Consider the following 57,671-nt stretch of genomic DNA (forward strand, 5'->3'; position numbering starts at 1 on the left):
CGATATGGTACTCCAAAGGAATTAGAACAATTGGTGGATCACAACTGTGTCAATATTCGTACAGCAAGCCATGGTGATAACTTCCGTTGGATTTTCAAGAAAAATTCTCAATCCATAGAACTTGTAGTGAAAGGACGGTTATTTGTTAACGATGCTCCTGTACTTGTTCAGGCCGCCCTGGAAGGGCTGGGGCTAATCTATACTTTTGAGCAACATGTAGCTGAGCATTTGGCCTCAGGAACATTAAAAACCTGCCTGGAGGAGTACTGCCCGGATTTCCTGGATTACCAACTCTACTACCCGAGCAGACAGCAAAAATCGTCGGCTCTTGCAGCATTTATCCGACATTTACGTGAAACTTAAAGGGGGGGGCGCACAGTCGTATAAGCTCAATCTTTAAGAAAGCTTATCCATACTACTGGGAAATTTTAGCCAGTACCCCGTTTACTGCTTTTATCAGGTCATTTGGGCTTAACTCTATTTCCAATCCCCTGCGACCGGCACTGACAAAAACTGTCGAGTGATCTTTAATAGATATATCCAAGATAGTCTTCAATTGTCTCTTTTGTCCCAGTGGGCTAACCCCCCCCAAAACATATCCTGTCGAGCGCTCTACATCCTCTGGAGCAGCCATTACCGCCTTCTTCGCCACTGCAGCTTTAGCGATAAGCTTCATATTAAGCAGGGTAGAAACAGGAACTATGCCAACAGCCAATTCTTTATTGTCCAGTGCAACAACCAACGTCTTAAATATTCGCTCCTCAGAAACGCCTAATTCCTGAGCTGCTTCCATTCCATAAGAATCTGTTGAAGAATCATGGGCGTATTCATGAATCTTATAACTGACTTTGGAATTTTTTAGTAAGTTAATTCCCGGGGTCATACAATCCACAACCTAAATATTTTTCCAAGTATTAAATGATACAGATTAAATAGTACCGCAAAAAATCCCAACAACAATTTTTATCCACAACTTTAAACTCAGCTCGACACAATCACCTCAGCAATAGCTAAGCATAATATTGAGAGTTATTGATTAAGTTTTACAATTTATCTTATTGATTACTTTTAATCACCATACAATAAAATTCATATACTATTAACCCGCTATACTACCTGTTTGACCGATGAATAGTGTTCTATCGCAAGCCGATAGTAACCTCAAAAATAGAGCATGGGTCGCCTATTTCATTGCGGGAATAAAAGTAAAACGAAGGATGTATCAATAATCGTACGGAGACACTTTCGATGCTTAAAAAGAATAATCGTAGTTATGTCGCTGTAATAGTTTTAATGTTATTTATTGCGCCGTTTAGCACAGCGGATAATCACGAAGAAGTCGTCACTGATCCTGTTATTCTTGAAGGTGCAGTAGAGGGCCAGCCAAAATCCAACCGGTTCTGGTGGCCAAACCAGCTCGACTTACGCCCACTCAGGCAGCACTCCCCAAGATCCAATCCAATGGGCGACAACTTCAATTACGCCGCAGAATTCCAAACTCTGGACCTCAAAGCGGTAAAACAGGATATAGAAACCCTACTCAAAACATCACAAGAGTGGTGGCCGGCTGATTTCGGCCACTACGGTCCGTTTATGATCCGAATGGCTTGGCATAGCGCCGGTACTTATCGGATTGGAGATGGTCGCGGTGGTGCACGTGGAGGCCAGCAGCGCTTCGATCCACTCAACAGCTGGCCCGATAATGCCAGCCTGGACAAAGCCCGGCGTCTGCTCTGGCCCATCAAACAGAAATACGGGCGCAAACTTTCATGGGCCGACCTTATGGTGCTCACTGGCAATGTATCCCTTGAGTCCATGGGATTCCCCACTTACGGATTTGCAGGGGGACGAGAGGATGACTGGGAGCCAGACCTGGTCTACTGGGGGCCCGAAACCAAGATGCTCGCCGATGAGCGATACACGGGTAACCGCGAGTTGGAGAAGCCACTTGGTGCAGTGCAAATGGGGCTGATTTATGTTAATCCGGAAGGCCCTAATGGCAATCCCGATCCGGTAGCTGCCGCCACAGATATCCGCGAAACTTTTGCCCGCATGGCGATGAATGACGAGGAAACAGTGGCCCTGATTGCCGGGGGGCACACATTCGGCAAGGCCCACGGAGCTGTTAAGGCCGATTGCCTGGGCCCAGAACCAGCGGCTGCCCCGATAGAGCAGCAGGGACTTGGCTGGAAAAATAAGTGCGGCAAAGGAAACGCAGACGATACTATGACATCCGGCCTGGAAGGAGCCTGGTCCGCCGCCCCGATCAATTGGAGCCAGCAGTACCTGGATAATCTGTTTAAGTTCAACTGGGTCAAGACAAAAAGCCCAGCCGGTGCCGTTCAGTGGATTCCCGATGACCAGAGCGCTGCAAACCTGGTACCCGATGCCTTCGACAAGAATAAGCGTCATGCGCCTATCATGTTTACCACAGACTTATCTTTAAAATTCGATCCCAGCTACAAGGAAATTGCCAAGCGTTTTCATGAGAATCCAGAAGAATTTCAACGCGCCTTTGCCAAAGCCTGGTTCAAATTAACCCATCGAGATATGGGCCCCCGCGCGCGCTATTTGGGACCAGAAGTACCCGAGGAGGATTTAATTTGGCAAGACCCTATCCCCAAAATTGATCACCCGCTGATTGATAATCGGGACATCGATAATCTCAAAGCAAAAATACTTGCGGCGGGCATTACTGTTCCCGATCTGGTGAGGACTGCCTGGGCCTCAGCTTCTACCTTCCGTGGCTCGGATTTTCGCGGTGGCGCCAACGGTGGCCGCCTTCGTCTGGAACCCCAAAAGGACTGGCCGGTAAATGACCCCAATGAATTATCACAAGTTCTGGCATCGCTGGGAAAAATTCAGCAGGAGTTTAACAGTGCCCAGTCAGGGGGTAAAAAAGTCTCAATGGCAGACCTTATTGTGCTTGGGGGCGCTGCAGCCATTGAAAAAGCCGCAGAACAGGGCGGCCACAAAATTAAAGTGCCCTTTAGGCCTGGACGCACCGACGCCTCCCAGGAACAAACTGATGTTAAATCCTTTGCGGTATTACAGCCATTGGCCGATGGATTCCGCAACTACTATGGAGATGGTTACGGACGGACTCCCACAGAATTATTGGTGGATAAAGCCAGCCTGTTAACCCTGAGCGTACCTGAAATGACTGTCCTTGTTGGCGGAATGCGCGCACTCAATGCAAATACGGACTCCTCACAGAATGGTGTATTTACCCAGCGCCCCGGCACACTGACCAATGACTTCTTTGTAAATCTACTGGATATGTCCACCGTATGGTCCAAGTCGGGAAAATCAGAGGGTATCTATGAGGGAAAAGATCGAAAAAGTGGCCAAGCAAAATGGACAGCTACTCCTGTCGACCTGATTTTTGGATCAAACTCTGAATTGAGGGCGGTAGCAGAGGTCTATGCCTCAAACGATAGCGCAGATAAATTTGTTAATGACTTTGTGAAGGCCTGGACCAAGGTAATGAATCTTGATCGGGTTGGTCAGCCCCAGTCATAAGAATTACATACATGAAGACTGTAGAAAAAACCGGGGCCAGCCCCGGTTTTTTCTTATGAAGCGTCAGCCGGGCATTACCCCTGCCCCCTCAAATGCCGATCAAAAAACTGCTTGATCATATTGTATTGATGGATGCGAGTCTGCTTGCCGCGCAAACTATGCTTCTTGCCAGGGTAGGTCATCAATTCAAACTGCTGACCGTTGTCCTGCAGCTGTTTTATCAGTTTGGTGGTATTCGTAAATAACACATTGTCATCTGCCATTCCGTGATAAATCAACAGGTCACCCTGCAAGTCCTTCGCATAAGGGAAAACTGAAGATGCCTGGTAAGCTTCCATATCCTTGGTTGGATTACCCATATAACGCTCAGTGTAATGGGTATCATAAAGTGTCCAATCTGTAACCGGCGCACCCGATACTCCCGCCTTAAAGTAGTCACCGGCTTTGAACATACTCATCAAGGTCATGTAGCCACCATAGCTGTGGCCAAAGATTCCTATATTGTCCTTATCGACGTAAGGCAGGGTACGCAGATATTCAACACCGGAAATCTGGTCTTCCACTTCAGGTGATCCCATTCTCTTAAAGATAGGATTCTCAAAACCGGTACCGCGATTTGCTGAGCCACGATTATCCAGGGAGAAAACTATATACCCTTGCTGGGCCATATATTGGTTGAAAAGCTTGTCCCAACTGTTGGTAACAACCTGAACGTGAGGGCCACCATAGACATACACCATAACCGGGTAGCTTTTTTTCACATCAAAATTGGCGGGCTTATATAAACGGTAATACAGTTCCTTGCCGTGGGGCGATTCAATACTGCCAAATTCCGGGGCAATCCATTGATCCTTATAAGGATAGAGAGGGTGGCTACGATTTACAGCGTTCTCTTCAAGCCAGGTAACCCTGGCCCCCGTGGCGCTGTGCAAACTCACCTGTGCGGGGGTGGTAACGTTAGAGAATTTATCGATATATCCAGAAGCGTCTTCGGAAAACTCAATAGAATGCATGCCGCTAAGCTGTGAAATTTTTTCAATGTCTCCCTCTCCTTGCAGGGAGAGGGAATAGAGATGCCTTTCTATTGGGGTATCTTTCCGGGCAGTGAAAAACAGGCGGTTGGCCTTTTCATCAACGGCCTCTAATTCATCGACCACCCAATCTCCTTTGGTCAATTGCATTTGCAACTTTCCACTTAAATCATATTTATAGAGGTGCTTGTAACCATCCCGTTCCGATGACCAAATAAAAGCATCGCTGTTTTCTAAGAAGTACAGGTCGTCACTGAGGTTAACCCAAGTGTCGCTGGACTCGGTAATGAGAGTTCGGGTTTTACCCGTATCCAGATTGAAGGCGCGAAGCTCCAGCTTTTGCTGATCACGGGATTGCCACTGAAAAGTTACAAGGTGATCTCGTGCCCATTTAACCCTTGGAATATAAATATCCTGGTCATCGCCAAGGTTGATCCAGCGTACACTCCCTGAATTAATATCGATAAGGCCAAGGCGAATTTTCACATTCGCACGCCCTGCAGCAGGATAGCGTTGCTGTATCATTTCGATACGATCCGCATAAATTTCACTGCGGGTTACCTGATCAACCGGAGACTCATCAACCTGCAAAAATGCAATATGTCGATCATCAGGCGACCACCAGTAACCGGTCATCCGGTCCATTTCCTCCTGGGCAACAAACTCAGCCATTCCATTTTTAATATGATCTTCGCCATCGCTGGTTAGTTGCTTTTCCTTGCCGGTTTGCAGATCGACAACATAAATATTCTGGTCGCGAATAAACGAAACAAAGCGCCCTTCAGGTGAAACCTTCACATCGGTTTCAAAAGCTTCCGTCTCAGTTAGTCGACGTGAAGAGCGGTCTTTTAGGTCGTAATAGTAGATATCACCGGCCAAGGGGAACAATAGAGCCTGGCCATCTTCTGACCAGCTGTACTCCATTATTCCACTACCGTAAATTCGCTGGCGCTCCCGCCTTGCCTTTTCCTCATCTGAAAGCGTTTCGCTGCCACTGTGCAGGCTATCGGAGTCCACCAATATCCGGGACTGGCCATCTTCCAGGTTATATTCCCAGAGATCGTAGCGATTGTAATCTTCCGCCCTGCCTTTGAGGAAAGTTACTCTCTGGCCATCAGGGGAGTATTCCAGAGCTCGGGGGGTAGTGCCACTTAAAGCTGGATCGGAGAATAAGCGTTCAATGGTCAGGGGTTCTGCAGAACATATTCCTGCAAAAGTACAACTGAGTAACGCAAGCAGTGTTTGTTTCATAGGATAATTCTTTATTTAAATATTGTCGGTAAGTCACTCAGCATTCGGCGACCAGGGCAACATTAAGGAATCTCTTAATACCTGTGCGGGCCTTAAGGCCAGGACTGAGAGGCTTCTAAAGCGATTCACAAAGTTAGTCAGAGGCTCCAGCTATATTATGGATGTAGCAAACCATGGTGGGAATTCTACAACGGAACCTTCCGGGGTATGCATATTTCAAAGTTTTGGCTCTGAGCTCAAACAATCCTGCTGCTACAGCCTCCCTTAACAATTGTTTACTCTGCTTAACCAACATTTGTGGTTAGCTAATGTCGTACTAAAGCTTTTATGAAAATATGGGGTAACAATAATGAAGGTCCATCTCTTTGCATCTGTAGCTACGATATTGATCGCTGCTGGCTGCAGCTCTACACCGGAGATCCCTACCACAGAATCATTTATCACTGACATCACTGACCTAGGTCATCGTCGATTTACCTATAAAGCTACCATAGGTTCTGGCCCTAAAGGTCAAGGCGGGAGACGTGGCGGCCCTAGTGGCGGTAGTCCCGGCGGCGGTGGCCCAGGTGGCGGAGGGCCCGGCGGTGGTGGTCCTGGTGGCGGAGGGCCCGGCGGTGGCGGCAGTGGTCCTAGCAGCGGCAATTCTGGAGACGTAAAGAAAGTTGCAAGACAACGAATGGAACTCTTACTGGCCGAGAGTGGCTTCTGCTCCAACGGCTGGTTCCTGATTGAACAAACTTTTGACCAGAATAGAGCTGAAATTATTGGCGAGTGTCGGGCGGCCGCGCAGTAAGCTCACACCCCACGCTTACTCCTCGTATATCTGGCCTTTGCCACTTTAAATAGGAGGAGTAAGCCCAACAGCCCCACAGCACTTAGTTGAAGAGCTAGTTGCAGTAGGTCGGTGGATTTATATTAAATATTAACTATGTGTTCTCAGTAAAAAGTCTGCATGAAACCTCAAGTGTTCCTCAATAAATGAGGCGATAAAATAATAACTGTGGTCATAGTTTGCATGATGCTCCACTTGAAGAGGGTAGCCACTGGCCTCGGCTGCTGTTTGCAGTGCATGTGGTCTCAACTGCTCTTCAAGAAACTGATCCTGCTCCCCCTGCGAAACCAGAATCGGCGTTTTCTCTACAGCTCGCCCCATTAACACAGTGGCATCGTATTGCTCCCAGCTCTGGGGGTCTGCACCCAGGTAGGCTCCAAGCGCTTTCTCCCCCCAGGGGCAAGCAATGGGATTACAAATTGGACTAAAAGCAGAGATTGATTGATACCGATTGGGGTTTCTCAGGCCAATAACCAAAGCACCATGCCCCCCCATAGAATGCCCACAAATACCGCGCCTGCCATTAGTAGGAAAATGCATTTCCACCAAACCTGGAAGTTCATCCACAATGTAGTCATACATTTGGTAATGCTGTTTCCACGGCTCCTGAGTTGCATTCACATAAAAACCAGCGCCCTGCCCCAGATCATAACTTGGATCATCGGCTACATTATTTCCCCTCGGGCTGGTATCAGGTATCACCAGAATTATCCCCAATTCCGCCGCAATTCGCTGAGCCCCAGCCTTTTGGCTGAAATTCTCATCCGTGCAAGTTAAACCTGATAACCAGTATACGACGGGATATTTCCGCTGTGTATTCCCCTCTGTATCCTGTGGTAAAAAAATAGAAAATACCATTGGGCAATTGAGCGTACTGGATTCATGTCGGTAACGCTGTTGTAAACCGTCAAATGACTTAGTACTACTAACCAGTTCAATCGACATTTTAAGTGATCCTATCAGGCCTGCTCGAAATGAATAACGCTGCGAATACTCTTACCTTCATGCATTAAGTCGAAGGCATCATTAATCTGCTCCAGAGGCATTGAGTGCGTGATGAAGTCACTCAACTTAAACTCTCCATCCAGATAACGATCAACAAGAGAAGGTAATTCGGAACGACCTTTTACACCACCAAATGCTGACCCCTTCCAAACTCGCCCGGTAACCAGTTGGAATGGACGTGTGCTGATTTCCTGTCCCGCACCTGCCACACCAATAATAATGGACTCTCCCCAACCCTTGTGACAGGATTCCAGGGCCGCCCTCATCAGGTTAACATTGCCAACGCATTCAAAAGAATAATCTACACCACCATCGGTAAGCTCTACGATCACTTCTTGAATTGGCTTATCGTAATCCTTCGGATTGATACACTCAGTGGCGCCCAGCTTCTTTGCCAACGAAAACTTGTCCTCATTAATATCGATACCAATAATTCGAGAGGCACCTGCCATTTTGGCTCCAATCACTGCGGACAAACCGATACCACCAAGACCAAAAATAGCCACGCAGGATCCTGGCTCAACCTTGGCGGTATTGGTCACAGCTCCCATACCCGTTGTGACACCACAACCCAGCAGGCAAACTTCATTCGAGGGCGCCTCCGGGTTAATCTTGGCTACAGATATTTCAGGAAGTACTGTGTACTCAGAAAAAGTTGAACAGCCCATATAGTGAAAAATCGGCTTTCCATTTACCGAGAAGCGCGTCGAACCATCAGGCATTAAACCTTTACCCTGGGTAACCCTGATCTTTTGACATAAATTGGTTTTTCCAGAGAGGCAAAACTTGCATTCGCGACATTCAGGAGTATACAGGGGAATGACATGATCCCCCACAGACACACTGGTTACCCCCTCACCAACAGATTCAACTATACCCGCCCCCTCATGGCCGAGAATTGCAGGGAAAACACCTTCAGGATCATCTCCCGACAGGGTAAACGCGTCTGTATGACAAACTCCGGTGGCATGTAATTTCACACGAACTTCACCCCGTTGAGGGGGCATAACTTCAACATCTTCAATAACCAGCCGTTCTCCAGGGCCCCAAGCTACGGCAGCCTTACAGTGAATTGTCTCAGCGCTCATTTTAAATTCAACCTTTTATTACTCGCTCTAATGGCACCCAGCATAATCCTCTAGCATTGTTGGTGCAAAGCTGGGCATCGCATACTGGAAAAGAACTGCGGGAAGTGAAAACACTATTCCTAAAAATTTCAAATAATACAATCAGGCAGATATTCAAAAATAATCCTATAATCAGTTAACTGTTGATGACCTGTCGCTTTCTCCACTGCAGTGGGGAGTTTCCATGGATAGCTCGAAATGCTTTTGAGAAAGCACTGATATCGGTGTAACCCAAACTAGCCGATAGCAATCCCACATCAATACTTGAGGCCCTCAAGTGCCAGCGAGCAGTCTTCATTCGCGCGTTCTGAACCAATTGCTTAAAAGAGGTTCCCGCTTCATTCAGGCGGCGCTGGAGTGTTCTCATTGGAATGCCTAACAGTCGGGATATTTGCTCGAGGGAGTGCTGCTGAGCCCCAAGGGTTTGAAGAATTAATACCTGCACTTGCTGGCTGATATCACCCTCGTGCTCAGCCAGCAAGCCTTTGGAAAATTCGTCAAAGTATCGCATAAGACCTGAACTAGGTTGGGCAAGGGAATAATTCATTAGCGACCCATCAAATACCAGACGATCACGCTCTTGTTCAAAACCAGCCTCCACGCCAAAAAAAGCTTGGTAATTAGTTTGTGGGGATTGGCGTTTATGCCGGAAAGATACTGAGCGAGGGGTTATTTTGGAACCAACCATTTCCTGTATCAAGCGATAGGCCGCACCAACAGACAATTCACTATACTGCTGCGCAGGAATAGTGTCAGGGAAGTGGTTGACTCTCTCTGCAACCCAGCAATCATCTGCCTGATAAATCTTCCAGTGATCCGCTTGATTATGTAATACCATATATCGATGAGTGATCATCAAAGCACTGGCAAGACTATCGCTTTCCAATATCAGTTTACCTAGGACACCCAGCATACGCATCCCTTGCTTACCCGCCAGACGCAATCCAAAATCACCGCAGGACAAACTGTGTGAACACAAGTTAAGGAGATCTACCAGCGTTGCAATGGGAATTAGAACATTTGGACGGCGAGTACAATCAGCGGGGAGCCCGACCTGTGCTAAAAGATCCGAGGCACGACCACCAAGCTGTGGTACTAAGAGATTGAACCCAGCTAATGCCCCACTGCGAATTTCATAGACCGGCTTCATATTTTTTTAGCTACCATATTGCCAACCTCTCAGTTGCACTATCACACAGTGTCTAGGAATTAAGAGCATCGGACAATAGCTATATCATGTAATATAGCTTAGAAAGCTACCGGGACCGCTCCCAAACCTAAAAATACAAATTATTTGAAAATTTATGACTGGGATCTTTGACACCCAACACACCCCCGTATGAAACTCACAGTTTCACACCAATGAAAATCGCAAGGAAACTTTACATGGAAATTGAAAATCTAACGCAATTTTTAGGCTGGGCTTCGATTATAAACATATTGATCCTGCTGCTATCAACTATCGGACTTGTCTCTATGAGAAAGCCTATCACCAGGATACATGCACGAATATTTGAGCTTAATGAGCAGGACCTGGGCCGGGCATATTTTCAGTATCTGGCCCAATATAAGATCGCCATTATAATTTTCAACATCACGCCCTATTTTGCATTAAAAATTATCAGTTAATTGAAAAAGGCGAAAATATCTTTGCGAAAAATAAGAAAGGAAAAATATACCTTTCTTATTTTCAGTCTATTGGGCGGATACAACGAACAGCCCCATCCCTTCAGTAGTTAAGCTTATTCAGAAGGCTCGGTTATATCAGCTACTCTTTTTGACAAACTTTGTAAGAATAACAATTCTCTGCCCCTCAACCCGCCCTTCAATATGCTCAGGGTTATCAGTCAAGCTGATACCACGCACCACCGTCCCGCGCTTTGCAACCAAGCTACTCCCCTTAACATCCAGGTCCTTGACAATAACGACGTTATCTCCAGCTTGCAGCTGAACACCATTACTATCTCTGTGAATTATCAGCTCCCCGGCATCTGGAATTACCCCGGCCTCCGCCCAAGCCAGCAATTCACTGTCCAGATAAAGCATATCAAACAAGTCTTGAGCCCAGGTTTCGCCAGACAAGCGCTTCAGAATACGCCATGACAACACTTGAATTGCCGGCTCGCTACTCCACATAGAGTCTGAAAGACACTGCCAATGACCACTATCCATCTGTGCGGGGCTTTCCAGTTGATCCCTACAAGTCTGGCATAGGAGCACGTCCGCATTTGGATAGCCGCCTGACTGGGGCACGCTATAAACTGCCAAGCCATTTCCTGCTTTACATAACTCACACCGATTTCCACTGCGTTGTGCCAACTGCTCTTGAGTCACAGCCATCTTTAACCTCAAAAAAAGTAGGGATTATACGACTGATTACCCCTTTGTGCTCCTTAATAATCACATTTGGAGTGAAGAGGGTTGGCTGTAAATATTGTTGCCAGGAGTAGTATTGTGGATACGGTGATCAGCGGACAGGCAAGACCTCTTTCGAACGCAGGAATTACCTCATTTCATGTTGGGCCCATAGGCACCCAAAAGTTGTTCACAGTCGCCAATCAATATTGGCGACTGCTACGAGTATCAAGCGATAAACTCCCCGTTCAGTGGTGCGAGGAGACTGCAGCCGCGAACTGTCCACCCTGCTTGCTGGCAATAGCGCTGGTGATATCTCCTAAACTGAGGATACCCACCATTCGCTTTTCGCTATTCAGCACTGGCATTCGACGTAAAAGCTGCTGCTCCATCTTATGGACCGCAGACAAAAGATCATCTTCCTCCCAGCACCATTCAATTCCCTCTGTCATGACGTCACGGGCAGACAGCGAACTCAGATTGCCCCCCTGAACCACTCCGCGACATACTATATCCCTGTCGGTCACAATACCCACGAGCCTGTCATTTTCACCAATAGGTACTGCACCAATATCTTCATCTCGCAAAATTTTTGCCAATTCCTGCAGTGGAGTATCCGGGGTGCACCAGGTAGCTCCCTCATGCATTGCATGTTTGACTTTCATACTTACCTCAAAGCTCTTTAGACAACTGCTAAAGAGAGTGGTGGGCAATCCCAGCCACTCTCGATACCTAAGATCAGTGCACTTCTATTCGCTTTCTCTGCGGGGGATGCCCCTCATGCTTTGGTACTGTGAGGGTGAGGATTCCATCTTTGAAATTTGCATCAATCTCATTTTCACGAACATCTTCGCCAAGATTGAAGCTACGCAGGAATTTTCCGTAGCGCCGCTCCTGCCGAAGTACACGGCCATCCTTCTTCTCCTTGACTTCGCGGTGCACCTCGGCCTCAAGGGTCAAGACACCGTTCTCCAAAGTTACACTGATATCATCCTTACCCACCCCAGGCAGCTCAGCGCTAATTTCATACATATTCTTACGCTCACTCACATCGATACGCGGAGAAAAGAATCCCTCGCGTTCAGAACCGATCGCACGGGTGGGTGAGAGCATTTGTTCAAACATATTATCGAGGTCCAACAGGGACCCTCTGGGAATCAGACTCATATTTACAACCTCTTTTTTACGCTAAGCCGCAAAAAGCGCTAGAGAAACCCAGGGGTCTATCTTGCGCCTGTTACATCTTGAGTACAGTCTAGGAAATACTGTGACAAACGGAGGGATTATGTGCCGATAAAATCCATTGCAAAGTGAATATAGAAAAGTATATATATTTCAATCAAATATATAAAACACAACACTTTGCCGCCCCCCACGCTCTCAGGGAATTCCCATAACAAGATCCATCAATAGCCAGCCAGAACTCGTGGCCGATATAGGGATTTACTAGCATTGAAGAAGGCAGTAAAGCGAGGATAAATTCATGGCTCTAGCATGGGTCCTTGTGGCTAACCAGTCCCAAGCTCGAATTTTCGAAGCCAACAAACGCGTGGGAAATCTCAATGAAATTCAAGCACTTCTTCATCCAGAATCGCGACTTTCCGGCAGAGACCAGGAGAGTGATGCCCCTGGGCGTAGCTTCGACAGCTATGGGCAGGGGAGGCATTCAATGGGTAACTCTTCGAGATTGCACCGCCGCAATGGTGAGAATTTTGCCAGGGAAATCGCGCATACCCTGGAAAGGGGAAGACAGGAGGGGCAGTACGAAAAGCTGTATATCGTCGCAGAACCCTATATGGTTGGCAGCTTGAGGGATGCGTTAAAATCGCCAACCCGCGCAACGATTGCAGGAGAAACAGGAAAAAACCTGGTGGCCTGTGAACCCGAAGAAATTCGGGCCCAGCTTCCTATTTGGCTGTAGTCTGCTTCAAAAAAGTAGAGAGGCTCCTAAGTGAACCTCTCTACCTGCACGACTCAAGCTTTACTTTCTATCAACAACTTATCAATAAGAGCATCTTTCTCGGTCCACAGTTTATTTACCCATTGATTAAACTCTACCCGAAACTCCTGATCGGTTGCATAGTCCCTATCGAAGAACCTACTTGGCAATTGAATTTGCTCAACACGAACAATCACTTTCTTCAGCTTACCGGAAAGGAAATCCTTAAACGTCGGTATACCATCGGGGTAAACAATAGTAACGTTCAGAAGCTGGTTCAGCTTTTCTCCCATGCAGTGCATTGCAAAAGCAATTCCACCTGATTTGGGTTTTAGAAGGTGCTTAAAGGGCGATTGCTGCCTCTGGTGTTTTTCTTCACTAAACCTTGTACCTTCGAGAAAATTCATAATACTGGTAGGTATCAACTTGAATTTTTCGCAAGATTTTTTAGTTGCTTCAAGATCCTTACCGCGCATCTCTGGATGTTTTTTCAGAAACTCCTTGGTATATCGCTTCATAAAAGGAAAGTCGAGAGCCCACCAACACAACCCAATCACGGGAACCCGGATTAACTCCTGCTTGACAAAAAATTTCAGAAATGGAATTTTCCGGTTAAAAATCGACTGTATTACAAAAATATCTACCCAGCTCTGATGGTTTGCCGTCACCAGATACCAGCCATGCCTATCGAGATGCTCTACACCCTGCACATCAATTTGGGTTCTTTGAGTTAGCTTCATCCAACCCTTGTTGAGAGTAATCCACATCTCCGCCCATGAAATAAAAAAGCTTGCGAAAACCTTTTGCAGGAAGGCAAATGGAAGAAGAAATCTAAAGATCGAAAAAACAAGAATAGGCGCAGCACAAACTAGTGTACTGATCACCAGCAGTATTGAGGATACTGCCAGAAGTAAAAATGAGGGCAGAAAATTTAACATCTAATAACTCTATTAATTACCGGGGATTACTTAGGGGACGCCTAGGGTTTACCCACATCTTCTTTTTACTGCTTTCAAATCTGCATGGCACAACCAAACAGTTTCTTTTTATTAAAGTGCCTCTACAATTCCCTGCGCTATAAATTGCAAATTTTAATCAGCATCGCAGTATACATTTTCAGGTTCATACGAAACTGTTCTTCAGTAATATACTCATGCTCTGAGTGCCCCGTATATGGCACACCCGGCATGGAGGGGCCAAAGCTCACAGCATTTGGCAGCAGCTTGGCATTAGTAGAGCCACCAATTGAAACCGGTTGTGCATCTTTAATCCCACTAAAGTGACGAAATACATCCAGTAATGGGCCGACATGAGGCGCATCTTCAACCCGGTAAGGGGATCCCAAAACAATTTCCACCGCAGCCAAGCTCACACCTCTTTTGCTCTGCCAATTTTCCAATGCGGAATTAATTTCTTCATTTAACAGATCCGCACTTTTACCGGTTGGGCGTCGAAGGTTCAGATAGCTGGTCAAACCTCGATCATCGCTTTTCACCATGGTGACGGCGGCGGTCATCGGGCCCATAAAATCATCAGCATAGGCAATACTGCCAAAATTTTTGGCATAAATACCTGTACCAACCAGGTCGTTCAGATAGTGGACCATAGTGCCGGAGGCATTTAAAGGCCAATCGTGGTCGCGCAAAATATCAGCGAGATAGGCAATAGCATTAATGCCGTGTTCCGGTTCCGAACTGTGAGTTGCCCGGCCCTTCGCAACAATTCGATAGCCACTTTCAATTGGCGTAAACTCAAATTCAAGTTCTTTGTATTTTTCAGCACGAGCGCGAATTGCTTTTACCTGCTCAGGGCTTGGGTTGATAAGCGTCACCTGAGCATGATCTGGCACCTGGCTTCTAAAATAACCACCGCTAAAGCCCTCTATATAGGGACCAGTGAACGCCTCTGTAAGCTGGCTTCGTGTGCTCACCTGCACTTCACTCCAGCCTTTTTCAGCGGTAACTACCGGGTAGCTGGCATCGATCGTGATGTTGTAATCGGGTATCGGGTAGGTTTTCAAAAAAGCTTTAAAGGGCGCCCAGTCCGACTCCTCTGCCAGGTAAATCAATAATTCAACCCGGCGCTTCATTGGCACCTGCTGGTCATTGATCGCCTTCATCGCATAAAGAGCGGTAGCAATAGGCCCCTTGTTATCTTCACTGCCCCTGGCAATCAACTTACCGGGCTCACTCTCCCGGTCTAATACAAACGGGCTCTTTTGCCACTTTTGCGGATTGGCCGGCTGAACATCACCGTGGGTCACAATGCCGACCCTCTCCTCTCCCTGCCCCAAGGCGACCACCAGAACATAACCGTGATCCTGGTATTCCAGCCCAAGTTCTTGGGCTTTAGCTTTTATAGCTTGCTTAAAGCCACTGAAAGCCCGGTTATCTGCCAGGGGCACTCCCTCGCGAGCAACAGTTTCAAATTGCACCAGTTCTGCCAGGGTGTCAGTCATCGCAACTTCATACTTATCGACTGCATAGTCGGAAACTTTCTGTGCTATCGGTGATACAGCAGCGCTCACCTGCACAGACAAAACCAGTGATAACAGTCCGGCGAATAGCCTCATACTCAGCAGCCTTGGATATAAAAAACGTCATTGTACTCGCCTTGCAGCGTGGAATTGCCATCTTTTATGTTGCCCTTTGGCAAAGGCACGATTCTGACTGAATCATCGACGCCCCCTGCTAAACTTGGGGCTCCAGGTCGTAGAACTGCGCCGGGAGAATAGAATGGGAAATACAGGCAATAAGCAACACTTCCACCGCAAGCAGTGGCTCAGCGTACAGCAGGCCGTTGACCATCTCAGCGCCTTGTCCGAAGAACCGCTAACCAGCGCACATCTCGCAGACCTCGCCGATGAGCAGCTACTTAACCTCTACTGGTACCGCCCCGGCCAAAAGCTGTCCCTGGAGGGCCGGGAGGGCATCCGAGAGCTGATCGAGCCGGTGCGACTCTGCTATGAAAACGCCAGTGACTGGCATGCCATAGTGGATATCTTGCGGAATAATCCAGCACTCCCCGCCTATGAACATGACACCCCTCTCCTTGAAGATGCCGACGGAAACCGGCTGCGCATCACCTTCGACTACCACCAGCGGCCAGAACCATTCAGCAGTCGCTGGTACCCCACTTATTCAGAGTTAGTGCTCAAGCGCAACGACCTTGAACAACTAGAGCCTCACCTGTTCACGGGCCAGGGAACCGAAACGGGCTTTGAGCGGAAGACTTTGCTGAATGTTATCTGGCAGCTGGAACAGCTTGCCCTTGGGGATGAACAGCACTCCACCAGCTGGCTGGCAGACCAGCTGGCGCAACGCTCTACCTCTCTGGACCGACTGTCTTGTGAACGTATCCTTCTGGCAGCAGAGCGGGAAAGCGCTGCCAGGCGCTCGATATAGCCTGCCCTCCCGCAGCTACCTCTGACTCTTTTCCCATACTCGGGAACTCCCCATTGGTGGTAGAGCCCAAAGGCTGTACCCTAGTGGCACTTGGCAAACCTAAGTGCGGCACATCACCAATAGGAGAGAGACTTGCAAGCCAAAAACAGCTCCTCTAGTTACGGCTGGGTAGCCATCACCCTCCATTGGATAATGGCCCCTGCGGTAGTAGGGACTTTTATTCTCGGCTGGTGGATGCGCCAGTTATCCTACTATGATCCCTGGTATCGCCAAGCCCCAGAAATCCACAAAGGGGTAGGTATCATCCTTTTTGCGCTACTGCTCTTCAGGCTGGTTTGGCGCTTGGCCAACCCATCTCCAGCAGACAGCAGCAAAACTCCAAACTGGCAGGGGTTTGTTGCCGCCGCCACTCACGGCCTGATTTATCTTCTGCTGCTGGCAATTATGGTTTCCGGCTACCTGATTTCTACCGCCGACGGCCGCCCTATCGATATCTTCGGTATCGCGAGTATCCCAGCAACCCTGAAAGGAATTCCCAACCAGGAAGACATTGCCGGATCTATCCACGAAATTCTCGCCTGGGGCCTGATTGGACTTGTAGTCCTGCATGTTCTGGCCGCCCTCAAGCACCACTTTATTGACCGCGATGCCACACTGCTCAGGATGCTCGGTATCCGAGTAAAAAGCTCAACAAAAGATCCTTCGCACCTACAAACCACACTCTCAACCACCAAATAAGGAAAAACGATATGAAGAAGCTCTCTGTATTTCTTATTGCAGCTCTGATGGGGACTGTAGCTCAAGCAGCGGAATACAAAATCGACACCAAAGGGGCACACGCCTTTGTGCAGTTTCGTATCAAGCACTTGGGATACAGCTGGCTCTACGGTCGCTTCGACGACTTCAACGGCTCCTTCTTTTACGATGAAAAGCAGCCGGAAAAATCTTCTATCAATGTCGATATCGATGTAACCAGCCTCAACAGCAATCACGCTGAGCGAGACAAGCATCTGCGCAGCGATGACTTCCTCGACACAGCCAAATTCCCCACTGCCACTTTCAAGAGCACCAGCTTTGAGCCTCTGGAAGATGGCAAGGCCCGCCTAAATGGCGAACTGACCCTGCGCGGTATCACTAAGCCAATCACCATTGACGTTACCAATATCGGTGGCGGTAAAGATCCCTGGGGCGGCTACCGCCAGGGCTTCAGCGGGACTACTGAGTTTGAACTGAAAGAGTTCGGCATCAAATCTTTGGGCCCAGCATCTCAGAAAGTTGAGATGATCCTGGATATCGAAGGTATCCGCATCTAACGGTGAGACAGCGTACTCTCCTGAGCCCGGAACAGTACCCGGGCTCACTCCTCTTTATCTGCGTTTAGCAAGGCCCCAGTAAGCAACTGAGGCAAATGCGGCAGCCAATAGCCAGTCGACACCAGCCATCACCCCTCCCGGCAGAAAAACGGCTAACAATGTGATGGCCATGCATGTCACCAGCAAAGTCAGTAGGGCCTGGGGATTCCAGCCATAACAATAGTAGTAACGCCCACCACTATCGCTTTGATACAACTGCTCAACGTCCAAAGCGCGCCTCTCTATCAAATAGTAATGTGCCAATATGACACCATAGGCTGGCGCCAGGAAAACTCCCATCCAGTTCACAAAAGCCACCAAGCCAATTTGCTTAATCACTGCGGGCCAGAGGGCGCTGATAAGAAAAGCCAGGGACAGAGTGATCAAAGACGCTCTGCGAAATCCCAAATACTTTGGTAGAAGGTTCGAAACATCGTTAACAGGAGCCACAAAATTAGCCACCACATTGATACCGGCGGTTGCAGTAAAAAAGACAATGGCGGCCAGCAAGGACAACTCTGGACTACCAAGCTTTTGCACGATATCAGTCGGGTTTGCCAGGTTCTGCTGAAAAACGGATTGGGCTGCGATGGTGGTAAGCAGAACAATTATCGCAAAGCCCGTCATATTGATAGTGATCCCCAACCAGTTCCCCCTTGTCATAACGGACTCATTCCTGCAGAAGCGGGCAAAATCACCATAACTGAGAATTATCGGGGCGTAGAGAGCCAGCATAGTGCCAGTGACTTTGAGCAGCTGGAACAGGCCATCGCCCCAGGATGCTACAGGCCGATCGAAGAAAGCAGAGGCCGTAACTGTAAATTGTCCATCACTGCGAATCACTAGCATCCACAACAGCGCGAGCATAACCCCATAAACGCAAGGCGCAGCCAGGTTAATAAACCACCGGATCGTGTTGATGCCTTTGAAAAATAAGAGAGCCTGGATTAAGGAAACCAGTACAAGAGATATCCAGTCGACCTGATCCATCGCCAACCACTGCCCCCCACCAGTTTGCGGCCACCACTCTCTCAACAACAGAGACATGGCATGGGAGGCAAACCACGTTTGCGCACCGTACCAAAATATCGCCACGCTGCCTCGGAGTAGCGCAGGGACATTAGCACCTCGAATTCCCATACTGGCCCTGGCCAACACGGGAAACGGTATGCCGCACTTAACACTCGGCTCACCGATTAAGTTTAATAAGATAATAATTAAAATTGCTGCAATAGCTATTCCAGCCAAAACCAACCATGCATTCGCATTTGGATCAAGAAATAAGGTTGCGGCCAGGGTATAACCAGCGAGGCTTTGCGCAGCATTGGCCCAAAGGTTAAACATCGTCATAGCGCCCCAGCGTTTTGCTGCAGGCTTCACCACTGCTAAATTCTCATTTATGAGCTGCAAAACATCACCTAAGTGTGTTTACTAAATGACACGCTAAAACAGCTACAACAAACCAGCTCTCCCAACAACGACAAACTAGCCGCTAGAAAGCGCCAGATTTAGCATTTGATAATATGTATTCCCTTTTACAATTGAGACTTATTTTCAATAAAATCCAAAAAGCCAAGCAGAGGTCAAAATTGTAGAAATCCAGCTAGTACAGGCGCACAACAATGAAATATATTGTGTCATCGCTGATTAAAGAAGATGCAATCAACAAGCACACTGACAAGCCCTGGTCAAACAAACGTGCAACTAAGGATATGAAGAACATTAACCAGGTCACATCAAAAAGATAGAAAAGGCCAATAAGGTTTTTGACGGCGGCACAACTTTTCAGCGAAAATAGGCGCAATTACTGACAATTATTGCACTCCCCATGTAGACATTTATTAGGGAGGCGCAACAATAGAACAATTTTCGAAAATTTAAGTGACTTAATCACTCAGGACCGAGGTAATCCTCCCCGAGACTACCAGTGAGGCGGCAGTACAATTCGGCGTTCCCTCACCATAAGCAATGTCTCAGCCAATTGGGAGCAATCGCCGCCAGTGGAAGTGAAGCAATACCCCGTTCTGCTGATGTATTTGCAGAGCCATCGCTGGCGTCACATCAACTTGAGTGCATTTTGTCGCTATCAGGCCACAACCAGGTTGGCCACGGCAGAAGGGTAGAAATATGGCTTGCTTACAGCATCCAGATAGGGAACAACCAGTTTACTTAATGGCACACCATACCATTGGGCGCCGCCAGGGTGCGGTAGACACAAGAATCACAAGCGCTGAAATATCGGGTATTCACGCCGCAGTGCAGTGGACAGGCACGCACTGGAATATTCGCGACCTGAGTCGCAATGGCACCTGGCTCAATGGTCATCAGTTGGTACCAGCAAAAAGCTACCCACTCCAGACTGGAGACAAAATCGCTTTTGGACGGGCTAATAACCCAGCCTGGATCGTCGAAAACCTCGACGCCCCTGAGAATTTACTGATCGACATCCACTCCGGGGAAGCCCAATCGCTGGAGCAATACCACCTGCTCCCCGACGAAAATGAGCCCCTCTCCAGCCTGCAATACAGCCCACTGACAGGCCAGTGGTTGTACGAGTTTAGCGGCCCATCTGCTGAGGATGGCGATAAAACCCTCGTTAACCATGGCGATAGAATCGATTGTGGCCTACATAGCTGGCAGCTCTTCCTGGCAGATAACCAAGGGGCAACGAAAGAGTTGTCACTGCAGCAGCTGTCTATTGTCGACTTTGAGCTGAAATTCTCTGTGAGCTCCCACGAAGAGCATGTGCAGTTACAACTGCAGCGGGAAGGTATGAAGCAGTCTTTACCAGCAAGAATCCACAACTATCTCTTGCTGTACCTTGCTCGTGCTCGCCACAAAGATATGCAGAGCGGTATGGATACTGACTCCCAGGGCTGGGTTTCTATTCAGGTAGCCACTCACGAGCTGGGTATCACCGTTAACCACCTGAACACCCAGATCTTCCGCGCCCGCAAACAGATCTCTGAATCACTACCTGATGCAGTGGATACTTCGAGCCTGGTAGAGCGTCGATCCTGGGAAATCCGTATTGGTTGTCCACAATTCGAAATTTATAAAGGCAACCAACTCGAGGCAAAAACAGAGCCGGAAGCAGTATAGCTTCGTCTGCAGCAAGGGGGCTTAAGGCTAAGCCCCTTCATTACCATTCAGTAATTATTTGCCAGGGTGGCGGAGCTGAATCTCTTATCCCTCGGCAAGAATTACAATGTCAGCGCAACCACCCTCTTATATCGGCCGATACAAGATCATCAGGCAGCTTGGAGCCGGGGGAATGGGGGTTGTGTACCTCGCCAAGGATGAGCGACTTGACCGAGAAGTTGCCATAAAGCGATTGCTCAATAACCCTGAAAACGAGTCTGCCTCACATCGAATTCGCCAGGAAGCATTGCTGCTCGCACAACTAAACCACAACCATATCGTACAAATTTACGATGTTGTGGAAGAGCAGAACGATGTAGCCCTGGTTATGGAGTATGTTGATGGCCGTCCACTCACCAATTGGACACGGGAGTTTAACCCCAGCCTCCGCCAGAAAATTCAGCTACTCAAGCAAATCACTACCGGTCTTGCCCGTGCCCATGCTGCCGGAATTATTCACCGCGACCTGAAAGCGGACAACATCCTTATTGACAGCAATAACATCGCAAAAATCGCTGATTTTGGTATCGCCCGGAGCTGGCAGGAGACGAAAGAAATCACCCGCGAGCAGCATATCGCCGGCAGCTGGTACGCAATGTCTCCCGAGCAGGCCCTCGGCGAGAAACTGGATAACCGCTGTGACTTATTTGCCCTGGGAATGCTCGCCTACCACTTACTTTGTGATCAGCCTCCCTTCGGCAAGCATGGAAGCCCATACGTTATTATCGATCGGATCATCAACAACCCGCACCCACCCGCAGGGGCCATAAACCCCGGACTTCCTACGGCGCTTTGCAAATTGCTGGATAAGCTGCTGGCCAAAAACCCGGACAAACGCCCTTTCAGTGCTGCCGTTGTAGCTACCGATCTGGATGTGGTATTGAGTCAATTAACATCGGACCAGGAAACCGCCGATGACCATGACATCACGATCACCACTGAAAACTTTCATGTACAACATCGACGTAAAAACAAAGGACGCGAACTTCTAGCTGGCATACTCCTGGCATCCGGTGCGATGTTACTCGGCTTAACCGCCGCTGTTTTTCCTCAACTTTCTCTATGGGGAAGTAAAGAACCCTCGGCAAAGTACATTGCGATCATTGAGCCAGACTTATCTAACCTGCGCAGCCGAGAGGAAAAACTGCTGGCCAATAACCTTCTCAGCTCCATCAAGCAGGGGCTTTCCGATCAACCAGCGCTACTACTGGTACCCTATTCGGAGTCTCAGCAACTAAAAGGCAAACCCTTGCGCGAGCAGGCACAAGCGCTCAACGCACAGCTGCTACTGCAATTTGCCTTGAACTGTGAAGCCGCCATCTGCGAAGCTTCCTTTGCACTGATAGAGGCCGAGGGGTTTGCTGAAATCGCCAACCGTAGTGCCATGCTGAACCTGGATGCACCGCTGGAGAGCCGCGCGCGTGTCTTGCAGCAACTGCACTATCTGCTTCCCAACTACCCAACAGAAAGTCAGGGAGCCCAGTTCAACCTTAGTCCCGAAGATTATCAGCAGTACCTCGAGATATTCGAACAGCGCAATAATGAAGCCAATGTTGCTGGGGCAATTACCAAGATTGAGACTCTACTAAAGAGGAACCCCTACTTTCCCTCCTACTATGAACTGCTGGCGGACCTATTGGCCACCCACCTATATCACTCGCGGGATACCAAAATACGCGGCCGACTCAAAGGGCTTCTCAAAAACATACCCGCAAAGATTTCCAACCACCCAACGGTGTTGGTCACTAAAGTGCGTATTGCCATCTTCCTGGCAGATATCGAGCTCACAGAGGCCTTACTCACAAAACTAAAGCTGCGACTACCTGATCAGGCCCTCTACTACTTCCTGCGTGCGAAAGCCTACCAGCGAGGGGGAAATTACAATCGTGCGCTGGAAGTCATTAACCAGGCACTCAATATTCGTACCAGCCCTCTCTATCTTCGTCAAAAAGCATTGACCCTGACCCTGATGGGGCAAATGGAAAAAGCGAGGCCCCACCTTTTACATGCTATCCGTCTCAACAATCAATATATTGATGCTATCTCCCTACTCGCAGCCAATGAATTGGACTCAGGCCGCCCCAAAGAGTCTATCCGGCTCCTTAGTGAGCTGGGCTTAAAGCATTTGGGAGACCGAGACACCTTTAACCTTTGCTTGTCCTATTACATCGAACAGCAGTTGCAAGATACGAAAAACTGCCTGAGCCATGTTGCTGAACGAGTCCCTAACGACCCCCATGTATATCTGCTGCTGGCAGAGATTGCCCGCCTGGAAAATAGACAGCTGCAATCACAAGAGTTTGCCCAGCGCGCTCTGGCCCTTGCACAAGAGCAGGAGGACTGGCTTGGATTGTTACTGCGGGCAAGGGCCTATTCTGAACTGGGCCAGGGTGAGCAAGCCATTGAGACACTATTAAAGATTGATAACACCGCGCCAAACGGCCTATTTGTCAATTACAGCCGCGCCCAGGTTTATATGGCCAGCGGCGATATGCTTTCCGCTAAAGCCTATATACGAAAGACTTTGGAGCTGGGCATGGCTCCAGTGTGGTTCACAACAATTGGCTTTCAACCTATCTGTACTCTAGGAAATTTTGACGATTTGCGCGCTAATCACCCAACATTATGTTCTGACAGGACTGACAACTAAACAGTCAAAAGCAAATCGAACAGAATGGAATAACGTGAACCATTTCCCTTTAAGAGGCGACAGATGCCTTCACGAAATTGTACTATCAGGTAAAATCCCCCATCCATCCGAGAAGAATTCAATACAATGGACGTAGTTGCGTTGGAAAAAACCGAGGAATATCAAGGCCGTTACAGGGTTGAACGCACCTTGGGTGCCGGCGGTATGGGCGTTGTTTACCTGGCTGAGGATATAAAACTTGGGCGCAAAGTAGCTATAAAACAGCTTCGATCCGACATGACCGGCAACTCTGCTGAGGCCCGCTTCCGCAGTGAAGCGCAGTTACTCGCACGACTAAACCACCCCAATATTGTACGACTGTATGATGTTATAGAGAAAGATCACAGCATTGCTTTGGTAATGGAGCTTGTTGAGGGAGTTACTCTAAAAGAGTGGATGCGTGAAAATTCACCAACCTTGGCAGAAAAGTTAGATCTACTGATGCAAATCTGCCAAGGCCTGAGCAAAGCCCACTGCCTAGGTATTATTCATCGGGACCTTAAACCTGAAAATATTTTAGTCACAACAGATGGCACAGCCAAGATCAGTGACTTTGGCATTGCCAAAGCCCTGGACTGCGATCAAGATTTAACCAGGGAAGACCATATTGCCGGCAGCGTACAAGCTATGTCTCCTGAACAGCTGCAAGGGGCAAAATTGGATGCTCGCAGTGACTTATTTAGCCTTGGAGCTATTGCCTATGAGCTATTGTGCGACTCAAAACCTTTTGAGCGTGGAGATAAGAGCGCTCTCGCTTTTGCTCAGCAAATTACCCAAAGTCCTCACGTCCCTCCGCAGCAATCATGGCCCGACATCCCCAAACCACTTGCTGCACTCTTAGACCGACTACTAGGAAAGCGTCCTCAACAGCGTCCTGAATCTGCACAACAAGTTTACGAGGCTTTAGATCTTGTATACAAGCATGGGATTGATGCCAGCACGCGACAATACTCAGAAACGGTTACTCAATTACTAATCAAACCCAAACAGAAAAGAGGTCTTGCTACTTTCTTTTTTCTAGCTCTGGCTATTTCCTGCGCAGCTGTTGTCTGGGGCTGGAAAGCCTTTACGCAATTACCGCCACAGTATATTGCCGTCCTTCCAGTTGAAATTAATGGATCAATTTCCGGAGGTGCCGACGAAAAAATGTTAGTTGAGGCCATGGTACGCCAAGGACTTCAAAGCACCCCCGCTCAACTCAAGTCCAGCGCACTGGTAAGTTACACACCCTCAAAAGACACCAGCCATGAAGAGCAGCTCCAAATCCTACATAATAAGGGAGTCACGGATGCATTACTCGCAAATGTAAACTGCATTCAGCTGCGCTGTAGCATAGAGCTTCAGCGTATCAATCCTGCTGACAGCCAAATCCGGGATCAAACTAGCTTTCTATTTCTTAGCGATAAACGACAGCAAGCTGAGTACACTATTGGAAATAACGCCGTAGAGCTTTTTGCGCAAAGCTATAGGAGAGAATCCCACAAAGAATCAAAGATGGAGCCAGAAGATTATAATAGCTACTTGGCTGTACTTGCCAAACTCGACAGTGAAAATAATGTTGGCAATGGTGATCTTGAAATCCTTGAGCAGCTTATAGGTAAATACCCAACCAACACAAATTTATATACGTCTTACACTTCAACAGCTATGGCTATTTGGGGAGCTACAAGCGATAACAAACTGTTATCTAGAGCCTTAGGTATATTGACAAGTGCTGATGGTTTTGGCGTAGACAAAACAGCTATCCTGGAAGCCAAGTTCGCCGTTAAATCCGTCAGTGATGATAGGCAAGGTTTCCTTGTCATTTTGAAAAAGCTTGAAGCCGAAGATCACCCCTCAGCTCACCTACTGACACAGTTCACTCGCTACCAATACATGCAAGGAAATTACGAGCAGAGCCTAGAGTACGCCAAAGAAGCTGCGGCACTCAACCCATCCTTCAACAATGAATATTATGTAGCGGTCAATACACTACAACTAGGCCGTTACGACGCTGCACGAGAAATCCTGCAAAGCATGGTAGAGACCTACCCTGGTAGATGGAAAGCATATAACCTCTTAAGTGTAATAGAACTCGAAAAAGGTAACCTAAAAGTAGCTGAAGAGCTAATCGGCAAGGTACCAGTAGGGTCTCGCGACTGGTCCACACGGTCCAACCTTGGCACTATTTTCTTTTTACAAAAAAGATATACCGAAGCACTCGCTGAATATCAAAGCATCTTAGCGGAGTACTCAGATAATATTCAGATGAATATACAAGTTGCTGAATGCTACATTATGTTATCCGACCGTGAGACAGCTAAAAAGTATTTTTCAAAGGTTATTGACTTAACCGAAACCAATACTGACATCACAAGCAGAAGGTATAGAGCTCAAGCCTTAGCTAATGTTGGGAGAATCGCGGAATCAATCGCTCTGATTAAAGAGCTAATACATATTTCACCAGAAAGCACCTACATTAATAAAACAGCAGCCAATATTTATGCCCTAGCTGAAGAGTGGCAGTCAGCTAACTACCACCTTGAGGAACTACTGAACCAGGGCATGAGTATTAATTTTTTATTTTTACCCGAATACCAAACACTATGCACACAACCTCATGTATCGAAAGGAGTACAAAAAGCAATCTGTAATTAGGAAATGGGGATTGGATTTATCGCAGCATCAGGGTCTCCAGACACAAAGTGCATGCCTGTTTCTGCATCTACACACATCCATAAGAAGGAGAACCTATCAGAGATTTCTTCTTTATCTTTGATTTTGATGATCAAAGTAGTGTACTCACCATCAACTTCCTTGGCCCTAGCGCGGAACTGATGACGGAAATCAGGAGTTAACGCGATCAGACCATCCAACTTATGGTTCTGGCGATAGCGAACAAATTCAAGATTTCTACCAGGAACCTTGGAAAGATCCAGAGTCACTTTTAAAGTGAGTACACCACCACTTTGGATATCAATATTCCAGTTACCAAAGTACTCTTCTTCACTTTCATTTCCAGCATTAAAAAGAGGCCAGTATTGGGGCTCTCTGCCCACCTGCTCTTGCGGCTGCAACATCAGCTCAACTGTCAGCCCCTCTTTGGGAACCTCAAGATTAAGCAGGGGGCGCTCAGCACAAGTTTTCATCTGTTTCATCCCTATATCTAAATTTGTTATATGATGCCACCAAAAGACAGTTTATTTTATATATAATACGTCTGTGACTGCGTCATCATAACCGGCTCCGACTGTAAAAAAGCCGATTGAACTAAAGCTACCAGCCCGAACAGATGGTCCCAACCATCAACGGTTACAAAAACACTATCAAGAGCAAAATTCGGCGTCCGTACCCGGACAAGCAATTCGATTAAATTGAGCAAGACTTCGCACCTGCCGATTCCAGCTTGACCACTCAGCTTGCACTGAATCCCTTTACTCCCTATCGCACACTCAGGCGATATGGGAATTAAATCCATCCGAAATCTTCTTGTGCGAGGTAGCTTTCCATGGCGAGGTAAGTGTTCCCACAATCGCCTGTACTCCCTCAATGGGAACTAAATGTACAGACTTAAGGACTACAGGTCGATCACACTTCATTACAGGTAATCACACGCTAAATATTTAAAGAGATACGAAGGGCGCACAAAGTCGCCATAGGACAAAAAAATTGTGTGATTGGTGCATAATCAAAGCGAAATCAAGAGTGCAATAATTATTTCTTTTTCACTTCAATGACACCGAGACTAAATTAAGGCCATGTATGTTTTCAAAATAAATATAAAGGCGCTCTGAAACTTGTTGAAATCGAATGACGATCCATTTCAGTAATTTAATCTGATTTGAATCGCGTCATAGAAGTTCATTGAAGACAGGAAATACTCCATGGGTAATAGTTCTTACAGCGGAATCAGAAGCTAAAAAAAAGCCGGCAGTAATAAAACTGCCGGCCCGAAATGATGGTCCCAACCATCGACGGTTACAACAACACTATCAAGAGCAAATTTGGCATCCATGCCCGGACAAGCTCATCCAAGAGAATCGACTAAGACTCTACACCTGTCGACTCCAGCTTGACCGTTCAGCTTGCGCTGAATCCCTTTATCTCCTCGCACGCCACCTGCGGCGTGCGAGGAAATTAAATCCTTGCGAAAAATTGTGGGGGCTGCCTTTCCATGGCGAGGCAACCATTACCACAGCCACCTACCCCCTCAACTGGAAGCTACTGTACAGATTCACAAATTACAGGTCGATCACGCCCAAACACAGCAAATTACACACTAATTACTCGCCAAGTGTTTTATACGCCGCACAGGACTGTTAGAGTCGTCGTATAACAAAAAGCATCACGTAGTGAGGACACAATGGAAGCGAACCTAGAAGATGTAAAAATTCTCTCTCCCCGACGCAACAGCACCGAGGCAAAAAATATTGATGAACTGGCAAAAGAGCAATTGCAGCACTTTTGTATTGATAGTGAATCAGAACATGGAAAGCTGTTGGAGCAGACCGCAACCCTGCTCTACCAGGCACAGGGAAATCTGAGCCAGCTATGGAGTCAGGTGACCGACACACTCCAACGTCTGGACAAGTCTGACAAGATTGCCTATTTCAATGCCAAGCGTTTTATGAGTTTCCAGCTGGCAAAATTATTGGACACCCTGCAAAATCCATTGCGAGCCAGCTTTCAAAGCCTGCAGGGGGACGACTTTAATATCACCACACGGGGTGGTTACCCCCTGTTCGATAATATTCCGGCTATATTTTCTGCAACCCCGGTAATTGCCCGAACAGCAACTTATATCTATGCCTGCACAGAGTGGGTGGACGATGCCTTTCGCGGGCGGGAACCGAGCCACGATATTTATTCGCGCCTACTCAACCCCACTTCCATTTCCCTGGCCAATGCCATTGTCGATTTGGAGTGCGGACCTGAAGCCAGTGAATATATGGCCTGGAATTTTAATTCCGGTATGGCTGCAATCGATGCGCTCCTGTCAAATCAATTGCGCCACGGAGATATCTTAATTGTTTCCAGGAATATTTATGGCGGCACACACCAGCTGTTACAGGATTTCTACGCGCGCAAAGACAAACTGTCCATCAATCTGGCCTGGTTTGATGGGACCACCGGTGAAGAGTTCGAAAAGCTGTTGGCTGACACCCAGCAAGCGTATGCAGATACGATCAGTGCTGGAGCAAAAATACATGTCTATATTGAGTCTCCATGCAACCCTCACGGGATCATGCTGGATGTGCCGGCTATCTGTAAAACCGCTCACCGAGAAAATATCCTGGTAAGCCTGGATGCCACCCTGGCAACCCCTTTCCTATATCAACCACTACGCCGCAAAGATAGGAAAGAGAGACCAGATTTTGTTGTTCACTCCTACACCAAAGATATCGGCGGCACCGGCGCTGCCACTGCCGGTGTGGTTATCGGCGAAAACCACCGTATGTTTATCCCAAAAGGCGATAGCGCAAAAGGCCTTAACTGGGATCAGTGCATGTTCTGGGATGTTTATTACATCAAGGGAGCTTTCCTGGATGCAGACAAGGCCTGGGAAGTGCACTGCGGTATGCGCACCCTGGAAATGCGTATGCTCACCAAGTGTATTAATACCCTTAGCCTCAGCCATTTTTTCGCCAGTCACAGCAAGATTCGTGTCAACAGTCACGCGGTGGAAACCCACCCCAACTCCGGGCTGCGTGAATCACTGATGCGCTACCACTTCCCCACACCATTATTCAGCATTGATATGGAAGCTGCGCAAATTCCCACCGAGGCCTTTAAGAGTTTCTTTGACGCCCTGGAACCCGCTTTCGGGCAGATGGTTAGCTTGGGCCAGACAAATACGATGGTTCTCTGCCCTGCCTTGACATCTCACTCAGAGCTCTCTCCTGAAGCGATGGAGGCGGCGGGTATATTCCCAACCACTATCCGAATCTCTGTCGGGGATGAGAATATGGCGCAGCTGGCCGCTCATGTAATCAACTGCGCGCGCCTACATCTCGACCCAATCAGCCCCGGATTTAGCAAGGGTTTTATCGCTCCTGAAGAGGCCGATAAACTCTTTACCCGTTTCTACCTCGAGTCACATCAGAAAGTGATAGAGACCCAGCCAAAAATTGTGGACTATCTCTAATAGCCGGAAACATGCCTATCACCGGTGGGATACAGCCGGTGATGGGCGCTTGTTGCACTATCTTATATCCCGTAGTATCACTCTTTCTGTCCACAATTTAATCAACTCAAAATGCCGAAACTCTCCCCGTGGCTCTTCGCCTGGATTCTGTGCTGCTTATCTACTGTTGCAATGGCGCAAGGCTATGAAAAGCTCTACAGTGATTATCGCGGCAGCCTCTACCAAATTCGACTTATCGAAAAATCCTCCAACTCAAAAGCAGGCTTGGGCTCGGGCTTCCAAATCTCTGCCGATGGACTTATAGCCACAAATTACCACGTGGTGGCTCAAGCGGTCAGCGAGCCAGACGAATATTCCCTGGAGTATCTTGCGGTTAATGGCGCCCGGGGGAAATTAACTTTACTGGATATTGATGTGGTCAATGACCTGGCGCTGTTGCGACAGGAAGAACCGGGAAAAGAATATCTGGAGCTGGCCACAAGCACCCCCAAGAAAGGAGAGACCATCGTTTCTCTCGGCAATCCCCTGGACCTGGGAATGACCTTGATTCCCGGCACCTATAACGGTATTGCCGGCGGTAGCTTCTACGATCGCATCCACTTTGCCGGTTCTATCAACCCCGGTATGAGCGGTGGTCCTGCAATCAATACCCAGGGACAGGTAGTTGGCATCAATGTGGCAACTGCTGGCAACCAGGTCAGCTTCCTGGTGCCAGTGGATAAGCTGTCGGCACTTTTAAGACACTATCGCGCGGAAGGAGGTACCCTCAATCTTAAACAAGTGACTTACCAACAGCTGCTGGATAACCAGCAACGAATTATTGATTCAATCCTTGGAGCCGACTGGCAGCGTCGCGCCCTCGGTGAAGCACAGGTCGTCGGTGAAATAATTCCAGCGATTAAATGTTGGGGAAATACCCAGGAGAGTGAAACCAATCCGATCAAGCGTATTGATAAAGGGTGCACCGGGCAGGATGTTATTTTTCTGTCCGACGACTTCAACACCGGGCGTGTGGAGTATGAGTTTTTCTGGCTGGAGGCCAAGGACCTTTTGCCCGCACGCTTTTACGCTGAGTATGAAGGACAGATGGACTCTTTCTATCCTGGCAACAGCGCTGGTGAGGAAGACGTAACCAATTTTCGCTGCCAACAAAAATTCACTTCTCAGGAACGCGGCGAGGAGCCTTCAGTATCCAAGCCGGATCGCAAGCGTAAGCCCCTGATCGCTCGCACCAGCTATTGTGTCAGGCGCTACAAGGATTTTCCTGATCTCTACGATATTTTCTTCCTGAGCCTAAGTGTCGACCAGAAAAATCGTGCGCTGGTCAGCCACTTTACCCTGTCAGGCTTTACCCAGAAGTCCGCCGACGCCTTTACCCAGAAGTTCACGAGCGAGATCCAATGGCCCTGATTATTGAAGAACTCAATCGCGCCCACCGGGTGCAGCTGCGATACCGTATGGACGGGGATAGATTTACCCTGGGCCGCGCTTACGATAACGATGCGATTTTGGAAGACATCCATTCCGATGCCTACCATGCCGAGATCAAGCGAGGAGAGGATGGCCAATACATCTTACACGACCTCAATTCGGTCAACGGCTGCCAGCTTTTGGGAAACCTGAAAGACAAGTCAGTTAAGCCCGATACCATCGCTGAGCACAGGATTTCCTCCGGTGATCTACTGCAGTGTGGAAAGTCCCGCTTTAGGATTTTTCATACGGATGACCCAGTACCTGAAGCCACCCCACTCCACTCTCTTGAGAATCTGTTTTCAAGCCTGTCCCACCCGCTAGGAGCAATCCTCCTACTGCTTTGCTTTGGCTTCGCCAGCGTACTCATGAGCTATCTCGGTTACGCCCGCACCTATGAGTGGACCATTGCCGTCAATATTCTTGCCACCGCCATTATTGGCATGGTGATTTACGCCGGAGTCTGGGCATTTATCGGCAGGGTGGTCAGGCATGAAACGCACTTTTTTACCCATCTTTCCATCGCAGCTATAGGTGCTCTCACTTACACCGTCTGGGAATGGCTGAGAGGGCTGATCAACTTCAATTTTTCCATCGGCACCACTATTCAAGTCCTGGACTTCCTGGTGCTTGCCATCATATTACCGGCAATGCTCTGGTCAGCCTGCTACCTGGCCACCAACCTGGCGAGGGGATGGCGCTGGACAGTGGCACTGACACTGCCACTGGCATTCCTCGGTCTTGGCTTGGCTGAGAGTATCAGTAATTTAGACGAATTCAGTGAGACCCCAGAGATATCTACTGAACTCAAATACGATAATATGCTGTTTCGCAAACCTGTTCCCATGCAGGAATTTATTGGAAGTTCAGGCGACCTGTTTGATATACCAATAAAGAAAAAAGACACTGAAGAGGGCACTGAAGGCTCTTCCAGCGACAATCAAAGTAGTACCCCAGAGGTAGAATCATGAGCAAGATTTATTGGAGTCCCGGGCTCGATCAGTTGGAGCCCTACACGCCCGGGGAGCAACCGAAGAGTGAAAACCTGATAAAGCTCAATACCAATGAAAACCCCTACCCTGCCTCTCCCGAAGCTTTAGGGCTCTTGGAGCGGCACGACTTTGCCGATGCATTGCGCCGCTATCCCGACCCGGAATCCTGTGAATTGCGCCGCGCCATCGCCGACAAGCACAACCTCTCTGCCGAGCAGGTGTTTGTGGGCAATGGCTCCGATGAAGTACTGGCACTGAGTTTTTACAGTTTTTTCCGTCGCAGTGAACCTCTGCTTTTTCCAGATATCACCTACAGTTTCTACCCGGTCTATTGCCAGCTTTTCAATATCAAAAGCCGCACTGTTCCCCTGCACAGTGATTTCTCTATCCAGCTTGAGGACTATGCCGCTCCCGCAGCTGGTGTAATTATTCCCAACCCCAATGCACCCACGGGACGGTACCTGCCGCTAGAGCAAATTGAGCAACTTTTGCGCTCGCAACCCGAGCGGGTGGTGGTTATTGACGAGGCCTATATCGATTTTGGAGGCCAGAGTGCAACAACACTGATCGATCGCTATCCCAACCTGCTGGTAATTCACACACTGTCAAAATCCTATGCCCTTGCAGGACTTCGCCTGGGCTTTGCCATGGCGCAAAAACACTTGATCGAAGGGTTGCTGAGAGCCAAGAACTCTTTTAACTCCTACCCCATTGATGCTATTGCGCAGCGTGTGGCCACCGCAGCAATCCGCGATACTGCCTGGCACAGCGACAATTGCGGCAAGGTCATCGCCACACGAGAGCACAGTGAGCGGACGCTTACAGACCTGGGGTTCAAAGTAATCCCTTCCCAAGCCAACTTCCTCCTCGCCAAGCCCCCCGCGCCCGGTGCGGAAGCCTTGTATCTGGCACTGCGCGAGCGGAATATTCTCGTACGCTATTTCAACAAGCCCCGTATCAGTGAGTACTTGCGTATATCTATCGGCACCGATGAGGAAATGGAGCTGTTCATACGGAACTGTAAAGAGATACTTGCGTCACAGAGCTAGTACTCTGTCTGTCTATACTCGTCGAGCGCCGCCTTAGGTGGCCCGACAACTGTGACTTATTGGTATCCAGGGACCCATGCACCCGACATCTCAAAATTCAGTATCCACTACCGAGGCCGCTGGCCCGCTTAAAGCCGGATTTTTACGGCAATTAATCCACACTATTCTCCTCGCCTCGGCCTTGGCGAGCGGCACCGTCAGTGCTAACGCCTGGGATAAGGTCGAAGGGCCCAGTGCACAGACACCATCGAGTATTGGCACCTACACCAATGGCTGCCTGAGTGGCGGGGAAACCCTGCCATTGAGGGGAGAGGGCTATCAGTTAGTAAGAACTGGCCGCGATCGACATTTTGCCCACCCCCAGACCATTAACTTCCTGAAGGAGTTTTCCCAGAGCGTGGCACAGAAAGATCTGGGCAGAATCCAGATCGGCGACATGTCTATGGCTCGAGGGGGCCCTTTCGGCAGTGGTGGGCATAACAGTCACCAAACCGGCTTGGACGTAGACATCTGGTATTCCCAGGACCGGCGGGCCCTAGAGCGTCCCCTCACCCCATGGGAGCGTGATAATATCTCTGCCGTTGCCTTGGCTGATGAGCGCAAGCACCGCCTAATCCCTGAAAATTGGGACGACCGGGTTCCCAAAATCCTGCGCCTGGCCGCAGAAGACCAGCGGGTCGAACGAATTTTTGTCCACCCGACTATCAAACGCCACCTGTGCGAAATATCCGGTGAAGATAACGAGTGGCTGCGCAAAGTGCGCCCCTGGTGGGGGCACAATTACCATTTTCATGTGCGCCTGGCCTGCCCAGAGGGAAGCACCAACTGTAAGCCCCAGGCACCAGTGACTACGGCAGCCTGTGGCAGTGACCTGGATTGGTGGTTTAGCGATGACTTCTATGCAATTCTCAATGGCACTAAACCCCAGCCGAAACAGAAAAAGCCGAAACCAAAGACCTTGCCCCAACAGTGCGAACAGGTATTAACCGCACCTTCGGCAGGCACTACGACGGAATAATTTTATGATTAACACCTTGCTTATCTGCGGCGGTGGCGGCAGCGAGCACGACGTATCCCTCAGAACCGCTGATTTTATCGAGAACAAGTTGTCAGCGGCAGAGGACATTGCCCTACTGCGGGTGGAAATGGATAGCAGTGGTTGCCTCACCGACAGCCAAGGCCGGGTTTACCATATCTTTTACGATCGCAAAATCCGCGATGAAGAAGGTAATTCCTGGGATGTTGACTACGTAATTCCTGCAATTCACGGTTACCCAGGAGAAACCGGCGATTTACAGTCGCAACTGGATATGTTCGGTATCCCCTATTTCGGTTCTGCTCCAGAACCCAGCAAAATCTGCTTTAACAAAATTAAAACCAAAATGTGGCTCAGTGCCCTGGGTATTGAGAATACCCCTTATGAGTTTCTGCACAGCCTGGAAGACGAAGAACTGCAAAAAGCCCACGATGCGCTCAAGAACTGGGGCGAAGTTTTTGTTAAAGCCTCCAACCAGGGGTCTTCCGTTGGCTGTTTCAAGGTCAGTGACAAGGAGGAACTGGAGGCTGCGATAGAGGATGCTTTCAGACTCTCCCCTTATGTGCTGATAGAAAAAGCGCTAAAAGCCAGGGAGCTCGAGGTTGCGGTTTACCACTACAATAATGATGTCGTCGCAACCCGCCCGGGAGAGGTGCGTGCTCCATCGGATACTTTTTACACCTACAAGGAGAAATATGCCGAGGGCAGCCGCGCAGTCACCTTTATCGAAGCTGCAGGTCTGCACGAAGAGCAGCTGAAGTGGATTGCCGAAGTTTCCCTGCGCACTTTTAAGGCCCTGAAGCTCAAGGATTTGTCCCGCATAGACTTTTTCCTGACAGAGACTGGCGAACTCTACCTCAATGAAGTGAATACCTTCCCCGGCATGACCCCCAACTCCATGTTCCCCAAAATGATGGAAAACCATGGGCACAATTTCACTGAGTACCTGACTGGACTGATTCGCTCTGCAGTGTCTTCATCCAACCCCAAGACTTAATAAGAAAAGGGGCCTGTTGGCCCCTTTTCTTATTTAAACATATTAATTCTATAGGCTAATGCAGCAACCACCCCTGTTGGCGCCGCCGTGAAAATTGACCACGCAAAAACTCCATCTGGTCCCCGCGAATCCGCTCACTGTTGATCAAGGCAAGATATTCGGCAGCATTGGGGCAGAAGGGCAAAGCCAATAATTCCATATCGATATTTTCCAATAACTGATTGCCCTTGTGCTGGTTACAGCGCCTGCAGGCTGCAACCACATTCTCCCAGGAATCAACGCCGCCTTTAGATACCGGGATAACATGGTCCCGGGTTAAATCCACACTTTTAAATAAATTGCCGCAATAAAGGCAGGTATGGGAATCGCGAAAGAAAAGCGCCCGATTTGTCAGTGGCGGGCGCCGGCGCGGGCGAGCCATGCGCGCACCACCACAGGCGATAATAGCGGCCAGATCCAGGCTGGAGCGATCGCCATTGCGATTAAAGCCTCCACGCACCCGCTGGACAACGCCTCCCAGAGACCATGTAACCAGCTCCCGCACGTATAGACAGGATGCCTCTTGCCAACTCAACCACTCAAGCGGTTGTCCCGCCAGATTTAAACGCAAAATTCTCGCATGCATAACCTCGCCTCCCCATAGTCGAATAGAACAAGGCAGCCTCGGAACTGCTTCCGTGTAACCAAAGTCGTGATTATTAAAAATAAAAAAGAAGCTATGGAGTGACAGTTCGAAGAGGCTGGGTGACAAAGTGAACCGCATTGCTCAGCTTTGGAGACAAACCTTCCATTCGACAGTAAAAAATTACTCGCAGACCAGATGGGCAGATCTGAAAGTTTTTTCACCAACGATGATAGAGGTGCCCACAGGCGTGAAATTGCCTTGGGTAATACGGGCACTTCTGCTGATAGATTACTGAATGCGCCACCCTCCACCGGCCCAAGGGTAATTTGGCCGGTCTATCAACATTAAAGCGGATAACCATTACAAATTCCAGACAGCCACAAAAATCTGGGGGAATATCAGCAAATTACAAAGGAAAAGTGTAAATTGTGGGGAGTGCTGCGATAGAAAATGACGAATTTAAGTGGGGTGTAAAACACCGCCCAGGCAATCCGGCCCGGGCGGTGCGTCTCACAGGATGGTGCCCATATCCCTAGGGCGAGCGGCGCATTCCATTTATCCATTGCCGCAGTAGTGCAGTCCCTTTCGCGTCCTTGCAAGTTAATTATGGACATCAAGGAAGAAAAAAGTAGGGGGAATCTGCTGAATTTTGTGTAAGAGATATCTCACAAATTGAGTTACCTGTTACAAAAGGGAGGGGAGACAGGAAATTAATCCCGTGTTAACTATAGGGGTAAATAGGCAAGCGCGGCAACTATAAACATCTTTATTTCAAGTTCAATCGATACCATGAAGAAAACGTTGAAATACACGCTAATATTTTTTATTGCCCTTGGAGCGGTGTTATCTACCGCCTTGGCCACCTTCAAATCCAGCGTCAGCGTGCCTTGGCGCCAACTGGTCGGAGGCGTTAAAACAACAGAAAAAGAAGTGACAGTCCGCTTAACCCCAGCGGATGGGTATTCGGTTCAGTTATTTTCTGGGGATGTTCCCGGGGCGCGCTGGCTCACAGTAACTCGAAATGGAGACATTATCGTTTCACAGCCCAAGCTGGGAAAAGTTTCACTTTTATTACAGGATAAAGACAGCGATGGTCGCAGTGATGGTCAAAAGGTCTTAATTGATAAACTTCAACGGCCGCACGGATTATTGCTGCACGATAGCTGGTTATACATTGCGGAAAGTGACGCCGTTGGACGGGTGCCGTTTGATCACTCCGATGGACGACTGGCCGGACGCTACCAGCGAATTATTGAAAACCTTGAGGATGATGGACACTGGACCAAAACCATTGATATGAGCCCCGATGGATGGCTTTTTCTCAGCAGTGGTTCCAGCTGCAACGTTTGTATTGAAAAAGATCCTCGTCGCGCAAGTATCATGAGAATGAAACCAAATGGAGATAAATTTGAAATATACGCCACCGGCCTGCGTAATAGTGTGGGGTTCGATTGGTCTCCAAAAGATGGCGGACTTTACGCAACAGATAATGGCCGCGATTGGCTCGGCGACAACCTGCCGCCAGATGAGCTCAACCTGATTCGCAAAGACCAATTCTACGGATGGCCCTACGCCTATGGTAACCGGGTTCCCGATCCGGATTTTGGAGTAGATGCAGGCCCTGAAATTCAGCAAATAATTGCTGACTCAATTCCCCCCGTGGACGAGTTTCGCGCTCACAATGCGCCACTCGGTATTAAATTTCTGCGCAGTGCAGAACAGCCTCAGGATTATCGCCATGCAGCACTGGTCGCTCTGCATGGCTCATGGAACCGCAGTGTAAAAGATGGCTATAAAGTTGTCTCCCTGCACTGGAGTGACGACGGAGAAATTCAACAGAGGGATTTCCTGTGGGGTTTTCTCAGCGATAACCGCCAAACGGTTTACGGCCGCCCTGTCGCCATCGCCGAGGATAAACTGGGCAACATCTATATTTCCGATGACTACGCCGGTGCAGTTTATCGTGTTAGTCAGGGAACCCCTCGCCAAACTGTATTGACGACACAGCGGCCACAACTGCAAAAAACGTCCACAGCCAACGCACTTTCAATAGATACCGAGGTAGTGCAACTGGGCGCACAACTCTATCAGTCTAACGATTGCGCCCACTGCCATCAGGCCCAGTTTCCTCTGCGCAACCTTTCAGCTAAATACACAGCGCAGACCCTGGCTGACTACTTCGATGCCCCAACACCCCCAATGCCTAACTACAACTTTACGGCGGTGCAGAAAAAAGCCCTGGCACACTATCTTTTATCCCGGGAGTCGAGTCTCTAGAAATTGCTCGTCTAAATGGCACTGCGAAGAGGCCCCCGAGTGAGGGGACCATAGAATTGACCCCCGCAGCGCCAGCCGCTAAGGTTGCCCCGCAATTAAGAGGCGATGCTATGGCGGCGAAGAAAAAAACAGCAACTTTTGAAGAGAGTCTCGAGGCGTTGGAACAGCTGGTTGAGCGACTCGAAGGCGGAGACCTTCCCTTGGAGGAGGCTCTCGCTGATTTCGAAAAAGGAGTGAAGCTCACCCGGGAGTGCCAGCAGAAGCTCGCCAAAGCTGAGCAGAAAGTGAAGTTGTTAATTGAAGAGAGCGGCAACATCCGCGAGCTTCCCTTTGATGCCGACGAAAACTCCGGGGACCCAGTTTAAGTGAGATCCGCAAACCCTCCAGAGCAACTGAAAGCTTTCCTGCAAGCTTCGTCTGCTCGTGTCGAGACCAGAATTCAACAGGCACTTGCATCCCCTATCAGCGGTGCAGAAGAGCTGTTCGAGGCTATGGGCTACGCCGCACTGGGCCCCGGAAAGCGCCTTCGCCCGGCCCTCGTCTACGCCTGCGCCCAGGTTTTTCGGGGTGTTGATTTTGACCTGGCCTATTGCGATAGCACGGCGGCGGCGCTGGAGTGCATTCACGCTTACTCCCTGATCCACGACGACCTGCCGGCAATGGATGACGACGACCTGCGCCGAGGTCGCCCCACCTGTCATATAGCCTATGGCGAAGCCACAGCCATTCTCGCCGGCGATGCACTTCAAACCCAGGCATTCGAGTTGCTCCTTGCTGAACAGCTCGACCCCCAATTGCTGTTACAGCTTATGCGTGAACTTGCCACTGCGGCGGGGGCCAGGGGTATGGTCGCCGGCCAGGCTATCGACCTGGATTCCGTTGACCAAACCCTCACCCTGGATCAGCTGGAGCCCATGCACCGTCTCAAGACCGGAGCCCTGATCTGTGCCAGCGCGCGTATGGGCGCACTGCTGGGCGGTGCCAGCGAAGGGGAGTTAAAGATTATTACCCGCTACGCCCAAGCCATTGGCCTGGCATTCCAGGTTCAGGACGATATTCTCGATATCACCGCTGAAACCGCTATTCTGGGCAAAACCCAGGGCGCTGATGCCCAGCGCAACAAGCCCACTTATGTCTCCCTTCTCGGCGTCGACGGCGCCCGGGAAAAACTGGCAAAATTGCATGCCCAGGCCTCCCAGGCACTGCAAAGTCTCGATGGCGATACCCTGCTACTACAGCAGCTCGCAGACTATATCGTGCAGCGCGGACACTAAGTCACAGCCTTGCCTGTGGGGTTTGGGATGCAATATGCCCGCCACGGGCATACAATCCCCCTCAATATCACCATCTGTTGCAACTGATACATTTGATGCTCGAAGAAATTCCACGCACACGCCCGCAGACACCGCTTCTCGACTCGATCGACGACCCGGCGCAGCTGCGCGCCCTCGATGAACGCCAATTGCCGGAACTCGCCAGCCAATTGCGCGAGTACTTGCTGTATTGTGTCGGCCAGACTGGCGGGCATTTTGGTGCCGGTCTCGGTGTAGTGGAACTGACCATCGCCCTGCACTACATCTTTAATACGCCGGAGGACCGGCTGGTTTGGGATGTGGGCCACCAGACCTACCCTCATAAAATCCTCACCGGTCGCCGCGAGCAGATGCTGTCCATGCGCCAACAAGGGGGTCTGTCCGGCTTCCCCAAACGCAGTGAGAGCCCCTACGATACCTTTGGTGTTGGCCACTCCAGCACTTCGATCAGTGCCGCCCTGGGTATGGCCCTGGGCTCCCCTGACGATCGCAAGGTAGTGGCGGTGATTGGCGATGGCGCCATGACGGCGGGAATGGCTTTCGAAGCCCTGAACCACGCCTCACATACCGGCAAGGACATGTTGGTTGTTCTCAATGACAACAGTATGTCTATCTCAAAAAATGTCGGCGGCCTGGCCACCTATTTCGCCAAAATCCTGGCCAGTAAAACCTACCTGAACATGCGCGAGGGCAGCCGCAAGATACTGTCTGCCATCCCCAAAGCCTGGCAATTGGCGCGACGTACTGAAGAGCACGTCAAAGGCATGATCACGCCGGGCACCCTGTTCGAAGAACTGGGTTTTAACTACGTGGGTCCCCTGGATGGCCACAACGTGCACGACCTGGTCCACACCCTGCGCAACCTGCGCAGCCAGCCGGGCCCGCAACTCCTGCATATTGCCACCACCAAGGGCAAAGGCTTTGGTCCCGCTGAAGCTGACCCTGTGGGCTACCACGCACTGAACAAGCTGGAGCCGGAGGCCAAGGTACAAGTGGCCGTACCCGGCAAGAAGAAACTGCCCAAGTACCAGGATATTTTTGGCCAGTGGCTGTGCGATGCCGCAGAACAGGACGAGCGCCTGGTCGCTATTACCCCGGCCATGTGTGAGGGCTCCGGTATGGTGGAGTTCTCCAAGCGCTTCCCGGACCGCTTCCACGACGTGGCCATTGCCGAACAGCACGCCGTCACTCTCGCTGCGGGCCTCGCCTGTGAAGACCAGAAACCGGTAGTTGCTATTTATTCGACATTTTTACAGCGCGGCTACGATCAAATGGTGCACGATGTGGCAATCCAAAACCTGGATGTCACTTTCGCCATCGACCGCGCCGGTCTGGTGGGGGAAGACGGCCCCACGCACGCGGGTAGTTTTGACCTAACGTTTATGCGCTGCCTGCCCTACCTGGCTATCGCCGCGCCCAGTGATGAAAACGAGTGCCGCCAGCTACTCAATACCGCCTACAAACACAATGGCCCCGCCGCTGTGCGCTATCCGCGCGGAACCGGTATGGGTACCGCCATCGACAAGGAAATGACGGAGCTGCCGATCGGCAAGGGGCGCCTGTTGCGCCAGGGCAGTGGCGTCGCCATCCTCAGCTTCGGCACCTTACTCGGCCCCGCTATGGCCGCTGCAGAATCGCTGGGAGCCTCCGTAGCCGATATGCGCTGGGTAAAACCCCTGGACGAAGCACTGATCGATGAACTTGCCGAGAGTCACCAACTCTTAGTTACCATCGAAGAGAACACTATTGCTGGTGGTGCGGGAAGCGCCGTACTCGAATACCTCAATAGCACAGCGCGTTCGGTACCGGTGCTGCAACTGGGGCTGCCAGATCAAATTATTGAGCACGGCAAGCACAAAGACCTACTGGCGGCTATCGGCCTCAATGCCTCCGGTATCGAGGAACAGATTCGCCAGCGCTTGCAACTGATCAGTCACCAGGAATTTGGCAGTCGCACAGCGGCAGCCAACTGACCCAGCCCGTCTATGGCAGCCAGCTAATGCGGCTGGCTGCTCTTCGAATACCCGGCAATAAATTGCCGGCATGGGTAACTAACCGCCCATTGACCAGATCCGGCCATCATTTGGGCCACACGCTTTCACTCGAGGGGACTATGTCGTTTATCAGAAAAGCCCTATTCACATCCCTGGGACTTATTGCCAGCCTCAATACCTCGGCGATGGACCAGGACACCTTCCGGAAAGCATACAAGTCCCTTCCGGAGAGCAGCGCCTCAGAGCGACTCACCGCCCTTCAGGATTTGCGCTATCGCTGGATCATGGAGAGTTATCCAAGCCAGGCAACCTATGAAGGCTACCCAGGGCAAAATCACCGCTGGGTGGATAACTCCCTTAAGTCTGTGGAACTGCGTCAAAAGCAGACCAGAATCCTTTTGGGGGCTGCACGTAATATCGATCAGAGTGATCTGCCAGCCGAACAACAATTGGATTACCAACTGCTCTACCAGGACTTGTTGGGAGAAGTAAAAGGCTTCCAGTTTCCGGAGCACTTGCAACCAATAAACCATATGAGTGGTATCCAGCGCAATGTGCCAGCTGTTATCAACAGCATGCCCAAGCGCACTGCAACCGATTACGAAACAATAATCAGCCGCCTGGAAAGGTTGCCAATCCTGATTGAACAAACCCAGGGATTGATGCGTCGGGGCCTGCGCAAAGGAGTCACACCACCACAAATCACCCTGCGCGACCTGCCGCGTCAGATACGCGCACTGGTACCTGCCGCGCCGGAGCACAGCCCGCTGCTAACAGCATTTAATCAAATGCCCGAGGCCATTCCAGCGACCAAGAGGAAAAGTCTGCAGCAACGCGCTTATGCCATTTACAACAAACAACTGGTACCGGCCTGGCAGGGTATGGCCGAATTTGTCGAGCGCAAATATATTCCCGAGGCCCAGGTGGATACGGCTTTAACCAGCCGCCCCGATGGCCTGCGCTGGTATGCCCATAAAGTGGAGGAGAGCACCACTACCGACCTCAGCCCCGAGGAAATTCACCGCATCGGGCTTGCGGAAGTGAAGCGAATTCGCGGGAAGATGGATAAAATTATCCAGAAGACGAGCTTCCAGGGAGACTTCAAAGCATTCACCGAGTTCCTGCGTACCGACCCGCGCTTTTACCACACCAGCCGGGAAGGTTTACTGCGAGACTATCGCGATATTGCCAAGCGTATTGATGCAGAGCTACCCGCCCTGTTCGGTACCTTGCCGCGCCTGCCCTATGGTGTGAAACCGATTCCCAGTTACTCAGAACAGGCCCAAACCACCGCCTATTACCAGCCGGGCTCTATTGAGGCGGGGCGAGCAGGTATCTTCTTTGCCAATACCTACAACCTGCCCAGCCGCCCGAAATGGGAGATGGAGGCGCTCACTGTGCACGAAGCAATGCCAGGTCACCACCTGCAAATTGCACTGGCGCAAGAGCAAACCGATATTCACCCTCTGCGCCGTATGGCTCTCTACACCGCATTTGTAGAAGGTTGGGGCCTTTACTCCGAGAGTCTCGGCTACGACCTGGGCCTGTATAAAAACCCCTACAGCGAGTTCGGCGCACTCACATACGATATGTGGCGTGCAGTGCGTTTGGTAGTGGATACCGGTATGCACCAGCTGGGCTGGAGCCGCGAGGAAGCGATCGAATACTTTATGGAAAACAGCGCTAAACCGCTCCACGATGTAACAGTCGAAATCGACCGCTATCTGGTTTGGCCTGGCCAGGCTCTGGCTTACAAGTTGGGGCAGCTCAAAATTAAAGAGCTACGTAGGGAGGCGGAGGAAACTCTGGATAGCAATTTCGACATCCGAAGCTTCCACGATACCCTGTTGGGGGCTGGTGCGCTGCCACTCAATATTCTCGAAGAGCGTATGGACAACTGGCTGGAAAGCCAGGCCTCAGTGTCTGTTCACGTCGACATGCAGCAAGTTGAACAACCCGCCACCAGCTGACGATTTATTGCGGCAGGAATTGCCTGCCCGCCTGTTTATTCTCTATTTTCACCTACCTTTTGCAATGAGACACAGGTCCATTGCAAAAGGGTTTTCTACCGGTGAACAAGCACTACGACCTTGCCGTAATTGGGGGTGGCAATGCCGCCCTCTGCGCAGCTATAACTGCTGCCGAACTCGGGGCCAAGGTGATTATCCTGGAAACTGCGCCCAAACCCTATCGAGGCGGTAATTCCCGCCACACCAGGGATATACGCTGTATGCACCGAGGCCCCCTGGGCCCACTGGAAGGTGATTACAGTGAAGACGAATACTATGAAGATCTGTTAAAAGTTACCGGGGGTAAAACCAATGAGCAGTTAGCTCGGTTGGTGATACGCTCTTCGGAAAGCGCACTTCCCTGGATGCAAAAGCACGGTGCCCACTTCCAACCACCTCTGTCCGGCACACTATCCCTCACACGCACCAATGCCTTTTTCCTCGGCGGCGGTAAGTCCCTGGTTAACGCCTATTACCGCACTGCAGACAAATTAGGTGTTGATGTATTGTATCGGGCACACGTTAAGCACCTGCAGCTGAAAGGCAATCTTATTACTCGTGTCGACTATGTTTACGAGGGACAGCAATACCAAATTGAACCCAGCTCAGTTGTAGTTGCCTCCGGCGGATTTGAAGCCAATCTGGAGTGGTTGGAAAAAGTCTGGGGGCCAGCTGCTGAAAATTTCCTGATACGCGGAACACCTTATAACCGGGGTGTGGTCTTGGAAGATTTACTGGAGCAAGGCGTGCAGTCCGTCGGAGATCCCACCCAGTGTCATGCAGTGGCAATTGACGGGCGAGCGCCGAAGTTTGATGGCGGCATAGTAACGCGCCTCGATTGTGTCCCCTTTTCCATCGTCGTTAACAAAGAGGCCCAGCGCTTTTATGACGAGGGAGAGGATATTTGGCCCAAACGCTATGCCATCTGGGGCCGCCTTGTCGCACAACAGCCAGACCAGGTGGCTTTTGCAATTATCGACTCCAAGTCTTTAAAAATGTTTATGCCGTCAGCATTCCCTCCTACCGAGGCGAATACCTTGGAGGAACTCGCGGAAAAAACCGGTTTACCCTCTGAAAAACTGATCGACACAATAGCGACCTTCAACTCTGCCTGTAGCAGTAGTGAAGCTTTTCATCCCACTGAGCTGGATGGTGTCACCACCACCGGCCTGACACCAGAAAAAACCAACTGGGCCCGCCCCATCAACGAGCCACCATTTTACTGCTATAGCTTGCGCACCGGCGTTACCTTTACATATCTGGCACTCAAGATTGATGAGAATGCCCAGTGCAGCACTGCCACTGGGCTGGTAAAAAATCTGTGGGCTGCTGGGGAAACCATGGCCGGGTCAATTCTCAGTCAGGGATATCTTGCCGGGCTGGGTATGATGATCGGCACCGTTTTTGGACGTATCGCTGGCAGGGAAGCCGCTAACTATGCAAATGGATAATTTGGAAGAGGCGCGGCGGCAAGCAGAAATTTGTAATGCCTGTCGCTATTGCGAGGGCTACTGTGCCGTTTTTCCAGCACTTCAACTACACCGCTCTTTCTCAGAGGGAACCATCACCCAGTTGGCCAACCTCTGCCACAACTGTCGAGGTTGTTACTACGCCTGCCAGTATACCGCTCCCCACGAATTCAACATCAATATTCCCCAAGTCATGGCCGAAGCGCGACAGAAAAGCTGGGAGTCTTTTGCCTGGCCCGGAGGTATCGCCAGAATTTTCCAAAAACGCGGCAGTCTGATCGCCCTGGCCACTATCATCGGATTTGCCGTTATCTTTTATGTCATAAGAGCACTGAAACCCAGTGGTGGCGAGGGCTTCTATGCAGTTATTTCCCACGCCACTATGACCGGAATTTTTCTACCCGCTTTTCTATACCCGCTGTTTAGTATGGGGATCAGTTTACGTCGCTACTGGAGGAAAGTCGGCGGAGAAGAAATTACCTGGGATCACTTTAGAAGAGCATTAATTTCTGCAGGGAAACTAAAGAATCTATCCGGGGGCCACGGGGACGGATGTAACTTCGAGGAGGAAGACCGATTCAGCAACCAGCGAAGATACGCACATCAAGCTGTTTTATACGGCTTTTTATTGTGCTTTGCAGCTACCTGCTCGGGCGCTGTCATGTATTACTTTCTAAACATGCCAGGGCCTTACCCGATTTTTTCAATACCCAAATTACTTGGTATTCCCGGTGGTTTACTCATATTAGTGGGGTGTAGCAAGCTTATCCAACTAAAGCTCAAGGCTGATCCAGAACTGGGCTCTGCAAGGGTTTGGAGTGGGGAGATGGGGTTTGTTGGCCTACTGTTATTTATCGCACTCAGTGGCCTATTATTATTTGTCCTAGGGGGAACAGCCGCACTCCCCCTACTATTGGATTTACACTTGGGTGCAGTTCTCGCATTTTTTTTACTTACGCCCTACACCAAAATGGCTCATGGTTTTTATCGGATGGCAGCTTTGATTCGGGACGCTCAAATGAAAACTGAAAGTTAAAAGCAAGCCCTTACTATATTACCAATCAAAATTAATTCCGAAGTAAATTGAGCGAGGCTCTCCGGGGAAATACCGGCTACCACCAAAACTACTGTAATCAGCACGCTCAGCGTAGGCTTTATCAGTAATATTCAGTATTCGAGTAGAAATTTCATATTGTTTCCACTGCCAGGCCAAATGGAGGTTCAGTAAGTCATGTCCTGGATACCGATGAGCATTTTGAGGATCTGTAAAATAGCTACCCTGATGTAACCATTCAAGCTCCGCTGATACCAAAGAATTCGGGGACCAGTGAAGTCGATAACTACCAAAGGTCTTTGGCGCAGAATCTACAAGCTTTCCATCCAGTTCTACACCTTGCAACTCCCTTTGATCTGCATAGCGATGTTCTGCATAGCTGGTACTCACCTTTAGCCGTAAGCTTTCAGTGAATTCATAATCGACAGCCAACTCAACTCCCCAGTGCCGGGTTTTCCCATTGGACTGGTTAAAATAGTCAGCATCACGAAATATTACATTCTCCTTTTTCATCGTATAAGCCACCCACTCATATGACAAAGAGTCGCCTATTTTCCTCAGCCCCACTTCAAAGCTATTAATTTCCTCTGGATCCAGCTCTGCAACTGTTTGTTCTCGTTGTAACCGATATAACTCTGTAGCTTGGGCCACACGATAACCCTGGGCTAATTGAGCAAAAAATTGTAGCTCATTATTTAACCATAACAGCGCTCCCAACTTGGGTGAGATATTGTTGAAGCGATCTTTTCGGTCATCTGGCCGGCTAAACCGACAGCCTCCAAAGTCACAAGGCAATCCATTCTCATCTGTGCGCCCAGAAAGCATTTGATTGTCGTAGTCATAGTGTGCAGATTCAATCCTGACTCCGCCAGTGACTTCTAATTTATCATTAACCTTCCAGGTTGCCGATGTATAGGGAGCGACGTTCCAGGCTACGACTTCGTAATCGTAGTGCTTTCCCACTGGTATGGTTGCCTGCAGAAACTCAGAGCCCTCGATAACACTCTCTTGGGTTTCCAAGAGATATCCTTTACTTAATTCAGTATCAATACCGGTTAGCAGATTAAGCTTTTCGCCCAGCTCCAGATAATAACTGCTTCTTATACCAACACTCTCCTGACCATTTTCCTCCATTGGTTGCCCCGGTAAATAATGCTGTAGAAAACGCATGTCAGTTTTACGGAGGTAAGGAGCCAGATGTAATTGACTAGTTTGATTCATAGGTATATCAATCAGAGAGTAAAATCTGAGAGAGTTGGCATCTCGAAACGCCTCTGGATTTGGGTTGGTACGACTCAATCGACGATTGCGGTAAACTCCGTCACCCTCGACGTAACCAGCCGTCTCCTGATTTAAGCTTGTCGCTACTAGACGAGTTCGAACTCTGCTATCACCGACCTGGTGAGTGTATTGAATGCTAGCCTTTTGCTGGTCCAATCCTGACTGGTCCCTATATCCTCCATCAGCCATCAAATACAAATCTGCACTGATCACATCACCTTCACTACTGAGGCGATGATCTGCTGACACACCCACTCGATAGTAATCGTGGGGCCCCGCTTCAGCGTTGAGAGACCCATTCTCTCCTTCTACAGGATCGCGGCTGATAATATTGATCAATCCATGCATTGCATTAGAGCCATAGAGGGTACCAGCAGGCCCTCTAATAACTTCGACATGCCGAGCTGTCTCGCTGAAGGATTCAAATAGCTCGTTGATATTACAAAATCCATTTGCTCTCAGTGGTATCCCATCTTCTGCTGTCAACAAACCACCACAGGCTCCGGTACCAGTCAGTACTGGAGAACGTAAAGCTGGCAGGTATTCCTGTCCATTCCCTCTTGTCAGGTTTGCTCCAGGTACACTCACCAGACTTTGTTGGATATGGGTATTACCACTTTTTCTGAGCACATCATTATCTACAACAGTAATACTCTCAACCCGCTGTAAAATATCCTGTTCATATCTACCCACAGTAACAACGAGGGTTTCAATCTGAGTTTCACCGCCATGTGAAAAATTGATCGGAAGCAGAGCCAGTGCAATATAACTCAAAGTGATCTTGTTTATGATCCTCAAGTCCATATCCCTATTCTTTAACAAGTAGAACATCTTATTTATTACCAGATAATACCAGAAAACTACATTCATCATCTTTATAAATATAAGCTAATTCTAATTTTCTTACTAAATGGCGTAAAATTTCATATTTTGCTTCTCGCCACTTTTTACATAATAAGAAATGAAAGTAACAATTAGACAAAGAAACAAGAAAATTTAAAACTCTTAATAAATATTACAGGAAAGAAATCTTCAGACTACAAGCCTACTGAAGATTAAAAGTAAGCATATTCAGAATCCTGCACTAGCTATAAAAAAGAATAGATCCTATATAAGTGTACAATCCGATCACTATAGAAAATTAGCTGATACTAAAGCAGCCAATATAAACCTACAACACTAAATCAGGATAAGTGCTAACAGCATAATTATATAAAACAGGAAATTTATTAACGTGGTCAGGAGTTAGCTTCACAGAGTAGGGCTTAAATATTTTAGCCAGATCAAAGATCTGGCATCGTCGACATAATTGGATTTAACCTTTCACATATACAGCTAATGATTTAAAAATGTCACATCTCTCACTGTTTTCTACTGTATTCTAATCTCTTTCATAATAGGTATAACCTTGCATACTTGCATTGAAGGTCTTAATTATTTGCTGACGTTCACGAGCGCTAATACGCCCACTGCGAACAGCCGCTTCAACCTTATTACGAAAACGCGTCTTTACTTCATGCGGCTGATACTCAACATAGCTTAAAACATCCTCAATAGTATCCCCATGAACCTCTTTCACAAACTCAAAGCTGGCACCTGAATTCAGTCTCACACTGACAACATTCGTATCACCAAATAAATTATGCAGATCACCTAGAGTTTCCTGATAAGCGCCCACTAAGAAAACACCGAGGTAGTACTCCTCGCCTTGCTTTATTGAATGCAGAGGTAAGGTTCTTTCGATTTGCTGATTAACTACGAATCGCTCAATTTTCCCATCACAATCACAAGTAATGTCGGCTAAGATAGCACGCCGATTTGGAGTCTCATTTAGTCGATGAATAGGCATAACAGGAAATAACTGATCAATAGCCCAGCTATCAGGTAAGGACTGAAATAAACTAAAATTACCATAATAGATATCAGCTAATGAGTCTGCCAACCCTTCCAGATCTTCAGGTATTCGCTCCATTTCTGAAAGAGTCTCTTTTATACGATGCAAAACATTGTAATAAATTGTCTCTGACACAGAACGAACACGAAGATCTATTTGACCACGCTTAAATAATTCACGAACTTCATCCCGATAAAACTGCGCATCATTGAAGCACTCTTGTAATCTTTGAGGCTTCAAGTAAGTCAGGATTTCACGCATATTTTGAAGCAATTGATGCTCATCTTCCTCAGCTTCCTTAAGCTCTTCTGAGTCGAAACTTACGAAATCAAGGATATTAAAGAGCAAAATTGATGTGTAGGCTACAGTAGCACGACCAGACTCCGTAACAATTACCGGATGAGGTAAGTTTTTACTATCTAATGTACTCTTAATTGTATCAATAATATCTTCGCAGTATTCCTCAAGTGAGTAATTTCGGCTTTGCCCAGTACTTGACTGTCTGCCGGTGTAGTCAACTGCTAAACCACCACCTAAATCAATATACTTTAATGCCACACCCTCTTTACATAAATCGGAATAATAGCGACAGGCTTCTAGTACACCACCGCGGATATCGCGGATATTAGGAATCTGAGAGCCCAAATGGCAATGCAATAACTCAAGACAGTTGAGCATTTGATGCTCTTTTAAGTAATCAACCACATGTATAAGCTGGCTTGAAGAGAGCCCAAATACACTTCTCTCACCACTGGTAGCACTCCAATGACCACTTACTTGAGTCGTCATTTTAACGCGCACCCCAATATGAGGAAAAATATCTAACGCTTGACTTCGCTCTACAATAATTGGCAGTTCGGTTAAGGTTTCAATAACAAAGATACACTTCAATCCAAGCTTTGTTGCCTCTAATCCCAGCTCTATAAATTCTTGGTCCTTATAGCCATTACAAATAATTAGGCTATCAAGTTCTTCGATGGTAGATAAAGCTGCAATCATTTCGGCTTTACTACCAACTTCAAATCCATGCTGATAACGAGAACCAAATTGAGCCACCTCATCAACAATTTGGGCCTGCTGGTTTACTTTAATTGGATAAACACCTTGGTATTTATTCTGATAACCCAGTTTTTCGATTATCTGACGAAAAGTTTCGTTAAGTGAGCTAATACTTTTATCAAGAATATTCTCGATACGCAGTAAAACAGGCATGTGTAAATCGCGGTCCTGCATACCCTCGATAATTTGCATCAAGGGAACAGCGTTTGCCTCGTCATGATTAGGGTTTTTTACGACAACATTACCCTGTGAATCTATATCGAAATAACCATTACCCCACTGATTAACACCATAAACATTCCCTGCCTCGGCTATACTCCACTGGGCATTAATTTCACTTTCGATTTTATCTTTCTCTAACATCTTTTTACCATTAAGAATTCATTAGATTCCACTGAGGTGAACATTCCACACCTTTCGCAAATCGTAAGAAGTGGGAATCAATGCAATCTATGATCTCTTTTAACTCCGCACCAGAGTTAGCACCACAACGCAAATCCAACTGATCTCCACTTCCATTCATATCACAGAAACCCATATCAAACTCAATATGGCCGCGCTCACTGCTCCACCGGGCATTAACTTTGTGAGCGAAGTGCTTACACAAACGCCGAATCATCTTCTGGCTGTCAATGTGAATTACCGTTGAAAAAGCTAAAAATTGGCTATCATGCTCAGCCTCAACTTTATTAATAGTGCTCATATCCCCACTTCTAAATTAATTCACTTTATGCTGAGCCAACTTTCAAACGAAAAGATGTATTCAGCAATTAACACCCCTGGTAATGATAATCATTATCAAAGATGTTAATTGCTTTCATTGCCGAAAAAAACCACTTTTACAATTGTTACGACAGCATAATAGCTAATAAAAACTGTCAATAATTAAAATATTTTGAGTTCAAAGGCAGCTTCAAGCTTGTTAATGTTAAACAAACCTGATTAGAGTTTTAGAGAAGAGAAAATACTTAAGTAATATCTAAGCCGATACTTTATGCACCCCAATTTACCGTCTTAAATAAGCTAGTCTTTTATTACGAAAATCTATAGCCTTTGCCATGAATCGTAGCAAAGCGGTCAGCCGATATACCAACTTCAATAAACTTTTTCCTGATACGACTGAGGTGCATCTCAAGGCTTCGATCGTAACGAGAAAATTGTCTGTTAAGTACCGCACGATATAAAAATTGCTTACTAACTACTTTGAACCGGTTCTCAGCGAGTATCCAAAGTAATCGAAACTGAATAGGTGTAAACGCTAAATTATCTCCCCTATAAAAAACCTGCTGCCTTGATTTTAATAACCTTAAGTGATCGATATCAATCTCACCCTTAATGTTACTTTCCCCCTTGTTAGTTCGACGCAGTATTGCGTTTATACGCAGCACTATCTCAGTGGAATCAATCGGCTTGGATATGAAATCATCAGCCCCCTGCCGAAAGCTCTCTATCCTTTTTGCCGTTGTATTAATTGAAGAGAGAACAATTACAGGCGTTTGCCCCCAGCTACGTATAGCCTGTAAAGGTGATAAATCATCATTGGTGGGCAAAAACGCATTGACTAAAATAAGATCAAAATAGTCTGCGGGCATTACCATCAACCCTTCACTAACATCTTGACATTGAGTGACATTAAATCCTTGCTTTTGCAAAGTACCGCTCAATTGTTTGCTTATTTTAGTATCACTTTCCAATATTAAAATATGCGCAGTTGCCACAACAGCCTCTTATTCATAACCAAATTAAAACTCGAATTTTTTGGATCCAAAATTATCCATAGCGTAAAAATACTCCCACCCGCCGACGACTTTAATATGAGGATACCCGCCTGAAACCAACGTATAAATTTTACTTTTGGCGACTAACAGGAGTTTTAATAGTACATTTTCTAAGCTATCTTCAAAGGAAGAACACGTGACTTACATGGACATTTAGCACTGCAAAACATCAATACTGCTGTGCACTTCCTGTACAACCACTGCACGGGACACTCTATTAGCATACTTAGTGCCCGACACAATATTGCATTGGCCCTAAAACAAAATCTGTTCACATTTAGAGCATCAAAACTTCACGATGCAGCTTTATGTATCAACCTGAATTTATCGATATTAATGATAATCACTATCATTTGCAATAAGTGGAATATATAATACTGCTCCAGAACCTATTTTTCTCATGATTTGAGACACTTTAATGTCAGCCCAAAATCCAGCGCTTTCCGGTCGTATCGTCAAGACTTTCTTTTACTATGTGCTACCTTCAATAGTCGGCTTAGTTGCAATAACAAGCGCCAACCTGATTGATGGCTTTTTTGTCGGCAACACCATAGGTACAGATGCTCTCGCTGCAATCACTCTAATGATCCCGTACTTCACCTTGTTGATAGCTATTGCCATCATGCTGGCAATAGGCGGGGCTGTGAGCGTAGGTAAAGCCATTGGTGAGAAAGATCCGAAAACAGCAAACGCGATTTTCAGCCAATCCCTTATTGCCGCTGTGGTTATTAACACTCTGCTAGCGCTGGTCAGCTTAGCCTTCAACGATCTACTTTTTGAAATACTCAATATTTCAGCCCAGGTTGCTGTATTAGCGAGGGAATATTTCGACGTCATTCGCTGGGTGTTCATTTTACAGTTAACCACAATGGTGCTGTATTATTTTGTACGTGCTGACGGCCATCCGATATTAGCCACATGCGCATTAGTAATTGGCGCTGTTCTCAATATTATTCTCGATGCCTGGTTTATCGTTTACTTGGAACTCGGATTAGCTGGGGCAGCTTATGCCACTGCAATAGCGCAAGTTATACAATTTTTAGTATTGAGTCGTTATTTTTTTAGCAAAAAAAGAACTCTTAAGTTCGAATTACAACAAAGAAATTGGAAATTACTTTTTAACTCAGCTTATAACGGTATATCAGAGTTTATAAACGAGATATCTGTTGGTATTATTTTTTTCATTCTAAACACTTTAATGATTATGCGGCTAGGCGTAGATGGTGTAGCAGCATTTACTCTGGTCAATTACTTCATTTTCTTAAGTGTCATGCTCAGTTATGGTTTAGCAGATGCACTTCATATCGTTGTCAGTCAAAATTTTGGCGCTCAGCATTTAAATAGAGTGAAATCTTTTTTGTCAATTGCAATATTAAGCACCATCTGCTTGGGTATCATTATCGTTGCGCTGCTTGTTTTTTGGCCAGAAACTGTTCTGAGTTGGTTTACCAATGAACAAGATCAGGAAATATCCCAAGTCAGCATGCAATTGCTGCCATTGTTGCTTCCACTATTTTTAATTAACGGCACTAACATCGTCTTAACCTGTTACCTAACAGCAATACACAAACCAAAACCTTCAGCTTTAATTGCTATTAACCGCAGCTTATTATTCCCCGCCGTATTTTTGATTGCCTTTTATTATATGTTGCCCAGCTGGCACTTATTGCCAGCAGCAATAAGTGATTTGTCATTTATTGTTGCACTGCCATTAGCAGAATGGTGCACCTTTTTATTGGCCGCCTATTTTTGCTACCAATACAGGCCTACGAAGCTGAAAGTGAATCAAACTTCAGTCTAAGTAACGCCAAGTGAGATACAGCTCTAAAACAATAGTAACAATTGTAAACTTGCTTGATGGTGAGAATGTGTATCATTATCATCTAGGCAAGTTCTTTTACTTAGTATCTCCAGGAGAATATCGTCATGCCATTCACCGCAAAAGAGCTGGCGGAAAAGGCTTCTTTTCAAGCATTTGCTAATGCATATATAAGAGAAGTTGACCCCGGTGTTTGGCATACAAGCTCTGATTGGCAATTACAAACTGGTGTGGCTCTTGAAGAAGAAAATGGTTATGCGTTAGAACTTTATTTGAACGGAACTGGAGTTACACTTGCTTTAGAAGCTTCTTATCGTTCAATTGTCGGCCGACATGTATTTACTAAAAGCTACCGAAAATTAGCAAATCAATGGAATTGGCAATCCATAGATTTTACTTCTGCGATTATGATGTTAATAGATAACATTTATGCAAAAGATAATAACCAAAACAATAAACCAAATACTCCAGCCAACAAAATAGAACTATTAAATCGTACTTTAGAAAGTCTTCAGATCATGCAGGATTATCTTACTAAGCGACTAGATGATCCTACGCTTAATAGCTCCGATTATATTTGTTCTGAGCAGTCTCTGTTATTTGGACATTGGCTTCATCCAACACCCAAGTCACGCCAAGGCATTCACTCTTGGCAACATGAAAAGTATACGCCCGAATTGAAATCTAAATTTCAATTACACTTTTTTGCCGTGTCAAAAGAGCTTCTGGAACAAGATTCTTTACTCGACGAGAGCGTTGAGGAAATTATCAATAATATGTTAGGGGCTGATATTGATATCGATATCGATAAACAGCTAATACCTGTACACCCTCTACAAGCACAGTGGCTGTTACACCAGGACTATGTTCAACATTTACAACGTGACGGACTAATTATCGACTTAGGTCTTATGGGTAAGATGTTTACACCCACTTCTTCAGTGCGCACTCTGTACTGCAGTGAGCTTAATTATATGATTAAGCTCTCTATTCCCGTAAAAATAACTAATTCGCTACGAAAAAATATGGCTCATGAGTTAGATCCGGGTTTAAATGTTGGAAAATTGTTCTCATTAAGCAACTTCAAGCAAAAATTTCCACAGTTTGTTTTAATTGAAGATCCTGCATTTATTACTGTTAAATTACCTAATATGCAGGAAACAGGCTTTGAAACTATTATACGGAAAAATCCATTCAGTAAAGATACAAACAGCTTAGAACTACCCACAGTTTCAATCGCAGCATTAGTACAAGACCCTATTTTATCCGGCACTCAGTCTAAATTAGCCCAGCAAGTTTTAAGTTTGGCTTCCAAGCAGGGCATTAGTGTAGAGGAAGCAGCATTAAAATGGTTTAATTGTTATTGGCAATGTGCAATTGAACCAACAATTAGACTTTACGATAGTCAAGGTATTGGTTTAGAGGCTCACCAACAAAATTCTCTATTAACTATTTATGATGACTGTCCAATTAGATACTATTATCGAGACAATCAAGGTTTCTACTTGTCAGAAAAAATGCAGGATGAGTTGCTCGAAGCTGTACCTGAGCTAAGGAATAATCCTGACTTATTTTATCCTGACAATATGATTGCAGATCGGTTTGGATACTATCTTTTTGTCAATCAGTTATTCTCAATTATTGGCCGTATGGGACAAGATGGCCTTATTGATGAGAATAAACTATTACAACTAAGTTACAGCAAGCTTAATTTTCTAAATTCTAAGGTGCTGACAGGCGTCGGCATAAATTTTATAAACAGATTATTTAATAATTCTAGCATTCCCTGCAAAGGAAACCTTCTGACTCGCGTTGAAGATGTTGATGAGCTGGAAGCAGAAAAAGAATTAGCTGTTTATACTAATATACGAAATCCTTTTTTTGACCTGTATCAAGAAAGCTTGCCTATCCATAAGCAAGTTAACGAGGTGACTCTTGCTCACAGTTAACCCACAGCAGTATTTATCTCAACAAGGCCCAGAAATCTCTCTTAATGAAAATTCTGACAGCCATTTAGCTGAAGAGAAAAGAGTGATTCGCCAGCTCCTGGAAGCATTATTGTTCGAGCATCTTTGTGATTACTCTTATCACGATGGTTTTTTCTATTTTACATTAGGAAGATCTTTTTATCGGGCTTCAGGAAGGATTTCTGGTTTTAGTCGAATTAGAATCAATGCAGAAGAAATGTTTTTTTCTCAAAGATATGGAAAGCATGCAGATACAAAACTTCAGGCACAATGGATAAAAGATATATCTCAAGGTATTGATTGGCAACCAATAACACTAAATGCCCTTGTTGAGGACTTGCCTGCTTCAGTAGCAGTAAAGAAAAAGCTGACAATTGAGCTTGAACAAACTGTAAAGCTTTGCCAGTGGAACAATAAGCATTTAAACCGTCATATAAGCCGTCGTGAATTAACATATACCCAGTTAGAGTCTGCAATTGATGAAGGGCACCCTTATCATCCATGCTTCAAGGCACGAACTGGGTTTAGCGAGCTTGATCATAAACTTTATGGTCCAGAGTTTGGCAATAATTTTCAACTACATTGGTTGGCGATTAGACGGTGCTATTTGAAGCGTCGATTTAACTCTGTAACTGAAAAAATATTTTGGGAAGCTGAGCTTGGCGAACAATGTTACCAGCAGTTAAATACAAAAATTAAAAATCTAACTTCCGATAGTGCTGCATTTTCATTGATGCCCATCCATCCATGGCAGTGGAAGTTCTTAAAAGATAAACTTGAACCCGCTATTGCTGACGGACAAGTATTTTACCTTGGAGAGGCTGGCGATCAATATCAAGCCAGCATTTCAATTCGTACATTATTAAATATTAGCCATCCTGAAAAAGCTAATATAAAACTACCTCTGAATATAATTAATACTTCTTCACTACGCACTATAGAAAGCCACACCATTTGTACTGCGCCTGCTATATCAAACTGGTTAATACAAATTCTAGAGTCGGATAACTACCTGAAGCAAAATATGATTTTGCTGGCGGAGTACGCCGGAATAAGGCCTACAAACGATGGCACTGAACACCAAGCATGGATTGAGAATCTTGATGGTCAATTGGGTGTAATTTTTCGACAGAGCCTGCACTCATACTGTGATGAGAAAAATGTAATACCTTTTGTAGCCCTAAGTATAATAGAACAAGATGGCAGCCCTTTTATCGAGCCCTGGATTGCCGAATATGGTTGTTATAGTTGGCTGGAGAATCTGCTCGAAAAGGTGGTTATTCCCATATGGCACTTACTAGTTCATCATGGTATTGCAATTGAGGCGCACGGGCAAAATATCTTATTGCAACATAAAGATGGTTGGCCTGAAAAAGTCATAGTGCGCGATTTTCATGAAAGTATGGAGTACGTTCACAGTTACTTAGCACAACCGGAATTAGCACCTACTTTTACTGACTTCGAGGAAGAATATAGTTTTGGCGCGCCAAACCAATATTATTGGATGGAGAGTGTCGAAGCTTTGCGCGAACTTTTAGTAGATACATTATTGGTTTTTAATTTATCTGACCTGGCTGTATTACTTGAAGATTACTACCAGTTTCCAGAAAGTGAATTCTGGAAATCAGTTTATCAGAGATTTAGGAAATATCAGCAATCAAACTTAACTGATCAAAAGCGTATAGCCCAAATCGATTTATTCCAGCCGGAAATTAAAACCGAATCACTATTGGATAAGAAATTTCGCGGGAATCGTGAAACAGAATTTCATCATCAAATAAGAAATCCGTTAGCAGACGCTGCTCTGCATGATGCC

Annotated in this window: 44 protein-coding genes (2 of these 44 cut by a window edge); 27 read left to right on the top strand and 17 right to left on the bottom strand. The window is 47.5% G+C overall.

Annotated features, from left to right (window positions below; all coding sequences use genetic code 11):
- Positions 1 to 363, top strand: the 3' end of a protein-coding gene (locus BTJ40_RS18820) for a LysR family transcriptional regulator (protein WP_108734516.1). 528 nt of this gene lie to the left of the window's left edge; the window shows 363 of its 891 coding nt (coding positions 529–891); its start codon lies off the left edge, out of view; it ends in the stop codon at positions 361 to 363.
- A 52-nt stretch (positions 364 to 415) separates the two neighbouring features.
- Here BTJ40_RS18820 and ybaK read toward each other — a convergent pair whose 3' ends face one another.
- Positions 416 to 883: a Cys-tRNA(Pro) deacylase gene (gene ybaK, locus BTJ40_RS18825; RefSeq protein ID WP_108734517.1), complete on the bottom strand. Its 468-nt coding sequence runs from the start codon at positions 881 to 883 to the stop codon at positions 416 to 418.
- Positions 884 to 1,248: 365 nt separating this feature from the next.
- On the opposite strand from ybaK, the gene katG reads away from it, so the two are divergent.
- Positions 1,249 to 3,522 carry a catalase/peroxidase HPI gene (katG, locus tag BTJ40_RS18830; protein WP_304598632.1) on the top strand — a complete coding sequence of 758 codons (2,274 nt, stop codon included), beginning with the start codon at positions 1,249 to 1,251 and terminating at the stop codon, positions 3,520 to 3,522.
- Between the two features lie 74 nt (positions 3,523 to 3,596).
- On the opposite strand, the gene BTJ40_RS18835 is transcribed toward katG, so the two are convergent.
- Complete coding sequence (locus tag BTJ40_RS18835) at positions 3,597 to 5,804, bottom strand: S9 family peptidase (RefSeq protein WP_108734518.1); 2,208 nt, start codon at positions 5,802 to 5,804, stop codon at positions 3,597 to 3,599.
- 349 nt (positions 5,805 to 6,153) lie between these two features.
- On the opposite strand from BTJ40_RS18835, the gene BTJ40_RS22530 reads away from it, so the two are divergent.
- On the top strand, positions 6,154 to 6,597 hold the full coding sequence (locus BTJ40_RS22530; RefSeq protein ID WP_108734519.1) for a hypothetical protein: 444 nt from the start codon (positions 6,154 to 6,156) through the stop codon (positions 6,595 to 6,597).
- A gap of 129 nt (positions 6,598 to 6,726) precedes the next feature.
- Here BTJ40_RS22530 and fghA read toward each other — a convergent pair whose 3' ends face one another.
- The 3 genes from fghA to BTJ40_RS18855 form a co-directional block, all read right to left on the bottom strand.
- Complete coding sequence (gene fghA, locus BTJ40_RS18845) at positions 6,727 to 7,581, bottom strand: S-formylglutathione hydrolase (RefSeq protein WP_108734520.1); 855 nt, start codon at positions 7,579 to 7,581, stop codon at positions 6,727 to 6,729.
- A gap of 14 nt (positions 7,582 to 7,595) precedes the next feature.
- A complete protein-coding gene (locus BTJ40_RS18850) occupies positions 7,596 to 8,729 on the bottom strand; it encodes an S-(hydroxymethyl)glutathione dehydrogenase/class III alcohol dehydrogenase (protein WP_108734521.1) in 1,134 nt (377 codons plus the stop codon).
- Positions 8,730 to 8,904: 175 nt separating this feature from the next.
- Entirely contained in the window at positions 8,905 to 9,918 is a 1,014-nt protein-coding gene (locus tag BTJ40_RS18855) for an AraC family transcriptional regulator (RefSeq protein WP_108734522.1), read from the bottom strand.
- 236 nt (positions 9,919 to 10,154) lie between these two features.
- Here BTJ40_RS18855 and BTJ40_RS18860 point away from each other — a divergent pair, with 236 nt between their 5' ends.
- Entirely contained in the window at positions 10,155 to 10,397 is a 243-nt protein-coding gene (locus BTJ40_RS18860; RefSeq protein WP_108734523.1) for a DUF6868 family protein, read from the top strand.
- 135 nt (positions 10,398 to 10,532) lie between these two features.
- Here the strand turns inward: BTJ40_RS18860 and BTJ40_RS18865 are convergent, their stop codons facing one another.
- The 3 genes from BTJ40_RS18865 to BTJ40_RS18875 form a co-directional block, all read right to left on the bottom strand.
- Complete coding sequence (locus BTJ40_RS18865; protein WP_108734524.1) at positions 10,533 to 11,108, bottom strand: alkylphosphonate utilization protein; 576 nt, start codon at positions 11,106 to 11,108, stop codon at positions 10,533 to 10,535.
- Between the two features lie 263 nt (positions 11,109 to 11,371).
- The gene (locus tag BTJ40_RS18870; RefSeq protein WP_108734525.1) at positions 11,372 to 11,788 is read right to left on the bottom strand and encodes a CBS domain-containing protein; all 417 of its coding nucleotides are present in this window, start codon (positions 11,786 to 11,788) and stop codon (positions 11,372 to 11,374) included.
- 73 nt (positions 11,789 to 11,861) lie between these two features.
- Positions 11,862 to 12,290 carry an Hsp20/alpha crystallin family protein gene (locus tag BTJ40_RS18875; protein WP_108734526.1) on the bottom strand — a complete coding sequence of 143 codons (429 nt, stop codon included), beginning with the start codon at positions 12,288 to 12,290 and terminating at the stop codon, positions 11,862 to 11,864.
- 316 nt (positions 12,291 to 12,606) lie between these two features.
- Between BTJ40_RS18875 and BTJ40_RS18880 the strand changes: the two genes are divergently transcribed.
- Positions 12,607 to 13,044, top strand: coding sequence for a host attachment protein (locus BTJ40_RS18880; RefSeq protein WP_108734527.1), 438 nt, complete (start codon positions 12,607 to 12,609; stop codon positions 13,042 to 13,044).
- A 53-nt stretch (positions 13,045 to 13,097) separates the two neighbouring features.
- Here the strand turns inward: BTJ40_RS18880 and BTJ40_RS18885 are convergent, their stop codons facing one another.
- Positions 13,098 to 14,000 carry an acyltransferase gene (locus tag BTJ40_RS18885; RefSeq protein ID WP_108734528.1) on the bottom strand — a complete coding sequence of 301 codons (903 nt, stop codon included), beginning with the start codon at positions 13,998 to 14,000 and terminating at the stop codon, positions 13,098 to 13,100.
- A 137-nt stretch (positions 14,001 to 14,137) separates the two neighbouring features.
- Positions 14,138 to 15,634, bottom strand: coding sequence for a dipeptidase (locus BTJ40_RS18890; protein WP_108734529.1), 1,497 nt, complete (start codon positions 15,632 to 15,634; stop codon positions 14,138 to 14,140).
- Between the two features lie 163 nt (positions 15,635 to 15,797).
- Here BTJ40_RS18890 and BTJ40_RS18895 point away from each other — a divergent pair, with 163 nt between their 5' ends.
- From BTJ40_RS18895 to BTJ40_RS18905, 3 genes are all read left to right on the top strand, one after another.
- Positions 15,798 to 16,466 carry a hypothetical protein gene (locus BTJ40_RS18895; RefSeq protein WP_108734530.1) on the top strand — a complete coding sequence of 223 codons (669 nt, stop codon included), beginning with the start codon at positions 15,798 to 15,800 and terminating at the stop codon, positions 16,464 to 16,466.
- A gap of 132 nt (positions 16,467 to 16,598) precedes the next feature.
- Entirely contained in the window at positions 16,599 to 17,204 is a 606-nt protein-coding gene (locus BTJ40_RS18900; RefSeq protein ID WP_108734531.1) for a cytochrome b, read from the top strand.
- A gap of 11 nt (positions 17,205 to 17,215) precedes the next feature.
- Complete coding sequence (locus BTJ40_RS18905; protein WP_108734532.1) at positions 17,216 to 17,779, top strand: YceI family protein; 564 nt, start codon at positions 17,216 to 17,218, stop codon at positions 17,777 to 17,779.
- A 54-nt stretch (positions 17,780 to 17,833) separates the two neighbouring features.
- Here BTJ40_RS18905 and BTJ40_RS18910 read toward each other — a convergent pair whose 3' ends face one another.
- On the bottom strand, positions 17,834 to 19,228 hold the full coding sequence (locus BTJ40_RS18910; RefSeq protein ID WP_108734533.1) for a cytosine permease: 1,395 nt from the start codon (positions 19,226 to 19,228) through the stop codon (positions 17,834 to 17,836).
- Between the two features lie 717 nt (positions 19,229 to 19,945).
- Between BTJ40_RS18910 and BTJ40_RS18915 the strand changes: the two genes are divergently transcribed.
- From BTJ40_RS18915 to BTJ40_RS18925, 3 genes are all read left to right on the top strand, one after another.
- Positions 19,946 to 20,920 (top strand): FHA domain-containing protein, encoded by a 975-nt coding sequence (locus tag BTJ40_RS18915; protein ID WP_238152062.1) that lies wholly within the window; start codon positions 19,946 to 19,948, stop codon positions 20,918 to 20,920.
- A 106-nt stretch (positions 20,921 to 21,026) separates the two neighbouring features.
- On the top strand, positions 21,027 to 23,609 hold the full coding sequence (locus BTJ40_RS18920) for a serine/threonine-protein kinase (RefSeq protein WP_108734535.1): 2,583 nt from the start codon (positions 21,027 to 21,029) through the stop codon (positions 23,607 to 23,609).
- 126 nt (positions 23,610 to 23,735) lie between these two features.
- Complete coding sequence (locus BTJ40_RS18925) at positions 23,736 to 26,285, top strand: serine/threonine-protein kinase (protein ID WP_108734536.1); 2,550 nt, start codon at positions 23,736 to 23,738, stop codon at positions 26,283 to 26,285.
- On the opposite strand, the gene BTJ40_RS18930 is transcribed toward BTJ40_RS18925, so the two are convergent.
- A complete protein-coding gene (locus tag BTJ40_RS18930) occupies positions 26,282 to 26,785 on the bottom strand; it encodes a hypothetical protein (RefSeq protein ID WP_157954166.1) in 504 nt (167 codons plus the stop codon). The two genes, BTJ40_RS18925 and BTJ40_RS18930, sit on opposite strands and share 4 nt — an antisense overlap.
- Before the next feature lie 1,205 nt (positions 26,786 to 27,990).
- On the opposite strand from BTJ40_RS18930, the gene BTJ40_RS18940 reads away from it, so the two are divergent.
- The 6 genes from BTJ40_RS18940 (at position 27,991) to BTJ40_RS18965 (ending at position 35,316) form a co-directional block, all read left to right on the top strand.
- A complete protein-coding gene (locus tag BTJ40_RS18940; protein ID WP_108734539.1) occupies positions 27,991 to 29,772 on the top strand; it encodes a PLP-dependent aspartate aminotransferase family protein in 1,782 nt (593 codons plus the stop codon).
- A gap of 111 nt (positions 29,773 to 29,883) precedes the next feature.
- A complete protein-coding gene (locus BTJ40_RS18945) occupies positions 29,884 to 31,182 on the top strand; it encodes a S1C family serine protease (RefSeq protein WP_108734540.1) in 1,299 nt (432 codons plus the stop codon).
- Positions 31,173 to 32,213, top strand: a complete 1,041-nt coding sequence (locus tag BTJ40_RS18950; RefSeq protein ID WP_108734541.1) for an FHA domain-containing protein — start codon at positions 31,173 to 31,175, stop codon at positions 32,211 to 32,213. Before BTJ40_RS18945 ends, BTJ40_RS18950 begins: the two co-directional genes overlap by 10 nt.
- Entirely contained in the window at positions 32,210 to 33,283 is a 1,074-nt protein-coding gene (gene hisC / locus BTJ40_RS18955; RefSeq protein WP_108734542.1) for a histidinol-phosphate transaminase, read from the top strand. Before BTJ40_RS18950 ends, hisC begins: the two co-directional genes overlap by 4 nt.
- 76 nt (positions 33,284 to 33,359) lie before the next feature.
- A complete protein-coding gene (gene mepA, locus BTJ40_RS18960) occupies positions 33,360 to 34,301 on the top strand; it encodes a penicillin-insensitive murein endopeptidase (RefSeq protein WP_108734543.1) in 942 nt (313 codons plus the stop codon).
- A 4-nt stretch (positions 34,302 to 34,305) separates the two neighbouring features.
- Positions 34,306 to 35,316 carry a D-alanine--D-alanine ligase gene (locus tag BTJ40_RS18965; RefSeq protein ID WP_108734544.1) on the top strand — a complete coding sequence of 337 codons (1,011 nt, stop codon included), beginning with the start codon at positions 34,306 to 34,308 and terminating at the stop codon, positions 35,314 to 35,316.
- A 55-nt stretch (positions 35,317 to 35,371) separates the two neighbouring features.
- On the opposite strand, the gene BTJ40_RS18970 is transcribed toward BTJ40_RS18965, so the two are convergent.
- Complete coding sequence (locus BTJ40_RS18970; protein WP_108734545.1) at positions 35,372 to 35,941, bottom strand: HNH endonuclease; 570 nt, start codon at positions 35,939 to 35,941, stop codon at positions 35,372 to 35,374.
- 801 nt (positions 35,942 to 36,742) lie between these two features.
- Between BTJ40_RS18970 and BTJ40_RS18980 the strand changes: the two genes are divergently transcribed.
- The 7 genes from BTJ40_RS18980 to tcuB all read left to right on the top strand — a co-directional run bounded on the left by BTJ40_RS18980 (position 36,743) and on the right by tcuB (position 46,039).
- Entirely contained in the window at positions 36,743 to 38,218 is a 1,476-nt protein-coding gene (locus tag BTJ40_RS18980) for a PQQ-dependent sugar dehydrogenase (protein ID WP_202862919.1), read from the top strand.
- A gap of 56 nt (positions 38,219 to 38,274) precedes the next feature.
- The gene (locus tag BTJ40_RS18985) at positions 38,275 to 38,583 is read left to right on the top strand and encodes an exodeoxyribonuclease VII small subunit (RefSeq protein WP_369974262.1); all 309 of its coding nucleotides are present in this window, start codon (positions 38,275 to 38,277) and stop codon (positions 38,581 to 38,583) included.
- Positions 38,584 to 39,492, top strand: a complete 909-nt coding sequence (locus BTJ40_RS18990; RefSeq protein WP_108734548.1) for a polyprenyl synthetase family protein — start codon at positions 38,584 to 38,586, stop codon at positions 39,490 to 39,492. It abuts the gene before it with no gap.
- Positions 39,493 to 39,587: 95 nt separating this feature from the next.
- Positions 39,588 to 41,504: a 1-deoxy-D-xylulose-5-phosphate synthase gene (gene dxs, locus BTJ40_RS18995; RefSeq protein WP_192879355.1), complete on the top strand. Its 1,917-nt coding sequence runs from the start codon at positions 39,588 to 39,590 to the stop codon at positions 41,502 to 41,504.
- 140 nt (positions 41,505 to 41,644) lie between these two features.
- Entirely contained in the window at positions 41,645 to 43,495 is a 1,851-nt protein-coding gene (locus BTJ40_RS19000) for a DUF885 family protein (protein WP_108734550.1), read from the top strand.
- 101 nt (positions 43,496 to 43,596) lie between these two features.
- Positions 43,597 to 44,985, top strand: coding sequence for an FAD-dependent tricarballylate dehydrogenase TcuA (gene tcuA, locus BTJ40_RS19005; protein ID WP_108734551.1), 1,389 nt, complete (start codon positions 43,597 to 43,599; stop codon positions 44,983 to 44,985).
- Positions 44,972 to 46,039 (top strand): tricarballylate utilization 4Fe-4S protein TcuB, encoded by a 1,068-nt coding sequence (tcuB, locus tag BTJ40_RS19010; protein ID WP_108734552.1) that lies wholly within the window; start codon positions 44,972 to 44,974, stop codon positions 46,037 to 46,039. Before tcuA ends, tcuB begins: the two co-directional genes overlap by 14 nt.
- An 18-nt stretch (positions 46,040 to 46,057) precedes the next feature.
- Here the strand turns inward: tcuB and BTJ40_RS19015 are convergent, their stop codons facing one another.
- The 4 genes from BTJ40_RS19015 to BTJ40_RS19030 form a co-directional block, all read right to left on the bottom strand.
- Positions 46,058 to 48,142, bottom strand: coding sequence for a TonB-dependent receptor (locus tag BTJ40_RS19015; RefSeq protein WP_192879356.1), 2,085 nt, complete (start codon positions 48,140 to 48,142; stop codon positions 46,058 to 46,060).
- Between the two features lie 577 nt (positions 48,143 to 48,719).
- Positions 48,720 to 50,654: a biosynthetic arginine decarboxylase gene (gene speA, locus BTJ40_RS19020; RefSeq protein WP_108734554.1), complete on the bottom strand. Its 1,935-nt coding sequence runs from the start codon at positions 50,652 to 50,654 to the stop codon at positions 48,720 to 48,722.
- Between the two features lie 10 nt (positions 50,655 to 50,664).
- Positions 50,665 to 50,994: a DUF2218 domain-containing protein gene (locus tag BTJ40_RS19025; protein WP_108734555.1), complete on the bottom strand. Its 330-nt coding sequence runs from the start codon at positions 50,992 to 50,994 to the stop codon at positions 50,665 to 50,667.
- Between the two features lie 331 nt (positions 50,995 to 51,325).
- Entirely contained in the window at positions 51,326 to 52,009 is a 684-nt protein-coding gene (locus BTJ40_RS19030; protein ID WP_108734556.1) for a response regulator transcription factor, read from the bottom strand.
- A 478-nt stretch (positions 52,010 to 52,487) separates the two neighbouring features.
- Between BTJ40_RS19030 and BTJ40_RS19035 the strand changes: the two genes are divergently transcribed.
- The 3 genes from BTJ40_RS19035 to BTJ40_RS19045 form a co-directional block, all read left to right on the top strand.
- A complete protein-coding gene (locus tag BTJ40_RS19035; RefSeq protein WP_108734557.1) occupies positions 52,488 to 53,870 on the top strand; it encodes an MATE family efflux transporter in 1,383 nt (460 codons plus the stop codon).
- Positions 53,871 to 53,995: 125 nt separating this feature from the next.
- Positions 53,996 to 55,837, top strand: coding sequence for an IucA/IucC family siderophore biosynthesis protein (locus tag BTJ40_RS19040; RefSeq protein ID WP_108734558.1), 1,842 nt, complete (start codon positions 53,996 to 53,998; stop codon positions 55,835 to 55,837).
- Positions 55,824 to 57,671, top strand: the 5' portion of a protein-coding gene (locus BTJ40_RS19045) for an IucA/IucC family siderophore biosynthesis protein (protein ID WP_108734559.1). Its footprint extends 72 nt past the window's final position; the window shows 1,848 of its 1,920 coding nt (coding positions 1–1,848); the start codon lies at positions 55,824 to 55,826; its stop codon lies off the right edge, out of view. The genes BTJ40_RS19040 and BTJ40_RS19045 overlap by 14 nt, the downstream gene beginning before the upstream one ends.

The sequence above is a fragment of the Microbulbifer sp. A4B17 genome, assembly GCF_003076275.1.
In the GTDB taxonomy this organism is placed as follows: domain Bacteria; phylum Pseudomonadota; class Gammaproteobacteria; order Pseudomonadales; family Cellvibrionaceae; genus Microbulbifer.

What these genes read in the sequence shown, in the direction of transcription:
- ybaK (WP_108734517.1), bottom strand. Translation starts at nt 883, where the DNA reads ATGACCCCGGGAATTAACTTACTAAAAAATTCCAAAGTCAGTTATAAG.
- katG (WP_304598632.1), top strand. Translation starts at nt 1,249, where the DNA reads ATGCTTAAAAAGAATAATCGTAGTTATGTCGCTGTAATAGTTTTAATG.
- BTJ40_RS18835 (WP_108734518.1), bottom strand. Translation starts at nt 5,804, where the DNA reads ATGAAACAAACACTGCTTGCGTTACTCAGTTGTACTTTTGCAGGAATA.
- BTJ40_RS22530 (WP_108734519.1), top strand. Translation starts at nt 6,154, where the DNA reads ATGAAGGTCCATCTCTTTGCATCTGTAGCTACGATATTGATCGCTGCT.
- fghA (WP_108734520.1), bottom strand. Translation starts at nt 7,581, where the DNA reads ATGTCGATTGAACTGGTTAGTAGTACTAAGTCATTTGACGGTTTACAA.
- BTJ40_RS18850 (WP_108734521.1), bottom strand. Translation starts at nt 8,729, where the DNA reads ATGAGCGCTGAGACAATTCACTGTAAGGCTGCCGTAGCTTGGGGCCCT.
- BTJ40_RS18855 (WP_108734522.1), bottom strand. Translation starts at nt 9,918, where the DNA reads ATGAAGCCGGTCTATGAAATTCGCAGTGGGGCATTAGCTGGGTTCAAT.
- BTJ40_RS18860 (WP_108734523.1), top strand. Translation starts at nt 10,155, where the DNA reads ATGGAAATTGAAAATCTAACGCAATTTTTAGGCTGGGCTTCGATTATA.
- BTJ40_RS18865 (WP_108734524.1), bottom strand. Translation starts at nt 11,108, where the DNA reads ATGGCTGTGACTCAAGAGCAGTTGGCACAACGCAGTGGAAATCGGTGT.
- BTJ40_RS18870 (WP_108734525.1), bottom strand. Translation starts at nt 11,788, where the DNA reads ATGAAAGTCAAACATGCAATGCATGAGGGAGCTACCTGGTGCACCCCG.
- BTJ40_RS18875 (WP_108734526.1), bottom strand. Translation starts at nt 12,290, where the DNA reads ATGAGTCTGATTCCCAGAGGGTCCCTGTTGGACCTCGATAATATGTTT.
- BTJ40_RS18880 (WP_108734527.1), top strand. Translation starts at nt 12,607, where the DNA reads ATGGCTCTAGCATGGGTCCTTGTGGCTAACCAGTCCCAAGCTCGAATT.
- BTJ40_RS18885 (WP_108734528.1), bottom strand. Translation starts at nt 14,000, where the DNA reads ATGTTAAATTTTCTGCCCTCATTTTTACTTCTGGCAGTATCCTCAATA.
- BTJ40_RS18890 (WP_108734529.1), bottom strand. Translation starts at nt 15,634, where the DNA reads ATGAGGCTATTCGCCGGACTGTTATCACTGGTTTTGTCTGTGCAGGTG.
- BTJ40_RS18895 (WP_108734530.1), top strand. Translation starts at nt 15,798, where the DNA reads ATGGGAAATACAGGCAATAAGCAACACTTCCACCGCAAGCAGTGGCTC.
- BTJ40_RS18905 (WP_108734532.1), top strand. Translation starts at nt 17,216, where the DNA reads ATGAAGAAGCTCTCTGTATTTCTTATTGCAGCTCTGATGGGGACTGTA.
- BTJ40_RS18915 (WP_238152062.1), top strand. Translation starts at nt 19,946, where the DNA reads ATGGCTTGCTTACAGCATCCAGATAGGGAACAACCAGTTTACTTAATG.
- BTJ40_RS18920 (WP_108734535.1), top strand. Translation starts at nt 21,027, where the DNA reads ATGTCAGCGCAACCACCCTCTTATATCGGCCGATACAAGATCATCAGG.
- BTJ40_RS18925 (WP_108734536.1), top strand. Translation starts at nt 23,736, where the DNA reads ATGGACGTAGTTGCGTTGGAAAAAACCGAGGAATATCAAGGCCGTTAC.
- BTJ40_RS18930 (WP_157954166.1), bottom strand. Translation starts at nt 26,785, where the DNA reads ATGAAACAGATGAAAACTTGTGCTGAGCGCCCCCTGCTTAATCTTGAG.
- BTJ40_RS18940 (WP_108734539.1), top strand. Translation starts at nt 27,991, where the DNA reads ATGGAAGCGAACCTAGAAGATGTAAAAATTCTCTCTCCCCGACGCAAC.
- BTJ40_RS18945 (WP_108734540.1), top strand. Translation starts at nt 29,884, where the DNA reads ATGCCGAAACTCTCCCCGTGGCTCTTCGCCTGGATTCTGTGCTGCTTA.
- BTJ40_RS18950 (WP_108734541.1), top strand. Translation starts at nt 31,173, where the DNA reads ATGGCCCTGATTATTGAAGAACTCAATCGCGCCCACCGGGTGCAGCTG.
- hisC (WP_108734542.1), top strand. Translation starts at nt 32,210, where the DNA reads ATGAGCAAGATTTATTGGAGTCCCGGGCTCGATCAGTTGGAGCCCTAC.
- mepA (WP_108734543.1), top strand. Translation starts at nt 33,360, where the DNA reads ATGCACCCGACATCTCAAAATTCAGTATCCACTACCGAGGCCGCTGGC.
- BTJ40_RS18965 (WP_108734544.1), top strand. Translation starts at nt 34,306, where the DNA reads ATGATTAACACCTTGCTTATCTGCGGCGGTGGCGGCAGCGAGCACGAC.
- BTJ40_RS18970 (WP_108734545.1), bottom strand. Translation starts at nt 35,941, where the DNA reads ATGCATGCGAGAATTTTGCGTTTAAATCTGGCGGGACAACCGCTTGAG.
- dxs (WP_192879355.1), top strand. Translation starts at nt 39,588, where the DNA reads ATGCTCGAAGAAATTCCACGCACACGCCCGCAGACACCGCTTCTCGAC.
- BTJ40_RS19000 (WP_108734550.1), top strand. Translation starts at nt 41,645, where the DNA reads ATGTCGTTTATCAGAAAAGCCCTATTCACATCCCTGGGACTTATTGCC.
- tcuB (WP_108734552.1), top strand. Translation starts at nt 44,972, where the DNA reads ATGCAAATGGATAATTTGGAAGAGGCGCGGCGGCAAGCAGAAATTTGT.
- BTJ40_RS19015 (WP_192879356.1), bottom strand. Translation starts at nt 48,142, where the DNA reads ATGGACTTGAGGATCATAAACAAGATCACTTTGAGTTATATTGCACTG.
- speA (WP_108734554.1), bottom strand. Translation starts at nt 50,654, where the DNA reads ATGTTAGAGAAAGATAAAATCGAAAGTGAAATTAATGCCCAGTGGAGT.
- BTJ40_RS19025 (WP_108734555.1), bottom strand. Translation starts at nt 50,994, where the DNA reads ATGAGCACTATTAATAAAGTTGAGGCTGAGCATGATAGCCAATTTTTA.
- BTJ40_RS19035 (WP_108734557.1), top strand. Translation starts at nt 52,488, where the DNA reads ATGTCAGCCCAAAATCCAGCGCTTTCCGGTCGTATCGTCAAGACTTTC.
- BTJ40_RS19040 (WP_108734558.1), top strand. Translation starts at nt 53,996, where the DNA reads ATGCCATTCACCGCAAAAGAGCTGGCGGAAAAGGCTTCTTTTCAAGCA.